A 57671-nucleotide genomic window follows, 5' to 3' on the forward strand; every position below is an offset into this window, starting at 1 on the left:
GCACCGCCGCGAGGTGGAGGGCGGTTTCTTCTGGAGCAAGTTCTACTACCCCGCCAGCCAGCACAAGCTGCGGCAGGGCTTCGGGCGGCTGGTGCGGCGCGAGAAAGACAAAGGCGCGTTTGTGATCCTGGATTCCCGCATCTTCCATACGGCGCGCATGCAACACCTCAAAGATGAGTTGCCGGTAGACCTCACGCCTTTCCACGGCAAGCCTGATTTAGAGCATTGGTTCCTGAAGACACTGTTACCCAAACTGGAGCTGGCCTCTGAGTGGGAGCGCCGCGGGGTCTCGCTGTAACCACGAAATCCATTTCGCGTTTTGTGCCTGTTTTCTGGGAATTGGCCGAAATACGCACCTCTACCTTGCCCCCTCCTCCTTTATTCTCGGCGTAGCCAGGCAACGCAGGGGGCGGAATTGCACCGTAGCCTTAGGCAAAGCAGGGCCCTTCCTGATAAAAACGCATCAATCCCTTCATTCTGATTAGGAATTGCTCTGTCTTCACCAAGCTAATTAAGACTATTACAAGGAATTTGCGCCGGGCCTCATTTTTTCTCTACAGTTCTAAACTTTCTGCTTTAACTTTGGGCAATTTATACATACCGCTTTACTAATGCCTAAAGATAATTCCATCAAGTCAGTCCTGATCATTGGTTCTGGTCCTATCGTCATTGGACAAGCCTGTGAATTTGACTACTCCGGCTCCCAAGCCGCCCGTTCTCTGCGCGAGGAAGGGATTGAGGTCACCCTCATCAACTCCAACCCCGCCACCATCATGACGGATTCCATCACCGCGGACAACGTGTACCTCAAGCCGCTGGAGAAGAAATCAATCATTGAGATCCTGGAAAAGCACCAGATAGACGCGGTGCTTCCTACCATGGGCGGACAGACCGCGCTCAACCTGGCCATTGACTGCGACAAAGCCGGCATCTGGAAGAAATACGGCGTGAAGATCATTGGCGTAGACATTGCCGCCATTGAGACCACCGAGGACCGTGAGAAATTCCGCCTCTTGATGATTGAGCTGGGCGTGAACGTCTGCAAAGGCAACACCGCTACCTCATTTCTGGAAGGCAAGGAAATCGCGCAGGAAATCGGCTTCCCGCTGGTGATCCGTCCGTCGTTCACCCTGGGGGGAACCGGTGGTGGTTTTGTGAACACGCCTGAGGAATTTGACGCGGCCCTGACCCGCGGTCTGCACGCCAGCCCTACCCACGAGGTACTGGTGGAGCAAAGCATCATGGGTTGGAAAGAGTACGAACTGGAGCTGTTGCGCGACAACATCGGCAACGTGATCATCATCTGCTCTATTGAGAACTTTGACCCCATGGGCATCCACACCGGTGACTCCATCACGGTAGCGCCGGCCATGACCCTGCCAGACACCACCTACCAAAAGATGCGTGACCTGGCCATCAAGATGATGAACGGCATTGGGCAGTTTGCCGGCGGCTGTAACGTGCAGTTCTCGGTGAACCCCGAAGATGACACCATCATCGCGATTGAGATCAACCCGCGCGTGAGCCGTTCTTCGGCACTGGCTTCTAAAGCCACGGGTTATCCTATAGCCAAAGTAGCCGCCAAACTGGCCATTGGCTATAACTTAGATGAACTGAAAAACTCCATCACTAAAACCACCTCGGCGTTCTTTGAGCCCGCGCTGGACTACGTGATTGTGAAGATACCGCGCTGGAACTTTGACAAGTTCAAAGGCGCGAACAAGAAACTGGGCTTGCAGATGAAATCGGTGGGCGAGGTAATGGGCATTGGCCGTACTTTCCAGGAGGCGTTGCAGAAGGCTTGCCAAAGCCTGGAGATCAAGCGCAACGGCCTGGGTGCCGATGGCAAGGAGAAAACGAACTACGACCAGTTGATGGACAGCCTGGCTAACCCCAGCTGGGACCGCCTGTTCACCATCAAAGACGCCATGAAATTCGGCGTAGCCACCAGCACCATTCAGAAAGTAACCAAGATTGACCCTTGGTTCCTGCAGCAGATTGAAGAGCTGGAGCTCACCGAACGCGAGATCCTGAAATACACCCTGGAGACCATTCCGGTAGACTTGATGCGCACCGCCAAAGTAAAAGGCTTCGCTGACCGTCAGTTAGCTTACCTGCTGCGTTGCAAAGAGAGCGAAGTGCACGAGAAACGCACCAGCATGGGCATCAAGCGCGTGTTCAAGATGGTAGACACCTGCGCCGCTGAGTTTGAAGCGGTGACGCCGTACTACTACAGCACCTTTGACGGCGAGAACGAGAGCAAAGTCTCTGACCGCAAGAAAGTGGTGGTGTTGGGTTCCGGCCCTAACCGTATTGGCCAGGGCATTGAGTTTGATTACTCTTGCGTGCACGGCGTGTTGGCCGCCACCGAGTGCGGCTATGAGACCATCATGATCAACTGCAACCCTGAAACGGTTTCTACAGACTCAGACATCTCTGACAAGCTGTACTTTGAGCCGGTGTTCTGGGAGCATATCTATGACATCATCCTGCACGAGAAACCAGAAGGCGTGATTGTGCAGTTAGGCGGACAGACGGCCCTGAAACTAGCCGAGAAACTGACCCGCTTCGGGATTAAGATCATGGGCACCACCTATGAAAGCCTTGACCTGGCGGAAGACCGCGGTGCCTTCTCTACCCTGCTGAAAGAAAATGACATCCCGTACCCTCCCTTCGCCAGCGTAACTTCTGCTGAGGAAGCACTGGAAGTGTGCAAAGACCTGAAATTCCCGCTGCTGGTGCGCCCGAGCTACGTATTGGGCGGCCAGAACATGAAGATCGTGATCAACGAGAAAGAGCTGGAAGCGCAGGTGCTGGACATCCTGAAAGACAGCCCGGGCAACCACGTGCTCTTAGACCACTTCCTGGACCGCGCCATTGAAGCCGAGGCCGATGCCATCTGCGACGGGGAGAACGTGCACATCATCGGGATCATGGAGCACATTGAACCTGCCGGTATCCACTCCGGTGACTCCTACGCGGTGCTGCCTCCGTTTGACTTGAGCGAGAACGTGATGAACCAGATTGAAACCTACACCAAGAAGATCGCCCTGGCGCTCAACACGGTGGGGTTGATCAACATCCAGTTCGCCATCAAGAACGAGATTGTGTACATCATTGAGGCCAACCCCCGCGCCAGCCGCACGGTACCGTTCATTGCCAAGGCCTATGGGGAGCCTTATGTGAACTATGCTGCCAAAGTGATGCTGGGAGAGAAAAAGGTCACCGATTTCACCTTCAACCCGCAGCTGGAAGGCTACGCCATCAAAGTACCGGTGTTCTCCCACAGCAAGTTCCCGGAAGTAAACAAGGAGTTGGGCCCAGAGATGAAATCTACCGGTGAGGCCATCTACTTCATTGACACCCTGGAAGACGAATACTTCACTAAGATCTACTCTGAGCGCAACCTGTACCTGAGTAAGTAATTTAGTAGCAAGTAGTGCGTATCACGTAGCACGACTATTGACACAAAAGGCTGTTCCTCTGGGAGCAGCCTTTTTGCATTTTGGCCTTCACCTAGGAAATGGCCTTGAAACGTCCTCCCGCTGGCGCGAGCTTACAGCTCGTGTCCGCACGTATTTTTGATCCCTTTGCCTCATTTTATTCTCCAAGAAAGATCTTATTAACGATCTTTAAAGTTGAACCTTTCCAATTTTCTGGTTCGCCCACAAGATCTTTCCAGAAGTACAAAGTAGGAAAAGGTGTTTATAAATTAAGAGAAATACTTGAACGCTGAAAAGCAGAAAACAAATGTTTAATAAATACACTTTCGCCCACCCCAACCCTAATCTCACTTGAAGATATCCATTACCACACAGGAACCCGGCTTAATTATCAATTCCACGGTCTTCGAAACTGTTTTCTGCGTAGTCCTTTCCCTCGCTGTTGCCTTAAAAGTGACAGGGTGCCCACCCCTTATACCCTTGACTTTAAAATACGCTATGTTCTTGCCAATGGCACAATCAGATATTTGTTCTAAAGTTCCACATTCTGGTGGTAATTGATCAATGACGATGAACCAGCAGGCAATGGAGCTTATTTCTTTATCCTGATGATTACTGATCAGTTCCACATTCCCATCATAGTATCTATTTGAATCATATAATATGACAGTGGATACAGCCGGTTCAGGTCCAGGATCTTTCTCGCAAGAGAAATGAATAAACGTCAAGCCAATTGCAAGCAAGATCAGATGGCATCTTATTCTCATGAAACCAAAGTACGAACTATTGTCACTTATTCTAAAAATATAAAGTGACTAGTATGCGTGCAGACACGAGTTGGAAGCTCACGTCAACGTTTTGAGACCGCTTTTTAGAACAAAAGCCAAAAGCAGAACTAAAACACTTATGCGTTTAAAACTGCTGAATTTCCCCGGCTCTCAACCTGGCCAGGTAGTTCTTGGAGGCGGCCATTACTTTAGGTGATAGCAAGATGGCGCAGGTCATGGTAGGAATGGCCATGAAGGCGAACGCTGTGTCTACTAAATTGATCACCGAGGTGATGGTGACCACTGCCCCGATAATGATGGTGAAAATGTAGAAGTAGTCATACAGGCGGCGGTACTTGAACCCAAACAGGTACGTGAAGCACTTAGACCCATAGTAGCAGTAAGAAAAAAGGGAGGTGAACGCGAAGATAAACACGCAGATCACCAGCAGGTACTTGCCTACGTGCGGCATAGCGGCTCCAAAGGCATCAGCGGTCATAGTGACTCCGTTGCCCCCGTTGGTCTCCCAGACGCCGGTAACCAGAATAGCCAGGCCGGTCATGGTGCAGACAATGATGGTGTCAATGAACGGCTCCCACATGGCCACCAAACCCTCGCGCACCGGCTCATTGTTCTGCGATTCACCGTGCATCATGGCGGCGGTACCAATACCGGCCTCATTGGAGAAAGACGCGCGGCGGGCGCCCATGATGATCACCTGCATCACGGCCCCGCCCATGACGGCATTGCCGGTAAAGGCATCTTCAAAGATGAGGGCGAACATGCTGGGCACGGCCGCCAGATTAGAAAAGATAATGTAGAGTACCGAACCTGTGTACAGGACTACCATGAACGGCACCAGTTTGGTGGCTACGCTGGCAATGCGCTGTAGTCCACCAAACAAGATAATGGAGACCAGCAGTGCCATGGCCATGCCCATGAACAGGTTGGAGACAAAGGTGTCTTCGCCCACCATGCCGCTGGGCTTCAAGACCACATCTGTAATGATCTGGGTAAGTTGGTTCGCCTGGAACATGGGCAAGGTGCCAAACAGGCCGGCCACCGCGAACAGGATAGACAAGGGTTTCCACTTCTTGCCCAAGCCTTCGGTGACCATGTACATGGGTCCGCCTTCTACCTTGCCTAGTTCATTGCGGCCGCGGTACATAATGGAGAGCGTGCAGGTGAAGAATTTGGTAGCCATGCCCACAAAGGCACTCACCCACATCCAGAACAAGACGCCGGGGCCGCCCATGGCAATGCCTACCGCTACCCCGCTAATATTTCCCATACCAATGGTAGAGGCCAGCGCACTGGCCATGGCCTGAAAGGGGGTGATTTGCCCGGCGGCGGTAGGATCCTGGTATTTCCCTTGCAGGATGCTGAGGGAGTGCCCCATCATCCGGAACGGGATCAGGCGGCAGTAGAGCATCAGGAAAAGGCCACCGCCCATCAATAAAATCAACAAAGGCATGCCCCAGGCCAAACTGCTGGCCTGGACTAAAAACGCGTCTATTTTTTCCACTAAGTTTGAATAAAAGGTAATAAACCCTCCGGTCACGGCCAGGCAAGGAACAAAAGTAAGGGCCGTTTCTGACTTCTCTTCATAAAAGCAGCCAAAAAAAACCAAATCTCCATAGAAGAAGTAGAGAAAAGGCCTTAAAGCCGACGGGCAGACATGGTTGATACCGCTCCTTACTGATGCTTCTTACTAACTAAATAGAAATAAGCGAGAAAAGGTGCCCTTAGGAATGGAACCGGGCTTTGAGCTGGGGAGTAGGCAGCATACAGCTTTCCTGCTGCCCAAACCAGCGGTAACGGTTGCGCGAAACCAGGTCATAGAGCGGGTCACGTAAGAATTTAGGCACTATTACCAAGGCGTACAGCCAGGACCAGCCTCCGCTCAAATGGCGCACAATGCGCAAGGCGGCGGTGGAGCGGGTGTAGAGTTTCCCGTTCTCTACAAGCAAAACACTATTGAAATGCTGGGTAGGCAAGCCATGGGCTTTGAGCAGGTTCTGCCCCATCTCAGACTGCAGCGAGGCAAAACGGAAATATTCTTTAGGATCATGCCTGATCACAAACTGAACAAATCCGTTACAAAGGTTACATACCCCGTCAAATAGAACTGTGGTAGAGGAAGGAAGCATGGAGAACAGGCATAAAGTGGCTGGTCATTGGTACGCTTACCAGAGCCACAAGTTAAACGATGGCTATGGGTATGAATAAAAAAAGCGGATTTATGGCACCTTTCTAAGAAGGATGCGTAAAACATGAAGCTTGAAAAAGAAAACCAATTTTAAAAAATCATTCATTAACCTGTCAAAACTATGAAAAAGACTTTTGTAAACATGTTCGCGGTTGCCGCCATGGTAGCAACATCGGCGTTGGCATCTTGCTCAGGCAGCTCTGAGACTACCACGGATACCACCTCTACTGATATGAGCACTGAAAGCGGCACTACCGGTACAACTTCCGGCACAACTGGTACCACTTCTGGAACTACCGGCACTACTGGAACTACTACCGGTACCACTACTGGCACTACCTATAGCACCACTGGTACCACTACCGGTACAACTGGTACTACCACCGGTACCACTACTGGCACAACCACCGGTACTACCGGCACCACTGGTACAACAACTGGTACCACTACTGGCACTACCACTGGTACTACTGGTACTACTACTGGAACAACCACCGGAACTACCACTGGTACCACTACCGGCACCACCACTGGTACTACTACTGGCACCACTACTAGCCGTTAGTAGTTGACCAAAACGCTTTTAGAAGCGTCTTGTATTGCAGAAAAGGCAAGGCCACATTGGTTTTGCCTTTTCTGTTTTCTTTACCGTCAACCGTCATCCTATGCATCTACTTAGCCAGTATCTGCATCGTGTGTTCTATACAGACACCCGGGCGCTTTCTTTTATGCGGGTGTGGGTGGCTAGTGTTCTTCTGTTAGACATTGGCATAAGGGCTTCTGATCTGGAGGCACATTATTCTAACATGGGCATTCTGCCCTTGCATGCGTTGCACGCCAACGCCTGGAACCAGTATTTCTTCTCTCTGCACGCCCTAAGCGGCATGTGGCAGTTTCAAGTGGTCCTCTTCGTGGTAGCAGGGGCGGCGGCAGTGTGCCTGCTGCTGGGGTACCATACCCGGTGGGCTACCTTCCTGTCATGGCTTCTGTTGCTTTCCCTGCAGAACCGTAACCCTCTCATCACCCAGTCCGGTGACAGCCTCCTGCGGATGTTGCTTTTCTGGGGCATGTTCCTGCCCTGGCACCGCCACTACTCCTTAGATGCCCGCCGCTCCCTTACCTCAGAAACCTCTCCCCATTATCTGAGCGTGGCTTCTGCGGCGTATCTGCTGCAGGTGGCGTGGGTGTATGTATTCACCGCCCTGCTCAAAAGCGGCCCAGACTGGACCACCGACGGCACCGCCCTGTACTACGCCCTCAGCTTAGACCAGATCCTCATGCCGGGAGGCCGCATCCTGTACCAGTACCCGCTGTTGATGAAGCAACTCACCCATGCTACCTATTTCCTGGAGCTGTGGCTGCCATTTATCTTGCTTATCCCTTGGAAGAATACCTGGTTCAGGATGATTTTCTTTGTGGCCATTGTGGGGCTGCACATTGGCATCAGCCTGACCTTGTTTGTGGGTTTGTTCTACCTGATCAGTATCTCAGCCGTGATTGGTTTGCTGCCCACTCCTGTTATGGACACCGTTGACAAATACCTGCGCACTGGTTATGCCCGGTTGCACAAGCGTTGGGCCAAGGCGGGCAATGGGTGGCGGTCACCGGTAGACCTGCAGCTGCGCCTGCAGTGGAATACCCCCCGGGTGAAAAACTCTTTCCTGGGCAAGTACCTGCGGGAAGGGGTGGTGTTGGTGGCGCTGGTTTTAGCGCTTTGGTGGAACCTGAGCACCTTGGGCAAACCCTATTTCCAGGTGCCCACCGGGGCCCACTGGGCGGTGATGATCCCCAGGCTAGACCAGAACTGGAGCATGTTTGCCCCTAATGTTTTCAAAGACGATGGCTGGTACGTGCTGGAAGGCATCACCAACGGCAACCGCAAGGTTGATTTAAACCAGCAAGGAAAAGAACCGGACACCACCAAGCCGGCCTCGGTGATGAGCCTCTTCAAAAACGACCGCTGGCGCAAATATTCTGAGAATTACCTCTTTGGCCCCAATGCGTACATGCGCCCCTATTACTGCTTTTACCTGCTGCGCCGCTGGAACGAAGACCATCCCAAAGCCGAACAGATCAACGAGCTATCGGTGGTGTACATGAAGGAATTCTCGCTGCCCGACTACAAGACCGCGCCCATTCAGCGGGAAGTCCTCTGCCACTGCAAGCCTTAAGTTTAGACGCAAGATGTAAGACGCAAGACACAGGCTTCTCTCTTTCCCAGAGGAAAGTGGCACGTCCAAAGGCCCGACGCCTTGTAGCTGTCTTACGTCTTGCGTCCTAAATCTTGTGTCTTACGTCTTGTGTCCTGTGTCCCTGTCAACCCCAGTTTCGTATATAGGCTAGAAAACCGTTTTTCACTTTAACCAGAAGGGAGGAACCATGCCACAAGGAGATAAATCGGCTTACACTGATAAACAGAAACGGCAGGCCGAACACATTGAAGAAAGCTACGAGAAATGCGGTCTTAGCGAGGAAGAAGCGGAGAAACGCGCCTGGGCCACCGTGAACAAGCAAGACGGCGGGGGCAAGAAAAGCGGTTCAGGCAGGAAAAAGTAATTTTGCCAACTAAGAGTAATTCAAAAGCCATTTAGGGCCTACTTATTTGAAAGTAGCCCCTAAATGGCTTTTGAACTACCAGCACCAACTACTCTGCCACAAACTCCAGAATGTCGCCGGGTTGGCAGTCCAGCACCTGGCAGATGGCTTCCAGGGTGGAGAACCGGATGGCTTTGGCCTTGCCCGTTTTCAACACTGATAGATTGGCAATGGTAATGCCCACCTTTTCAGACAATTCCGTTAATGACATTTTCCGGCGGGCCATCATCACGTCAATATTCACAACAATAGGCATACAGGCTAAATAGTAAGTTGGTCTTGCTCCAGTAAACGGTTACCCTCTTTGAAGACTTCGGCCAGAATAAAGGCGGCCAGCATACAGAGCATAGGCGTCATCCTGTCCCTGGAATACCCTTCCATGAAAAACGACGTCACCCACTGCAGCAGCGATATCCCCAGACACATGAACCCTATCTTCCGGAATGACTGTACATTGTTCCTCCGGAAGGTAGTGAGTTCTTGCACAGACTTTATCACTTTCAGAACTTCTTTGGTAATGAAAAACAGCAGCAGCAGAATGCCTGCGGTGTGCAAGTACAAAGAATACAAGGTTGACCTATCAACCTGCGGCAAGGGTATGTACCGCTGTTTCTGCCCAGCCTCCCCTGCCCCGGCGCTTTCCGTACTGGCAACAACCTCCTCCTCCCCGCCCTGGCGGATTTTTACTGTTTCCCCTTTTGAATTAATGAACACTAATTCCTGGGTTTGCATGTCTACCTTCACCTTTTTATATACTTCCGGGGTGATGTGCCAGTGGACAAAAACAAAGGTGAGGACAGCTAAGCCCAAGGCTAACAGGATGGCGAAAAAAGTCCCCAGAGCGGTGGCGACGGTTAAGAGAGAGTTATTTTTCATTATTTGGCTAGTTTGCACATGCCAAAGGAATTAAAAATAAAATTGATTAACAATAGTTTTTTATCGTTAATCAATAATTAATTATTGAATGCCACGTAACAAAGCTTTCTCAAGAAGCAAAATAAGCCTCTTAGGCCTGATTTTGCTAAAGGAGGCCTAAGAGGCTTTACAGCCTAAACTAAAAGGCATCTATACCTTCACCTTGCGCAGCCATCTGGCTACGCCGCCGGCTACCACCCCGGCAAAGAGATAATAGCCAATGGTAAGGGCCTGGGTTTGTCTGGTCCGGGCGCTGGGCGCAACACCTAACCCCATGGGGCCTGGCAAGACCACACCGCCTACCCCGGCGGCGGCGCCTAAGATAGTGGCGCGCCAAAGAGCTTTTTTACCAGCGCCTGTTAAGCTATAGTACAGGCTATTAGACACGATATCGCCTACCAGAGACCAGGTGTGTAACCTATCAGCCTCAGGGGGTGTTTGCCCCGCAAAGTGCAGTCCTTTGGCAATGGCCCGCATGCCTAAAATATCCATGCGCGGGGCATTAGGATAGAACCTGCGCACGCTTTCATGCACCAGGGTCACCGCCAAAGCCCCGGCCAATCCGCTAAGGCCCGCTCTGAGCCACTTGTTCAGGCGTTTCTTTGAAGGCTTTCTAGTCGTTTTATCTCTCTTTTTAATGTTCTTAGATTCCATGTTTCTGGGGGTTTAACGTATTCCCGGGGCCACTGCCGCCACCGTCTTACCTGTTATAAACCCTTTTTCTGGAGGTAAGGTTACCCAAGCCCCGGGCATTGCGGCTAGGCAACGGCCTGTTTACGTTGCAGTTTGGCTAAAACAGCCCTAAAACCAGACTGAATCTTTTTCCCTATCTTTGTGTCTTACAGAGATAGGCATCCATTGCCGCCTCTTATTTTTCATGCTTGGCCACATGTACGGCCGTTATCCTTCAGAATGACTTTTTCAGAACTACAACTTATAGAACCTCTGCTGCAGGCTCTGCACGAAGAGGGTTACACCACCCCCACCCCCATCCAGGAACAAGCCATCCCGCCCGTTTTGAACGGCGATGACCTATTAGGTTGTGCCCAGACCGGAACCGGTAAAACCGCCGCGTTCAGCTTGCCGCTGTTGCACCGCCTGCACGAGGCGGGTCCGGCCCACCCGGCCAAAGCCATCAGAGCCCTCATCCTGACCCCTACCCGCGAGTTGGCCTTGCAGATTGGCGACAGCATCAAAGCCTACGGCCGCCATACCAAGATAAAATACACCGTGGTGTTTGGCGGCGTGGGCCAGGTACCGCAGGTAGAGCAGATCAAACGCGGCGTAGACATTGTGGTGGCTACCCCGGGCCGTCTGCTGGATTTGATGAACCAAGGACTGCTTTCACTCAAGCACATTGAAACTTTCATTCTGGATGAGGCCGACCGGATGCTGGACATGGGCTTTATCCATGACGTGCGCAAGGTGATCGCCCAGATTCCCACCAACCGCCAGACGCTCCTTTTCTCGGCCACCATGCCGCAGGAGATCCAGAAGCTGTCGGCCAGCATTCTGCGCGACCCGGTGTATGTGGAAGTAACGCCGGTTTCCAGCACCGTGGAGAAAATCACCCAGAAAGTGTTCTTTGTGGACAAGACCACAAAACGCGCTCTCTTAAAGCATCTTTTACAAGGCGAAGAGATTCAGCGCGCCTTGATTTTCTCCCGCACCAAGCACGGGGCAGACCGCATTGCCAAAGAGCTTTCCAAAGCCGGCATCTCGGCGCAGTCTATCCACGGTGACAAAGCCCAGAGCTCCCGCGTGAAGGCCCTGACCCAATTCAAGAACAATGAGCTGAAGGCCCTGGTAGCTACTGACATTGCCGCCCGCGGGATTGACGTAGATGACCTGACCCACGTCATCAACGTGGATTTGCCAAACGAGCCTGAAACCTACGTGCACCGCATTGGCCGTACCGGCCGCGCCGGCGCAGAAGGAATGGCCCTTTCTTTCTGTGATGACACCGAACTGCCGTACCTGCGCGACATTGAGAAACTCACCAAGCAGAATATTCCGGTAGAGGAAGACCAGCCCTTCCACGCCGACTACACCAAGCTGCCCTTGAGCGGTGGCAAAGCAACAGACAAGATAGCCCGCAAAAACAGTGGCGGCGGCAACCCAGGCCAAAACCGTGGCCCTAGAAGCGGCGGACAAGGCGGTCGGAGACCCGACCAGCGGCAGGGCGCCAGCCAGAGCGGTGGCCGCCGGCCAGACCAACGCCAAGGCAGTGGCCAGGGCAGCGGTAGCAAGCCTTCTGGCAACAGAGGCCCCAGATAAGAGTTCAGAACCCCGCTATAACAGAAAAGCCGGACACTTTAAAGTGTCCGGCTTTTCTGTTATAGCGGGGTCAGTTCTTGCAGTCTAGATAGAGGCGCTTGTTCCCGGTGGCTACCTCTGAGCTGGTTCTGGCGCATAGGCGCCACCTACTCAAAGAACACCAGCCAGGAAACCTGCTTCCTTTTTCTGCCATTGCTGTTCCCGCAATGGGGTCAACAGGTTTCCTAAGAATTAGGAATTATGCTGGGCAGAACCCGTGGTAGCTTTCGCTTTTTTATTTGATTTGAAGCCAGAGCCAGATTTAGTTTGCCCAATCCATCCTTGGTTGCTGGCTACCCAGTAAGAAGCACCTAACAAAGCAGCGCCACCCAGTACTTTCTGCGTAGTGCTCATGCTGTTGTATGAACGGGAGCAGGTAGCACCAAAATCTTTCACCGCTTGCGGCAACTGGATGTTCTTCACGGCATCTGGCACTTGAATATTACCCAAAGTGCTGGTCAGGTTGTCCAACATTCCGCCTTTGCCAGCGTCTTGTCCCTGACGGCCAGATTGAGAGTTAGCTGAATCTTGTGAGTAAGAAGTAGCATCTTGTGGCGAGTGGTTTGCTTGATTTTCCATAGTTGTGAATTTTATTTTTTTCATATCGTTTTACCTTAAAGCTTTCTGCTCCAGGCGCCGTCTTCATAGATCGGCGAATCCATTTTATCGAAATTGCGCCCGAATAGTTTCGTTCTCATCTGACTTTTCTACTATTTTTTTAATTCCCTCCAGATTAGCCTCGTTTAAACCCCATACGTATAAATATGGTGCCCCTCCTATATAGAAACTCTTTTTTCGGTTAGAAAGATATCCCCCAGCATAGACTTTCAGTTTCGCCTATATTTTTTATTTTATATATGCCTATGCCTCCTCCTGTTTCTCCTCTTCCTACTCCACCAGATCCACTGCAGGTATTTGTGCGCAAGGCATTAGTAGTGGCGCTGCTGGTAGTGTTGCTCTTTGTGGCGTACACGGTCATCAGGATGGCCTTTGAGGTCTTCTTGGTCTTCTTTGCCGCGGTTCTGTTTGGTATTCTCCTGCACGGCAGCAGTAGTTTCCTGCAGCGGCACCTCAAATTCTCTTACAAATGGTCGTTGGCCACGGTGTGCCTGCTACTGCTGGCCCTGCTGGTAGGGTTCCTGATGTACCTGGGCCCTACTCTCTCCAAACAAGGCCAGGAACTGCAGCAGCAATGGCCGGCCATACAGGAACGGCTAAAGGGATTGGTGCTGTCTTTGCCTTACGGCGAGCAAATGTTACAACAGATTCCGCCACCAGAGAAATGGCTACAGGGGCAGGGAGGATCTGTCATGAAAAACACCTTCTCAGTGCTCTACAGCACGTTTGGGGTGCTGGCCAATATCCTGATTGTGCTGGTGATCGGGATTTACCTGGCCATCTTGCCGCAGGAAACGACCAACGGACTGGTCCGGCTGATGCCCAAGCCGCGGCGGGCCCGTACCCGGGAAGTCATCCATGTGTTGCGGTACACCTTATGGGGCTGGATGAAAGGCACGTTACTGGCCATGGCCGTGATAGGGACGCTCACCACCCTTGGCTTGTGGATCATGGGGGTGTCGTTGCCCCTGTTATTAGGCGTATTCGCTGGCCTCATGGAGTTTATTCCTAACATAGGACCCTTCATTGCCGGTTTACCCGCCGTGGCCCTGGCCCTGGTGCAGGACCCCAACATGGCTTTTTATGTGGCGCTGTTCTTTATAGGGCTCCAAAGCCTGGAAGGCTATATTCTCACGCCCCTGGTGCAGAAAAGCATAATTGACCTTCCTCCTATCCTAACCATTGTAGGCCAACTGGTGCTGGGTTTGGTGGCTGGTTTCTGGGGACTGCTGCTGGCTGTGCCCATGGTGGCCGTGATCATGGTGCTGGTGAAAATGCTGTATATTGAAGATGTGCTGGGCGACCATGGCGTGGAGGTAAAAGGTGAAGACGACGCCATTGCCCGGGAGGAAAGCCGGTCCCTCAATGACGAGCAGATGCCCCTGGAATCAGGCAACTGAGGCTCTCCCCCTTCTGGTTTAGGGCCTTTTATTGAAAAAGGCCTGAAAAAGAGACGCTGGCCTGGCTGCCTGAAGGAAGTGCCGGGCGCAGAAAACCTTTTCCCTTTCCCCAAATCACGGGGCACCAAATATCGGGCTTCTTCCTTTCTGGCGGCCCATCTGCCAGGGAAGTCGGTAAGGCGTTGTAAGAATCTGCCCCTTCTACCGACTCATGAACTATATATGCCGGAAGCCAGTATATTTACTCTTCTGCCCATACCTTCACTACCTTATGATTTTAAAAAAGACCCTTGCCCTGTGCCTTGCCTTGCTGCCCCTGACCGGAGTGGTGGCCCAGAAAAACATTCAGCAGAAAGACGTGACCCGTATCATCAAGACCCTGGCCGCCGACGACATGATGGGCCGCCAGACGTTTACGCCGGGCATTGAAAAAGCCGCTGACTTCATCTCCAGTGAGTTTAAGAGCATCGGCCTCAAGCCGCTCACCGGTGACACTGATTTCCGGCAAGAATTCAAAATGTACGCCTTAAAACCCAGCAAGGCCACTGTTACCCTCAACAACCAGTCTTTCTCTTCTGACGAGTATTTCTACACCACTGTGCACCGTAAGTTTGAGTGGGAAGAAAAAGCCCCCAAACCCGTGTTCATTGGCGAGAACGATGACTTTAGGCAAAAGCTGAACACCGCCCGCCGGTTAGACAAAGACGTGCTGGTGGTGGTGCACCCCAAGCACCAGGAAATGTTCAAGCGCTTTGCCGGCTCTTTCCGGCAGGCCCGCCCGGTGATGGAGCTTGGCAAAGGCAACACCCTCATCTTCGTGCTTTCCCCGCTCACAGAGGTGACCTCCTTCAACATTGAGATCAAGAATGACGTGGACGAGCTGCCCCTGGCCAACGTGGCGGGCATGATCCCCGGCAAACGGGCCAACGAATACATCGTGTTTTCCGGGCACTATGACCACGTGGGCATCATGAAACCTGTAGCCGGCGACTCTATTGCCAACGGCGCCGATGATGACGCCTCTGGCACCACCGCCGTGATCACCCTAGCCCGGCACTTCCAGAAACAAGGCAAGCCGGAGCGTACCCTTATCTTTGTGGCCTTCACCGCCGAGGAGATCGGGGGCTTCGGGTCACAGTATTTCTCCAAGCAATTGAACCCCGATGAGATTGTGGCCATGTTCAACATTGAGATGATCGGCAAAGGCTCCAAATTCGGGCCGAACAGCGCCTACATCACCGGCTATGAGAAATCTGACTTCGGCAAGCTGCTGCAACAGGCCGTGAAGGGCACCGCCTACAGCTTTCACCCAGACCCGTACCCAGACCAGAACCTGTTCTACCGCTCAGATAACGCCACCCTGGCCCGCCTGGGCGTACCGGCTCACACCATCTCCTCGGTACAGATAGACAAAGACAAGCTGTACCATTCCGTGGATGACGAGGTGGAGAGCCTTGACATGGCCCACATGACCAACATGATCAAAGCCGTAGCCCTGGGCGCCCGTGATTTCGTGCAAGGCAAGAAAACCCCCAAGCGCGTAGACAAGAGCCAGGTGCAGTAAGTGGTTGTTAGTGATTAGTTGTTAGTAATTAGACTTAAGCTGTGCCTTCTTATTTGTTTTCACCAACCCTGCTGCTTTTGAGCCTTGCCTTTTCCAGGCCTACGTTGGCGCAGGAAATAGATAAACAAGACCCCGTTGACGTAAACCTGACCAAGTGCCTGGATCAAAAAGAGAACCAGACCACCGCGGGCATGTGCAACTGCACGTACACTGCCCTTCAGGAATGGGACAAGAAGCTAAACGCAACGTACCACAGCCTTTTACCAAAGCTGAATTCCTCCGCGAAGGCAAGTTTGGTGGCAGCTCAGCGGCAATGGGTCTTGTTCAAAGAAAAGGAAATCAACCTGATAGATGCTACCTACGGAAAAGCGGAAGGCACCATGTGGCAGGTGGTCAGGGCAGACAAAGTCCTCAGCCTCACCAGACAAAGAGCGGAAGAACTAGAATCATTGCTGCAAACCTTACCTGAGTTATAAGGGGCGTTGGCTTCTGCCACTTTCTCTTTTTTAAAAGCAAACCTCCCGTTTCCTCCTCCTTTCTTGCAAAGGGAGCGAAAACGGGAGGTTTGCTTTTGCGGTAACTCAGAAGTAAGATTCACTTTCCTCTTTTGTCATCCTGAAAGGAGCTTGGGAGCGAGCTAAAATGCCCTTGTAGAAGCGCTACTACCGTTCGCCCACAAGATCCTTTCAGGATGACAGAAAGAGGTGAATTGTTTAAAGCCAATTTTTGGCAAAACAGCCCCAAAACAAAGATGTGCTTACCGATCCTCACAAGATCTTCCCAAGGTGACAAAGGAGAAAGAGTGAGGAGAGAACGAGTGAGGAAATTGGAAGCAATCACATTAGAACCCAGAACACTAGAAGCTAGCATGCAGGAACCAATGCTGACACAAAAGAATACCAGCCTATCTTTTAATCCATGGCCTAATAGTCAATTACCGCAATGCCGTTTCCTGACCTCGTAGTGTCCGAAGGTCCTACGAGTGTCTACACAAAGGCCCCTTTTCCACCCTGTTTTCCTGAGAACTTGTCCAAAACGGGAGCCGATGTGGTCAGGCCATTCATCTTCCTTCTTCGCTAGAAATTCCCGCGCAACGTCAGCACCAGATTACGGCCCGGAGCACTCACGCCCGAGGCGTACACGCGGTAGAACTGGTCCAGGATGTTCTCCAGCGCCACCTGGAACTGCAGGCGCGGGTGGAACTGGTAGGCGGTTCTCAGGTTAAGCGTGTACCAGGTTGGTACGCCCTGCGGGGTGGCGTACTGCAGGTTGTCTTCGCCCACGGGGTTGTAGTCTTCAAGCCGTTTCCAGCCGTTGTACTGCACAAAGAACTCTGACCGGAACTGAGGCAAGGTCAGAAAAAGACTCGTTTTCCCGAAAACAGGCGGAATATGGTCCAGGGGTGTTTCACTGGGTCTAGACTGGATGCGGCCGTAGGTGTAGGTGAGCGTGGAGGCCAATCGGAAGGCTTGGGTAATATCAGCGTTCAACGAGCCGCTGAAGCCGTAGACGTAGGCTTTGTTAGCATTCACGTTCGCCACCACGCGGCTCAACTGGCCGTTGTACTCCACCTCAGAGCGCCCCTGAAACGAGAAAGGCTGGGTGGTGATGGCATCGCGGTACCAGGTATAGAAGCCGGTGCCTTCTACCCGTACGTGCTGCGCAATGGTCTTGCCCACGGAAAGCTCTGCGTTGTAAGTGTATTCCGGCTTCAGGCTTGGGTTGGGCACCACCAACTGCCCGGCCACGGACTCAAACACCTTGCCCAGATCATCTACGTTAGGCGCCCTGAAACCCGACGAGGCCACGGCCGCAAACCGCCATTCATGCCCCGGCTGGTAAACGACCCCTACATTCCCGTTCACGGCCGTGTTCTTCTGGGTAACGTCATTGAACGGAAAAGGAAAGAAAGCCTTGTCTCTGGAGAAATCAGCATTCAGTTCCACATGGCTCAGCCGGATTCCGTCTGAGAGAATCCATTGGGGCGTGATCTCCCAGGTGTGGGTGAAATAGGCGGCGGCGGTGCGCATGTCAGAGCCGCCGCTGGGGTAACGGGTATCTAAGGGCGTGCGCTCACCAGTGGTAAGGTTGCTGCCGTATGCCCGGGAAGTGACCTGGTTGTATGTTCCTTCCAGCCCATACCGCAGTTCGTGCTCGCCCAGCAGGCGGCTGGCATCGGCGTTGAGGGTGTACACGTCTACGTGCTCAAAACGGTTCTGCAGCGGGCCCCGGTTAAACCGGCGGTTATGGCGGCTCTCTTCCACGCTCTGGTAGGCGGCCGTCACGCGCAGGTCTTCGAGCCAGCCCCTGCCTTTGGTGGCAAAGGTGTAGGCGGCCATCCAGCGTTCCTGCGGCCCGTAGTACCACTCCCCGTGGCTCAGGCGACCCTGGGCATCTACCTCCGTCAGGCGGTCATAGCGCGGAATGTCTGAGGAAGTGGAGAACTGCACGTTCAGCAGATGCGAGGTATGGGCCGAGGGCTGGAACAATACCTTCTGCAGCACATCATACTGCTTATAGCCGGTGAACTTCTGCACGTTGGGGTTTTCATTGGGCACCATCACGTCTTCGCCGTTCACGCGTTGGGCGTAGAACGGACGCAGCCCCCAGTTGCCGTAGAACGGGTTGCGGTTCTTGCCCTGGCGCAGGTCGTCAAAATCTGAGTAGGTGAAACTGGTGAAACTGCCCCATTTCTGGCCTCCTATAGAAACGTCCAGGTGGCCGGTTTTCTCCTGGTTGGCGGTGGCGTACCGGGTGAAGGCGCCGCCCGTGACGCGGGTTCCGCCGCTATCCGCTAACAGCGGGTTCTTGGTGTAGAAATGAACCACGCCGCCCAGCGCGTCTGAGCCATATACCACCGATCCCGGTCCAAACACTATTTCTACTTTCTCCAGCGCGGCATTATCTACCGTGATCACGTTCTGAAGATGCCCTCCCCGGTAAATGGCATTGTTGAGCCGCACGCCGTCTATCACCATGAGCACCTTGTTCGCCTCAAACCCACGCAAAATGGGACTTCCGCCGCCGGCCTGGCTTTTCTGCACCAGCACCTGCCCGCTTTGCTGCAGCACATCAGCAGTGGTCTGGCTGCTCTGGAAGGCCAGGTCCCGCGCCTTCAGCACCTGGATCTGCTGCGGCACATCGGCCCGCTTCTCTTCAAACTTGCTCGCGGAGACCACCACCTCCTCCAGGGAATAACTGCGTTCTGAGAGCAGTACCCGGTAGCCTAGGGTTCTCAGCTGACTCACCGCCAAAGTGCGCGGCTGGTAGTCTGAGCGCTCAAACCGAAGGCTGTCTGTGTCCTGCAACCCTTGGGTACTGAACCGGCCTTTGGCATTGGTGAGAACCGGCAGGCCGCCCTGGGCAGGCACTACCCGCACCCCCGCCAAAGGCTGAAGGTTGGCTCGGTCCTGTACGGTGGCACTCTGCGCGGCAGCTACCAACGGCAGGACTACCAGCAGCAGAGATAGGAAGGATTTCATAGATGAAATATAAAAAACTAACGCGAATCAAGGCACCAGGGCCAGCACCATTTTTATGTCAGCGCGCTTGTATTCATTGAGTTCATCAGGCACTTCCACAAAGCCCAGTTTGTGGTACAGGTACAGGGCGGTTTCTAGCTTGCGGTTTGAAAGCAGCATGAGGGTAGTGGCTCCCAGGGCGCGGGCCTTCCCAATGGCGGTTTCGCCCAGGCGTTTCCCAATCTTCAGGCCCTGAGCTTTGTCAGTGACGGCCATCTTAGCCAGTTCGTAGGTCTGGTCATCCACCTTGATCAAGGCGCAGGCGCCCACTACCTCGCCCTGGTACTCGGCCATGAAGATGTGGCCGCCCTTGGCGATGATGTACCCGTCTGGATCGCCTAGTGATTTGTGGTCCAGCTCCTCCATCTCAAAGTAGCGTTCAATCCAGGCCTGGTTCAGCTCTCTGAAACGGGTGGCATGCGTGGGGGTATAGTCTATGATAGAAACGGTAGCAGGGGTAGTAAAAGGAGTCATGGCAAGAGTAAAATACTTACCCGCAAAGATATTGAAAGGTAAACGCGTTTGAGGCCTGTTTTTAAGTAAACCAGGGCAAAACAGCGCTTCTTAATAACGGATTGGTTCGCAGATGTCTTCGTCGCAGACCAAAGGGCGTAACACGGGGTGGGCTAGCAGTTCCTGCAAGGTGTACGTTTGGCCATTGACCTCAAACCGGTTGTAGAGCAACCTGATGCCATGGCTGTAATCTGTGTAAGTAGCCGTGTGCCCCAAGTACAGTGGCTGAATAGGCGTACCCTCTGATTTATGCCACCCGTAAAGGGCCACCCGGTCTTTTTGCCCCTGCCTAAGCAGCCGGGGAGTAAGCACCACATCTTTCTTATGGCCCGCAAGGAGCAGACCTTTTCTTTTTCCCTTGAGTTGCTTCTGAATCATCTGGTTGTGCTCCAGGAAGGTAACCACGCTGTCACGGTGCTGGGTAAGCGGGCGCGGCTCCAGTTTCACGTCTGCCGCCGCATAGATGGCATCTACTATTTTACGGGTGGGTAACGTACAGGTCCAGGCCTCAGCCACGGTTCGGGCGTTTTTAGGCTGCAACGGCACCCGCACAAAGTCTTTGTCTCCGCCTACCGCCAGGTAGTCCAACATAGGAAAGCAGAACCCCCTCAAGGTATCGCCCTGCGGGCTTATGGCCATGAGCGGGACCCGTTTGGTAAGCCGCAGGAATTCCAGACCGTTGCCTTCTTTCAGGAGTTGGTGCAGCAGATACGTTTCCCGTTCCTCTATGGAGAGCGCTCTAAGCGCCGCTATGATTTCTGGTCCCGTTGGTTTGCTTTTTGAACCCAAGGCACCCGCCATAGGTTGATTAAGGGTAGCTTGAGGAGACGTTGAGGAGAACGAGCAGGCATTCAGCCCAAAAAAGAAGACCAAAACACCTGGCACAAAGAGAAACGCTCCCCTTAAAAAGCGGAGGAAGCGGCTTCTATTCCTTGCATACTGGTTTATTCCCACTTTATAAAATAAATTAAAATAGTACCTTACAAGATATTTCCCACACCCTTAACTTAACCATTTAAGGTTTATCCATTACATGAAAAAAATAATACCTGTTTTAATGCTGGGTTTCCTGGCGGCTTGCTCCAGCAGTAAGCCTGCCCCTGAAGCCGTACTTGCCTCGGCAACTGTGGCCCCCTCCGTACTGGCCCCACACGTGGAGGCCGTGCGCCAACAGGTGGCCCCCGACAAGCGGGTGGCGCTCTTCACCGTGAAAGCCACCGGTCCCGTCTTGACCGGTGAGACCAATATGCCCGAAGCCAAGACAGCCTTGCTGGAGCGCCTCCAGAAGGCGGGCCTCTCTTACCAGGACAGCATTCAGGTACTCCCACAGGCGGAACTGAAGGACAACCATTTTGCGGTAGTCACGCTCTCCGTGGCCAACCTGCGCTCTGAGCCCAAGCACCCCGCGGAGCTGGCCACGCAGGCCACCATGGGTACCCCGCTGCGCGTCTGGAAACAGAAAGACGGCTGGTACCTGGTGCAGACCCCAGACAAATACCTGGCTTGGGTAGACGGTGCGGGCATCAAACTAATGAACGAAGCCGCCTTTGCCACCTGGCAAATAGGCGAAAAACTATTGTACACGCACCCCTACGGCTTTGCCTACGCCACGCCCAATACCCAAGGCGCCACCGTCTCTGACCTGGTGTACGGTGACGTGATGGTGCTGAAAGGCCAAACCAAAGGATTCCACGAGGTTTCTTTCCCGGACGGCCGCACCGCCTTTGTCACCTCTTCTGAAGTACAGAAGTACACAGACTGGGCTGCCACTCGCAAACCAACCGAACAGAACCTGGTAGAAACCTCTAAGCGCCTGCTGGGCCTGCCTTACCTGTGGGGCGGTACCTCGTTCAAAGGCGTGGATTGCAGCGGTTTCACCAAGACCGTGTATTTCATGAATGGCCTGGTGTTGCCGCGTGATGCCTCGCAACAGGTGCACGTGGGCGAACTGATTGATACCAAAGAAGGCTTCCAGAACCTGAAACCCGGTGATCTGCTGTTCTTCGGCTCTCCGGCCAAAGACGGCAAGCCCGAGCGCGTGGTACACGTGGGCATGTGGATCGGCAACAATGAGTTCATCCATTCCGCGGGCCGCGTGCGCATCAACAGCATGGACCCCGCCGCCGCCAACCATGACGCGTCTGAGCTGAAACGGTTCCTGCGCGCCAAACGGGTTTCGCCTCAGGCCACCCTTATAGACCTGCGCACGGCCTCGCTGTTCCAGTAGTTTTTTATTCGCCTCTTTTTCCCGTTCTTACATAAGCCCCAGAAGGTCTGGGCGTATGTAAGAACGGTTTTTCATTTTCCCCCTATGAGAAAACTTTACTCCCTCGCTTTTTTCCTGCTCTGTTCTCTCTTCTCCACGGTTGCAGCCCAGGCCCAGTCAGTTCATGAAGAGGAAGCCAACCGCTACCGCAAGTATGATTTCAAGACAGATGCAGAATACGACCAGGTGTTCGGCCGCAACCCAAGGGCTCTGCGCAAGGCGGCTGGCACGGCCAATGCCCAACGTGCTGCTCCCCTGGGCAAGAAAGTGTTTGGCTGGCACCCTTACTGGCAAGGCGAAACCTACCAGAACTATGATTTCAGTAACCTGCACACCATTGCGTACTTCTCTTATGAGGTAAACCCCAACACCGGCGGCTACAACACCATCAGAACCTGGAACACCACTGGCCTCATACAGGCTGCCCACGCCGCTGGGGTAAAGGTGGTGCTGACCGTCACCAACTTCGGGGCGGCTAACAACGCGGCGGTTCTCAACAATGCCAGCCGACGCGAAACCCTCATCTCCACTCTGATCAGCTTGGTGAAGGCCCGGGGGGCCGATGGCGTGAACATTGACTTTGAAACCGTAGCCAATGCGGAACGGGCGGCCCTCACCAGCTTCATGAACACCTTAGCGGATCGGTTCCACGCCGAGGTGCCCGGCTCAAAGGTATCTATCGCGTTGCCCGCGCTTTTCAGCAACACCAACGCCTTTGATGTGGCGGGCATGACGCAGGTAGATGATTTCCTGATCATGGGGTACGACTACTGGTACGCGGGTTCTTCTTATGCCGGGCCGGTAGCTCCACTGGCTCCCAGCAGCTGGGCTTTCTGGGGCCCCACCCTTAACCTGACCAAGTCTGTCAATGACTACCTCACCAAGCTTCCGGCTTCCAAACTCCTGCTGGCTCTGCCTTATTATGGCCGCCGATGGGCCACCAGCACCAACGCCGTAGGAGCCACCGCCACTACCCAGAACAGCAATTCAGCCTCCATGTCGGTCACCTATTCGGCCGCCAAGACAGAACTGGCTACGTTCAACTACACCCGCCAATGGAACAATGAAGGCGCTGTGCCCTATTACATCTACCAGACGAACGGTCAGTGGTTCCAGACGTTTTATGATGACGCGGAAAGCCTGGGCCTGAAGTATGACCTGATCAACACCGAAAGATTAGCCGGGGTAGGCATCTGGGCCTTGGGGTATGACAACACGCCTGCTAACCCTGAACTGAACAACCTGCTCCGCACCAAATTCCCGCCTAACCCCCTTTCCTCCGCAGAGGAAACAACGCTGGCTTCTGGAACCCAGGCGTACCCGAACCCCGTGCAAAGAGGCCAGAAACTGTTTTTAGCCCCCGGCCTGTCCCGCAGCAACACCCATATCACCCTGCAAGACGCCCTCGGCAGAACCCGCACCACCGTATCTGTGTCCCCTGATGGTTCCCTGACCACCGCGACGTTGGCCCCTGGCCTGTACTTCCTCACGGTGAGTACCGCAAAAGGCACCATTACCCAACGGGTGGTAATCACTGATTAGCACGTTTGCTTCACGCAAAATCCCCCGGGCATTCTCCGATTGGAAGAAGGCCCGGGGGATTTTTGCGTAAAGCTGTTTCTACCTTTTTAGGGCTGTTTTCTGGAAATTCCCTTAAAACAGATGCTACAGGAGTTCAATCAAGCGCTATAGCATCAATACTTCTCGTGCACCTCCGTCATGATCCGGACCATCTCATTGCGGATATCGCCGGAGGAGACTTTGTAGTTGTTGTTCATGAAACTGAACAGCAGCAATTTCCCGCTTTTGGTCTTAATGTAGCCACTTTGGTTGTGCACGTGCGCCAAGGTACCGGATTTACCGAAGACGAAGGGAGGTTCGGCTTTGTAGATGCTCCGGAAGGTGCCGGGTCTACCGCCGGTGGCCATCAAGGGCAGCAACTGCGCCTCGGGGCGCTCCTGCTGTAGTTTTTGGAGCAGCGCGATGATGCTCCGGGGCGTGAACATATTCATGCTGGAAAGGCCTGAACCGTCTACCCACACCGGGGCATCAGGCAGATCACTCAGGTAATTCTTTACCACATGCTTGATGGCCCGCTCCACCGACAACGTGTCTGAGAGGGTGCCCGAGCACAAGGCCATGAGTTGTTCGGCAAACAGGTTGTCGCTCACCTGTAGCATGCGCTTATACACCGAGTCTGAAGGCAGGCCATAGAAAGTCTGGGAACCCTGGGGCAACGCCCGAGGCTTGAGCAAAGTCACTTTTTTCTTGAGGGTATCGGCGAGCAGCCGCACGGTCATCTCAGGGGAAGGAATGAAGGGTACTTCCACGGAGAAATCAGCGGAGGCGTGTTTGGGGAAATACGTTAGGTCATTGGTGCGCCAGGCCCGCACGAAGGTATCCCGGTGGGGGTAGCGGGCGGTATCGGTTTTAACGGTAGGCTTGAAGATGGCGGGGGTGGTGGTATACTTTTGGGCAACGCCGCCTTTGCGGGCGAATTTCACCACATTGCCATGAATGGGGAAAACGTTGCGCTCTGGCTGGTAGTAGTAGTTGTAGTCATCCCAGCCCCAGTTATTGGCGAAGGGTGTGCTGGTGAAAGGGGCCTCCAGGTAATACAGCTTCTCTTTGCGGTTTTTGAGGAAGTCGTAGGCCAGGGAGTTCTTCAAGTCCATGTGGGTGAAGGTCGGGTCGCCCGTGCCCCAGAAAATAAGCGAGTCGCCGCGCACCACGTACTTGAGCGCCGGAATGGAGTCGCCCAGCATTTTAAGGCAAGCGTAGAAGGTGAAGAGCTTGGTGTTGGAGGCAGGCACAAAGTACTTGTCTACATTGTGTTCCACCACCATTTTGCCCAAGGCCGGGTCATACAGCGCAAAGCCCACAAACCGATTGGTGCTCAACTCTGAAGCCAGCACCTGCCGTTTTATTTCCTCAGGACCGTAGGGTGGCGGCGCGGGGGCCGGCGTAGAAACTACCGGGGCTGGCTTGGCGGTGCTACACCCTACCAGAAAGAACAGGAAAAGACAAGGAAGCAAGAGCCAACGGCGGCCCTTCAGTGTGGTTTGCATAGTGTACAGGTTTGGAACCCGTAATTAGTCCAAGAATTTGACACCATCCAAAATTCCTCCGGAAAATTGCGGCTTCTCAGGCAGGTAGGCTTGTCAGAAGGTAATAATTTTTATTCCGTCTTCTGTTGAAAGACCGTGATGGTGGTGTGGATTCCAAAAACCGTTTTGCGCCTATTTCCCTTAAAACAGCCTCAAAACGCAACTCTGGAATTCCCTCTCCCCTGGGGAGAGGGCTAGGGTGAGGGGCAGCGGCGTTCCATGGAAACAGCATCAAGGCTGGAACCGCTTTGGACAGGTCGCGACCTGTCCGTACATCTGTTTTATAGGTACTGCTTTTCTAACTGGCGACTTCTTCCCCCTCATCCTAGCCTTCTCCCTGGGGGAGAAGGAACTGCGTTATTGGGTTTTGGACTCGGTTTCTGCAAAACACCCTTAAAACGTACTAGCAGGTGACTACGCGCAGACATCCGGCTTGGTCATCATCCACCTTCTTCTTCCAAGGGAGACGGACTACGGGCAACAACTACCGGCTGATCAACCGAACACTTTTCCGTTCTGCACCTGTTTTCAGAAAACGGCAGAAAAACGGGCGAAACTGCTACGATCTGTTTATTTTAACGGACCCAAAGACAGACCACCGTTTAATTTCCTGCCTTATGCTATTCCGTACCCGCCGCCAGGTATTGGCTTCGCTTTCCGTGGCCACCGCTGCTCTTCCTTTTCTGGGTTTCACGTCGGTTCCTGCGGCGGAGAAAGTCCCTAAGATCCTTCTGCCGCCTCGTCTGAAGGCCGGTGACACAGTGGGCCTTATCTGTCCGGCCGGGGCGGCTTTCAGCCGGGAGGCGGTGCAGATCACCAAGGAGTCTATGGAGGCGCTGGGGCTGAAGGTAAAACTGGGCCAACACGTGTTTGACCGCTACGGGTATCTGGCGGGTACTGACCAGGCCCGCGCAGCGGACGTGAACGCCATGTTCGCCGATAAAACCGTGCAAGGGATCCTGGCCATTCATGGGGGCTGGGGCTGCGCCCGGTTGCTGCCCTTGCTGGACTACAAGACCATCCAAAAGAACCCCAAGCCCCTCATCGGGTATTCAGACATTACGGCTTTGTTGCTGGCTATCACCGCTAAGACCGGCCTGGTGACGTTCCATGGTCCGGTGGGGTCAGCTACCTGGAACAAGTTTTCCGTTGATTCTTTCCGGCAGGTGCTATTTGAGGCCAGCCCCGTGTTGTTCCAGAACCCCAAGGAACTGGGCGACAACCTCACCCTCACCAAAGACCGCATTACCACCATCACCCCTGGTACCGCGCGCGGCAAACTGGTGGGCGGCAATCTCACCGTGCTTACCGCCATCATCGGGTCTGACTACCTGCCCCACTGGAAAGACGCGATCCTTTTTCTGGAAGACACCAATGAAGCCGTGTACCGGGTAGACCGTATGCTCACGCAACTCAAGTTGGCCGGGGTGCTGGACCAGGTGAAGGGCGTGGTCTTTGGCAAATGCTCTGACTGTGAGCCTGGTAAAGGCGGCTACGGCTCACTCACCTTGGAAGAAGTACTGGAGCACCACCTGCAACCCTTGAAGGTTCCGGTGTACACCGGGGCCATGATTGGGCACATCACCCACAAGTTCACCGTGCCCGTGGGCGCTGAGGCTGAGATGGACGCCACCCAGGGCACCATCCGGTTGTTGGGCACTGCGGTGGCGTAGCACGGAACTTTGCTGCATTTTGGACCTGTTTTTGCTAAAATTGCAGTAATTTGCATGCTCAACCGCACCCACACCTTATATTTTGCCTGTTGTTTTGAAAAAACGTCGCTTTCTTTCCCTCGTACTCCTCTTTATCTTCTTGATTGGGTCTATCCCGATGCACGCGCAGACCCGGACCAGCAAGACCAAATCTGCCGCCAAGAAGACTGCTGCCAAAAAAGCCTCGGCCAAGAAACCCGCCGCCCCGGCCTTCAACCCCAAAACCGACCCGCCTTTCATGGGCGCGAAGATGCAGTGGGTAGACTCGGTGTTCAAGACCTTGACCCCCGAAGAGCGCATTGCGCAGCTCATCATGATTCCGGTGTATTCCAACAAGAACCAGGCGCACGTTGACTCCATCAGTCGGTTGATCACCACCTACAAAGTGGGAGGCCTTATCTTCTTCCAGGGCGGGCCGGTACGGCAGGCGCATATGACCAACCGCTACCAGAAAGAAAGCAAAGTGCCGCTCATGATCTCTATTGACGGGGAGTGGGGCCTGGCCATGCGCCTGGACAGCACCACCCGGTTCCCGTACCAGATGGCGCTGGGCGGCATTGAGAACGAGAAGCTGATTTATGACATGGGTGCTGAGATTGCGCGCCAATGCCAACGCATGGGCATCCACGTGAACTTCGCGCCGGTGATTGACGTGAACAACAACGCCAACAACCCAGTGATCGGGTTCCGCTCCTTCGGCGAAGACAAATACAATGTGACCCGCAAAGCCATGGCCTACGTGAAGGGCATGCAAGACAACAAGGTACTGGCCAACGCCAAGCACTTCCCCGGCCACGGTGACACCAACGTAGACTCACACTACGGCCTGCCGGTGCTCCATTTCTCTAAGATGCGCCTTGATTCCGTGGAACTGTACCCGTTCCGGGAGCTGATGAAGAACGGTTTGGGCAGCCTCATGGTAGCCCACATGAACATTCCGGTGCTGGATAACACCAAAGACCTGGCCTCTACCCTTTCCAAGCCTATTGTCACCGACCTGCTTAAAAAAGAGATGGGCTACAAAGGACTGGTATTCACCGATGCCCTCAACATGCAAGGCGTGGCCAAATTCTACGCCCCCGGTATTGTGGACGTGAAGGCTTTGCTGGCGGGCAATGACATGCTCCTGAACACCATGGACGTGAAAACTACCATTGAAGAAGTGAAGAAAGCCATTGCTAACAAAGAGATCACGCAGGCCGAGGTAGACCACCGGGTGCGCAAAGTGCTGGCGGCCAAACAATGGATGGGACTGGACAACTTCCAACCTATTGAGACCAAGAACCTGATCTCCGACCTCAACAACCCTACCGCTGATCACATCAACCGCCAGTTGACGGAGGCATCGCTCACGCTGTTGCGCAACAAGAACCAGATCCTGCCCATCAAGACCCTGGACACGCTGAAAATCGCGGCCCTGGCTTTGGGTACCAGCACCGAGACTGAGTTCCAGCGGAGCCTGGCCAAGTACGCGCAGGTAGACAATTTCTTCCTGCCTCCTACCAGCTCTATCGCGGATCTGCAGCAACTGAAAGAGAAGCTGAAAGACTACAACACCATTCTGGTGGGCGTGCACCGTCTGCAACTGAAGGCCTCCGGGAACAATACCTTTGGCATCACCGCCGAGATGAACTTGTTCCTGAAAGACCTGATCCGGTCTAAAACCACCGTGGTGAGCGTGTTTGGCAATGTGTACAGCCTCAACCGTTTTGAAGACATTGAGAAAGCCCACGGCGTGCTAGCTACTTATCAGGAGAACGAGTTGACCCAAGACGTAGCCGCCCAGATCATCTTTGGGGGAGTGGGTGCCAAAGGCAAGCTGCCGGTGAACGTGTCCAACTACTTCCGGATCAACGACGGCCTCAGAACCGAAGGCGGATTACGCCTGGCCTATACCCAGCCCGAGGCGGTGGGCCTTCGCTCTAAAGACCTGGCCGGTATTGACTCGCTGGTGAACGAAGCCATCAGGGCCAAAGCCACCCCGGGTGCCCAGGTGCTGGTAGCCAAGAACGGCAAAGTGATCTACTACAAGTCTTTTGGGTACCACACGTATGAGAACCAGACCCCGGTGAAGAACACCGATTTGTATGACCTGGCCTCGGTGACCAAAATCACCACCGCCTTGGCCGCTTACATGAAGCTGAATGGCGAAGGCAAATTTGACGTGGACAAGACCATGGGCGAGTACATTCCCATGATGAAGGGCTCTAACAAAGAGAACCTTACCTACCGCAACATCCTCACCCACCAGGCCCGCCTGAAATCCTGGATTCCGTTCTGGAAAGAAGAGGTGAAGAAAAACGGCGAGCTGAAAGGCAGTGTTTTCAGCACTGATTCCTCGGCTAAATTCCCTACCCGGGTAGCGCAGAACCTGTTCATCCACAAGGGCTTTGAAGAGGACATCTACAAGCAGATCAAAGAGTCGCCGCTGAACGAGAAACCAGGTTACGTGTACAGCGACCTGTCTTTCATTTTGGCTCCGTTGGTAGTGAAACACCTGACAGGTCAGGATTTTGAATCTTACCTGAAGAAGAACATCTACGGTCCGCTGGGCGCCTCAACGCTTACCTTTAACCCCTACAAGCACTACCCGCTTTCCCGTATTGTGCCTACGGAGTATGACTCGTTGTTCCGGAAGCAGTTGCTGCACGGCACAGTACATGATGAAGGCGCAGCCATGCTGGGCGGCATCAGCGGCCATGCCGGTCTGTTCGGGACCGCCAATGACGTAGCCAAGATGATGCAGCTCTACCTCAATGATGGTATTTACGCTGGCAAACGCTACATTGGCAGCAATGTGGTGCGCACCTTCAGCAAATGCCAGTTCTGCCCAGACAACTACCGCGCCCTCGGGTTTGACCGTCCGTCTAAGCCCGGTACCGTTAACGGAAACGCGGCCGAGAGCGCCCCGGCAGAGAGCTTCGGGCATACGGGCTTCACCGGCATTTACAGCTGGGTTGACCCCGTGAACCAACTGGTCTACGTGTTCCTGTCTAACCGCGTGCACCCTACCCGTGAGAGCTCCGTTCTAAGCAAACTGAACACCCGCACCAAGGTGATGCAGGTAGTCTATGACGCCATGGCCAAAGCCAAGAACAACCCTACACCCGCTACTTCTACCACCGGCAGATAATCGCCTGTTTTCAGAAAAGTAAGGCAGAATTGAAAACGCCCGCCCTGGTTCATCCGGGGCGGGCGTTTTCAATTCTGATGCGTTAATAGCCTGTTTTCTTGAAAGAGGCCTGTTGATTAAGTTACATAGGGATAAATTATGTACTTTAAATAAGCATTATATTTAATATTAGCTAAATATTACCCAATGACACTCCTTGACTTAGTGCTAAAAGTAAAAATAAACTTTAAAGAAGGGTATATCCAACCAACTAATGGAGGAGCATTAAGGCATAACTTTGAAATCTCTCCCAAAGAGTTCTTAAGCTTTAGCAAACAAGATTTTAAAATTGATGATAAAAGAGGAAGGGTAAATGCTCTGTCAAATGCAAAAAGAGCGATAGACTGTCAAATAGACAAAATTTTCTGGTGCTTTGGAATGGATCCAGCAAAGTATCCAGATGCTGTAAATCTTTTTATTAAAAGCTCAAATAACGTATCATCTAGAAAAGATATAAAACCACAGTTAATGTTTTTACAAGCTATGGGATTCGCTCCTGCTAGTATTATTGCAAATACAAGGAACTTACGTCATAAATTAGAACATTACTATAAAGCCCCTTCATATGAACAGGTATCTGAAGCTATCGATTTAGCTGAGTTATTTATATCAGCTACAGACAGTAAACTAGTCAGATGGGATTATATCATCACAGATAATGAAAATCTAGAAAATGACGGAGTTAAGGTAAAATTTGATGCTGATAATTATCTATTCAAGATATATGAATATCGTAAAAAAGGTGACAGCACCCTTAGTACAGATAGAGAAGAAGATATTACGTTCAAAAATAACCAGGTTGAGTTTTTTCATTTAATGAAAATAGCTACATCATTAGACTATGAAACAGACATACAAGAAGCTTTAGTTGACTTACTTGAATTCATAAAACACCCCATACCTAAACAACATATTAGAATTGGAACTGAGCTGATGTAACATGTTCATGCAGCTTCCCATAATTTATATCAGAAGTGAATTTCTTTGATCAATTACTCAACGTCAGCTGAAAATGGGGCGTGGCCGAAGTTACGGCGTCACCTTCGCGCTGGTTCGTGCTGATCCATTTGCCCTGGTGGTAGATCCAGCCGTTGGGGCTCTTGTGGTCTGGTCCGTAGCTCCGGATGCTGGGTTCATAGGAAACCCGGGCGGATCCTTCCTTCGCCCCGGTTTCAGGGTCTTCGGCCTCATGGCGGTTCTGCTTGAGAATGAGCCACTCAAAGGCAATGAAAAGTCCCTGCTCAGGGATCTGCAGGTCGTGCTGGCTAACATCCAGAGTGGTGGTGTTGATGCCTTTGCGGGCCAACCCCAGCAGGGGCGTGGAAAGCAGGCTTTGGTCGGGCTCGCCGTTTTTGCCTACGCGTAGGAGATGCAACTTGAAGGAAGCGTTCTTGAGGTTGCTCAACGTCACCAGTGAAACAGCGTCCAGGAAAGGGGTGGCGGCATAGCTGGGTTGGTACGGAATGTATTGGGCCACAATCCAGGGGGTGCCGTTGCTCCCGAAGGAATAGTGCGTGTTCCCGTCCAGCTTGTTCACCACCAGTTTGCTGCGCTTGGCACTTTTCTTCACCGTTACTTCCTTCAACGCCACTGCCGAGGGCGCTAGGCCTATCTTCAAAGTCCCAGCTGGAATAGTGACGCGGGTTTTCTCGTAGCCCAGGCAGGAAATGATCAGGGTTTTCCCAGTCAGGCCCGGTGCCGTGAAAGCGAACTCGCCTTTCTCTGAGGAAGTGGTGCCCAAGTTCTCATTCTCTACCCAGATATTGGCGAAGGCGACCGGTTTGTTGGTGGCTTTGTCTGTAATTACCCCTTTAACCTGGGCAAAGGCCCACCCAGCCAATATTTGGAAGATGAAAAGCAGGACCGTCTGTTTCATGCCATGTGCGCTTGCGAAGGGTGAAGGGTTTTGGGGCAGCTTTTGCAAAAACTGCCCCAAAACCCTGAGAGAGAAGTCTTTCCTGTAACGCCGGTGGCGGATGATTATGTATATGCAGTTAGCTATATATTCTTACTCGTCTTTGATCGAAAAGACATCGGCGGTAACAATGTTTTCCTCGGCCTTCCGGTCATCTGTGGGGCTGTCAAAGACCACCAGCAGATGCTCATTGTCAAAAATGCCCAAACCTTCGGCTTTGTCCCTGCCTGAGGTGGGGCCGCTGCCGTGGTGCACGTCAAATAGATGGTCTAGTTCTTTGCGGTGCACCATCTGCTCGCCTTTTCTGGAGTTAATCATGGCCTTGGGCCACCGGTAGACGGCGATTGTACCGTCCAGGTCCATGGTAGGGCCAGCCAGCACATACAGGTCATCGCCCTTGATGCGCAGTTCCCGTATGCCTTTGCCCATCAGGTGCAGGAAATGCTTTTTGTAGAGCAGGCCGTCACCGTTGGTCTTGAGTTGCAGGAACCCTTCTTCCTCGGCCTCTTCCAGCTCCAGTTCCAGCACCATGGCCCAGCCACGCAGCACGGGTCCGCGCAAACCCATAAAAATGCGGCCTTCCTGCATGTCCAATCCTTCAATGTCAAACCCGTTGTCTTTGCCCGGAATGGGCAGGAAGTCTTTGAGGTGTGGGTCTTTCTTGATGGCGTGCATGAGCTGGTTGCCTTCGTGCGCCCCTATGAGTTGGGCGGCTTTCAGCGTTTTAGAGGGATCTTCCTGGCTTTTGCATTCTTTGGAGAGGGTGAATTCACCGGTGGCGATGTCCTGCACCAGCGGAATACGGGCCAGCAGATACCGGTTGGCCTCTGAAGCCACCTTGGCCAGGCGCTTGATCTGCTTGTCCACCGATTCCTCTTTGCGGGGCTTCTTGCGTTTGAGGCTATGCGAGCCCACCAGCCACAGATACCCGCCGCTAACGCCCATGCCTTCAATGTCTATCTCAGAATTCTTGCCGTCGGGCAGGTCTAGGTACTCCGTGAGGTCAAAGTGCACGTGCTCCCCAAAGGTGTGGTCACCGGTTTTCTTCAGGCGCTCCAGGGTGGTCTGTTCGTCGCAGCTGAGCCAGAGGTAGTCGCCGGTGCGCAGAACGGTAGACAGGCCGTCGCGCACGTGCTTGCCGGTGGTTGTGATGCTGTGGGTGGGGTCAAAGTGCAGTTCAACCGTGAACGAAGGGCTTTTCATAGGTCTTTTTATTCTAGGGAGTGAAAAGACAGGCTCCATGGCCTGCAAAGAAGTAGTTTACGAAGGTTTCCTGAAAAACAGCCCATAAACCCGCAAAGACCTTTTGAGATTCCGTGCTCTTTCTATCAAGAGTTCAGGTAACGGTACTCCTAGGAACAACCGTAGAGACAAGGCATGCCTTGTCTCTACCCCTCACCGGCTATGCGTAGCAAGCACTTATCTTCACAAGAAAAGCCGCCCCTGTTTAGGAGCGGCTTTTATGAAATAAGGCTGAAAACGATTATTTCGCCAGGGTGATCTTGCGTTCCACCGTATTATACGGACCAGGAATCACTTGGCCGTTGTTGTCAATCAGTTCCAGCTTGAAGGTGTTTTCGCCCATGGGCAATCCTTCTACCAGGTACGGCAACCACTGGTCTAAGATGAACTCGTTGCCGTTGATGGTGGCGCGCACCTTGTTGCCGTCTTTGGCTAACTTAGTGTTCACCAGGTAGAAGTCCAGCATAATTTTGCGGGTGTCAGCGCCTTTGTACTCGCCTTTGGGGCGGCTGTAGAAGAGGTGCTGGCCATTCTCGTCAAACTTCTTGGCGCTGTTGGTGGCGTTGCCCACGTTGATCACGCGCAGGTCATAGGCATCATCGTGCTTGATGCTTTCATGGTACGAGCGGGAAAGGAACGACAAAACCACGTGCTGGCCCGGCTTGATGGCTTTCTTGAACGATGGTTTGTAATGCGCGGTGTATGGCTCGTTGTCTACGATGTTGTGGATGTGCTGACCTTCTTTGGAGTTGGCGTGCTCATGGGAACCGGCGTCTGAGGTCTGCTGGCTCAGTTGGTAGTTTTTCACCTCATAGGCGAACTGCACAGAGTCGCCGGTGACCTTGGCGTTCTTCTCCGGTTGTTTCAGGTCCAGGTCGGCATCCGGGAAATCCACGGAGTTGCTGTAGGAGTATATTTTGAGGCCCCCTTTCTCCATAGGCGTACCCATAGAACCCTGGTGCTGTACTCCGGCGGTATCATTGGCCATGCCAGAGTGATCCGCCATGGCGGTGGTGTCTGCTACCGGTGCATCTCCCTCAGCAGTAGTTTCAGCGCGTTTTCCGTCACAGGCAGCGGTCAGAAGCATGGCTGCCACCGCTACAAAAGACAAGTGTTTCTTTTTCATAGTATATGTTTTCGTATTAGTACGTAGAATGTTTCAAAGATAGAAATTTCGTAACTTGCCACGAATTCATAATGACTTTTAATCACACGTCAAGACAGGTTTATGAGCGATAAATTATTGGAAGAAATCCCTTCTCTGGACTTAGCCGATTTCACCTCCGGCGACCCTGCACGCAAAGCCGCCTTTGTGAAGGCGATGGGCGATGCGCACCAGAATATTGGCTTTGTGGCGTTGAAGAACCATGGCTTGAGTGATGACTTGACCGAGCGGCTGTACGCGGCCATCAAGAAGTTCTTCGCCCTGCCAGATGACGTAAAGCAGAAATACGAAATACCGGGGCTGGCGGGCCAACGCGGCTACGTGGGCAAAGGCAAGGAGCACGCCAAAGGCCGCAACACCGGTGACCTGAAAGAGTTCTACCACGTGGGCCAGGAAGTAACCGACAACGACCCCATCAAAGAAGAATACCCAGATAACGTATGGCCAACAGAGGTTCCTGAGTTCCAGGAAGTCGCCTTAGAGGCCTACAAGCGCCTGGAAGCCGCCGGCAAGCAGGTTTTGAAAGCCCTGGCCATTTACCTGAACCTGCCTGAGGATTACTTTGACGCCAAGGTACATAACGGGAACAGCATCCTGCGGCCTATCCATTACTTCCCTATTGAGAACCCAGACGCGGTTCCCGCTGATGCCGTACGCGCCGCCGAGCACGGTGACATCAACCTGATCACCTTGCTCATGGGCGCCTCTGCTGATGGCCTGCAGGTGCTTCGCCGCGATGGCAAGTGGATCCCTATCACGGCCCTGCCCGAGCAGGTGATCGTGAACGTGGGTGATATGTTGTCGCGCCACACCAACAACAAGCTAAAGTCTACCATCCACCGGGTGGTGAACCCGCCACGGGAGCTGATGAACACGTCCCGTTTCTCCATTCCGTTCTTCATGCACCCACGTTCTGAGATGGACCTGACCTGTCTGGAAGGCTGTATTGATGCCCAAAACCCGAAACAGTTCCCAGACATCACCGCCGGCGATTTCCTGAACGAGCGTCTGGTGGAACTGGGATTGAAAAAATAGTTTGTTTTCAGACTTTCGGAAAGGAGCCTTTTGGGCTCCTTTCCTTTTTACTTCCCTTTTAGAAAACAGGCCTAAAACCACATCCAACCCTCCGTTAACTTGCGCCCTCGTAATTATCTCTTCCTGAAAGATGTAGGCTCCCTCTCGCTCACGGCGTTTGGCGGCCCCCAGGCGCATATTGCCATGATGCTGCGTCTGCTGGTAGAGAAACGGGGCTATATCAGTGAGAAGGAACTGCTGGAACTGAACGCGCTCTGCCAGATTCTGCCCGGGCCTTCCTCCACCCAAACCATTACCGCCATCGGGTTCAAGGTGGGCGGCCCCAATCTGGCGTACCTCACGCTCCTGGTCTGGATTGCCCCCGCCGCCCTGATCATGATTGCGGCGGCTTTGATTATCTCTTTCCTGGAAGGTAGAGGCGCGCCCTTGGGGTTCACGCGTTTCATTCAGCCCATGGCCGTGGGCTTTGTGGCCTTTGCCGCCTGGCGCATCAGCTCCAAAGTGGTGCACACCAAAGGTGGCATCGTGATCATGGTGATCTCGGCTATTTTGGCTTTCTTTTTCCGGTCGCCTTGGGTGTTCCCGGTGCTGCTGCTCATTGGCGGAAGCCTGACGGCCCTCCGGTTTCAGCAACAGCCTGTGCTGGAGAAAAAACCCATGAAGGTAGAATGGGCTAATTTCCTGCTGTTTCTGGGGGTTCTCATTGCCGCAGCCTTACTAGGGCGGTTTACCCAACTGCGGGCGGTGCTGCTGTTTGAGAACTTCTACCGGAACGGCAGCCTCATCTTCGGGGGTGGCCAGGTTTTGATCCCGGTGATGTACACCGAGTTCGTGGTATTCAAAGGCTACCTCAACTCCAAGGAATTCCTCTCTGGCTTTGCCTTGGTGCAGGCCTTGCCCGGCCCGGTGTTCTCTTTCTGCTCTTACATTGGCACCTTGGCCATGCGACCTTACGGGTGGGGTGGCCAGCTTCTGGGAGGCGTGGTTTCCACCATTGCCATCTTCCTGCCCGGCACCTTCCTTATCTTCTTCGTGATCCGGTTCTGGGAAGAACTCCGGAAGTACCGGGTCATCCAGGCCTCTCTGGAAGGAGTCAATGCCGTGGGCAGCGGTATGGTCTGCGCGGCGGCCATCATGCTCTACCACCCCATTGAGAATACGCCCTATAACTTCGGGTTGGTGGTGCTCACCTTTGCGCTGCTGCAATGGACCAAGATCCCGGCCCCGGTCCTTATCCTAACCGGTTTGGTGGTAGGGCTGATCTTCCCTAATTAAGTTTGTTTTCAGCTCCATTTCTGAGAATGAGGGCAAAAACTGGTGTGAATTGAGAGAAAGCGCCCAAGTCCGAAGAGGAGTACCAGCAGAGCAATGTAGCGTCGTAATACCATTACGACGTGTTTCCATGGAACAAGCAGCTTCCTTTAAAAAAGCAGCTTTCTTTCCAACAGACCAGCTTTCCAGGATAGAAACATCTCTTTGGGAGAAACATTTTAAGCAGCCCTCCTCTATAAAAGACCCGCATTTAAACGCCCAGGTCAAGTTCTCACGTTCTTGGGGCCTTTCTGCTGCGTAGAACCACGCCGTAATGGTATTACGACGCTACATTTTCGGCTCCTTTTCGTGTAAACCATCTGGAAACGGAAAGCCCTGTGCAGGCGAACCTTGCACAGGGCTTTGATGGATTCTAAACCGTTTCTGCTGGATTACAAGCTTGCTTGCTCCTTTAAGACGCTTAACAGATAGTCACCGTAGCCGCTTTTGCGAAGGGGCTCTGCCACGCGCTGTAATTGCTCGGCGTTGATGAAGCCCATGCGGTAGGCCACTTCTTCAATGGAACCGATCTTCAGGCCTTGGCGCTCTTCAATCACCTGTACAAACGTGGCGGCCTGCATCAAGGACTGGATGGTACCCGTGTCTAACCAGGCTGTTCCGCGGTCCAGGATGCCTACTTTCAGTTTACCTTGGCGCAGGTATTCCTTGTTCACATCGGTGATTTCGTACTCTCCACGTGGGCTGGGCTCCAGGTTCTTGGCGATCTCTACCACATCATTGTCATAGAAATAGAGGCCAGGAACCGCGTAGCTGGATTTAGGTTGCTTCGGCTTTTCCTCAATGGAAATGGCGTTCATGTGCGCATCAAACTCCACTACACCGTAACGCTCTGGGTCTTGCACGTGGTAAGCGTACACCACACCCCCTTCAGGATTATTGTTGGCCTGCAGGAGCTTGCTCATGCCGGAGCCGTAGAAGATGTTGTCGCCCAAGATCAGGGCCGCTTTGTCATTGCCAATGAAATCTGCGCCTAACACGAAGGCCTGGGCCAGACCGTTAGGAACTTCCTGCACCTGGTAGCTGAAATTACAGCCAATCTGACTACCATCGCCCAACAAGCGCTCGAACATGGGCAGGTCGTGTGGGGTGGAGATAATCAGGATGTCTTTAATGCCGGCCAGCATGAGCGTAGACAGCGGGTAATAGATCATGGGCTTGTCATACACGGGCATCAACTGCTTGCTGACAGCGAGCGTGAGCGGGTGTAATCTGGTGCCTGAGCCTCCGGCTAGAACAATTCCTTTCATGGTCTTATTTCTGGTTGTAGATAAAGTCTTGGTTATCACGGAACCAGGCCAAGGTTCTCTGCAGACCTTCCTGGATTCTGATTTGAGGGTTGTAGCCCAACAGGCGTTGCGCTTTGGAGATATCAGCTAAACTATCTCTGATGTCACCGGCGCGCTCAGGACCGTATTCGGCCTGGACGTCCACGCCGGCTTCTTCTTTCAGGATGTTGAACAGGTCGTTTAAAGAAGTACGGTCGCCTACCGCAATGTTGTAGACCTGGTTGATGGCCTCTGGGTTCTCTACCAACGCCGCACGGATGTTCGCTTCCACGCAGTTCTCCACGAAGGTGAAGTCACGGGTCTGCCCGCCGTCACCGTTCATTCTGGGACCGCGGTTGTTCAACACGGCATCAACAAACAGGGGAATCACGGCCGCATAGGCGCCGTTCGGGTCCTGGCGCGGCCCGAAGATGTTAAAGTACCGTAGCCCGATAATTTCCATGCCATAGGTCTTGCCAAATACATCGGCATAGAGCTCATTGGCATATTTGGTCACGGCGTAAGGAGAAAGCGGCTTCCCGATCTTGTCTTCCACCTTGGGCAGAGACTTGCTGTCACCGTAGGTAGAGGAAGAGGCGGCATAGACAAAACGCTTCACGTTCTGCTCTTTGGCGGCCATGAGCATGTTCACGAAACCACCTACATTTACTTCATTGGAGGTAACCGGGTCTTTCACGCTTCTGGGCACAGAACCCAGCGCAGCCTGGTGCAGCACCACATCCATGCCTTCACAGGCTTTCATGCAGGCGTTCAGGTCCCGGATGTCCCCTTCCAGCACTTCCAGCCGGTCATTGTCCTGAAATGCCCGCAGGTTCTTGTGGAAGCCATTGGAATAGTCGTCCAGCACACGCACTTTCTTGGCGTTGTACTTCAGGAGGTATTCTACTAAGTTGGAGCCAATGAAACCCGCTCCGCCGGTTACTAAAAAGGAAGTCTGCTCTAAAGAGCCGTTATGGAATGGATGTTCGTACACGGGGTGATTAATTACGAATTAGGAATTAAGAATTAGGAAGGGTTTCAAGGCTACTTTGGGCAAAACAGCTCTTAAACACTGGTCTGCCTTTAGTTTCCCGCCCTACCCCCAGCCTGAATAAACCATCTGCGGAAGAGACTATTGGTTTGGCTGCAGGTGGTATAAGCAAGAAGTGCGTTTAAAAGCCATTTCTCTGGAAACAGCCTTCAAACGCACTTCTGTTTTTGGTTAGCGGGTGTACTGCTCGTTATAGTACTCCTGGTAGCTACCGGAAGTCACATTCTGCAGCCACTCTTCGTTTTGCAGGTACCACTCCACGGTTTTCTCCAGGCCTTCCTCAAAGGTGACAGACGGTTTCCAGCCCAGCTCATTCATGATCTTGGAAGAATCAATGGCGTAACGCAAATCGTGCCCGGCGCGGTCAGTGACAAAAGTGATGAGTTTGCGAGAGGTACCTGGCTCACGGCCTAGTTTCTGGTCCATGATGTCGCAGAGCAGATGAATGAGGTCAATGTTGCGCCACTCGTTCACGCCCCCAATGTTGTAGGTATCGCCTTCTTTGCCTTTGTGGAACACATCATCAATGGCACGGGCGTGGTCTAGCACGTACAGCCAGTCTCTGATGTTCTCTCCCTTGCCGTATACCGGCACCGGCTTGTTGTTCTTGATGTTGTTCAGCGCCAGCGGGATCAGCTTCTCAGGGAAGTGGTTAGGCCCGTAGTTGTTGGAGCAGTTGGAGATTTTCACCGGTAACCCATAAGTGTGGTAGTAGGCCCGCACGAAATGGTCTGAACTGGCTTTTGAGGCCGAATACGGAGACCGGGGATCATACTTGGTCTCTTCGGTGAACATGCCTTCCTCGCCCAGGGAACCGTACACCTCATCGGTAGATATGTGGTAGAAGATCTTGCCGGTGAAATCAGCTTTCCAGAGTTCTTTGGCGGCGTGCAGCAAATTGCAGGTACCGTTCACGTTGGTGCGCACAAAGGCCATGGGGTCTGTGATAGACCGGTCCACGTGTGACTCAGCGGCCAAGTGCATCACGGCATCAAACTGATGCTCCTGGAAAAGACCATTGATGTACTCCTGGTCGGTGATGTCACCTTTGATGAAGGTGTAGTTAGGCGCCTCTTCAATATCCGTCAGGTTCTGAAGGTTGCCCGCGTACGTGAGTTTATCCAGATTGAATATTTGGTAGTTAGGGTACTTGTTGACAAACAACCGTACCACATGGGAACCAATGAAACCGGCTCCTCCGGTGATTAATACTTTCATTTTTTTTATCGATTACTTCATCAATTGTTGTTGCCAAGCCCACGAGCTGCCCAAGCTGTCTTCTAACGACAGAGACGTCTTGAACCCGAGTTCCTGGGTAGCCTTGGTGACATCTGCGTAAATAGCAGGCACGTCTCCCGGGCGGCGGGGGCCTATTTTATAGTTGAACTTCTGGCCGGTGGCGTTTTCAAAGGCTTTGATCACCTCCAGTACGCTGCTGCCTTGCCCGGTACCGATGTTGAAGACCTCATACGGCACAGGTTCAGCTTTCTCTAAGCGTTGGATGGCGGCCACGTGGGCTTTTGCCAGATCCACCACGTGCACGTAATCCCTGATATTGCTTCCGTCTGGCGTATCATAGTCCGTACCGAACACAGTCAGACTCTCCCGGATACCAGCGGCGGTCTGGGTTATGAACGGTATCAGATTGCTGGGAACCCCCAAGGGAAGTTCCCCAATCAAAGCAGATTCATGGGCCCCTACTGGGTTGAAGTAGCGCAACGCGATGGACTTCACCGCATAGCTTCCGCTATTAGCAACATCCTGCAGAATTTCTTCGTCAATCTTCTTGGTGTTGCCATAAGGCGAGTTGGCTTTTTGCGTAGGGGTCTCCTCGGTGACCGGCAGTTTCTCTGGTACCCCGTACACGGTGCACGAGGAAGAGAAAACGAGTCGGTTAACTTTGCTGGCCTCCATCACCTGAAGCAGCGTGACCAAACCGGCCACGTTGTTATGGTAATATTTAAGCGGCTCTTTCACAGATTCTCCTACGGCTTTGTAAGCCGCAAAATGGATTACGCCCGCAATGTCACCTTCTTTGGAGAAAACATCCTGTAAAGCGGCGGCATCTGTGCAATCAATCTTGTAGCAGGGAATCTCTTTGCCCAGTATCTGGAAAATGCCCTGCAACACCCGCTCCTCTGAATTGCAGAAGTTGTCAACAATAATAGGGGTGTAACCCGCTTGCGCGAGCTCCACCACAGTATGGGAGCCAATATAGCCTGCTCCGCCGGTTACAAGAATTTTACTCATGACAACAATAGGTTATAAGCTCCAGTACGGCAAGGTATTGATTTTCCCCCGATAAATCCCTTTTAAATCAATCACGATAGGATTATCAGCGGAGATACTCTTGAAGAAGCTCTCATCATGGCCCAGATAATCTTTGTGGTTCACGGCTACCACCACGGCATCATAGTCGTTGCTGGGGTTCTCAGTCAGGGCGAAGCCATACTCATGCTCCAGGTCCTCTGAGGAGGCATATGGGTCTACCACGTCTACCTGTACCCCGAAGCTTTTCAGTTCATTCACCACATCAGCTACCTTGGAGTTACGGATGTCTTCCACGTTCTCTTTGAAGGTAGCTCCCATTACCAGAACTTTGGCTTTGGAGATCGCCTTGCCTTCTTTGATCATCATCTTGATGGCTTTGCTGGCCACATACGCGCCCATGCCGTCATTGATGGTACGGCCGCTTAGAATGATTTTGGAATCATAGCCCAACGCTTTGGCTTTGTAAGTGAGGTAATATGGGTCAACACCAATGCAGTGACCGCCTACCAGACCCGGGAAGAATTTCAGGAAGTTCCACTTGGTACCCGAGGCCTCCAACACTTCATAGGTGTTGATGTTCATCCGGTCAAAGATGATGGAAAGCTCGTTCATCAAGGCGATGTTCACGTCGCGCTGGGTGTTCTCAATGATTTTGGCGGCCTCGGCTACCTTAATAGAGGAAGCACGGTGCACGCCCGCCTGGATTACCAGTTCGTACACTTTAGCAATAATGTCCAATGACTCTTCATCGCAGCCCGACACCACCTTGATGATCTTGGTAAGGGTATGCTCCTTGTCGCCGGGGTTGATGCGCTCAGGCGAATAGCCCACCTTGAAATCTTGGAGGAAGGTAAGGCCAGACTCGCGCTCCAGAACCGGAATACAGTCTTCCTCGGTACAGCCGGGGTACACCGTAGACTCATATACCACATAGTCGCCTTTCTTCAGGACCTTCCCCACGGAGGAAGAGGCGCCAAGCAAAGGTTTCAGGTCTGGCAAGGCATAGGCATCAATAGGCGTTGGAACCGCCACAATGAAAAACCGGGCCTCTTTCAGCACTTCTAAATCATGGGTGAAGGTGATGTCACAGCCTTCAAACGCAGAGGCCTCCAGCTCACCGCTAGGGTCTACGTTGTTCTTCATCAACTCCACGCGCTGGGCGTTGATGTCAAACCCGATTACACTTATTTTTTTGGCGAACTCCAAGGCGATGGGAAGTCCTACATACCCTAATCCGATGACGGCCAGTTTGGCTTCTTTTTTGAGGAGTTGCTGGTACACAGTTAATCTATTTGAATGGAAGATTTAGTTACTACATTGTTCTCTAGGCTGTATTTCTCCCCCGTTTCCGGGCAAACAGCCTCATTCTGATTGTTGAAAGCCAGTTTATGGCCTGCCTCGCTTACCCACCCGTGCTGTTTGGAGGGGTTGCCGTACACCAGCGCGAAGGGAGGCACGTCCTTTGTCACCACGGCCCCGGCGCCAATCAGGGCGTAGGCCCCAATGGTATGCCCGCAGACTACCGTGGCGTTGGCCCCAATACTGGCGCCTTTCTGCACTAAGGTCTTCAGGTACTCGCCTCGGCGGTTGATGGCACTTCTGGGGTTGAGCACGTTGGTGAACACCATGGAAGGTCCCAGGAAGACATCGTCTTCGCACACCACTCCTGTGTAAACCGACACATTATTCTGGATTTTGACATTTTCCCCTAAGATGACGCCGGACGAAATCACCACGTTCTGTCCAATGTTACAGCGTTTTCCTATCACACAGTCGGCCATGATATGCGAAAAATGCCATATTCTGGTACCCTCTCCAATCTGGCAACCGGGGTCTATAACAGCGGTTTCATGAGCGGTGTACGGGGGAACGGGTTGGGTCATGGGTACTCTATTGGTTCAAAGAGCCGAACTCTTTACGGAAAGCCTATCGCTTTGGATATTATTTTTTACGGGGCAAAGGTAGTGGTTTTTATAATATTTTCAGATAACATGGTTATTTCCATGCGTATAAGCAGGTCAACTTATCTCCAGAGAGCCACCACCATTCTTTCTTTGCCCCGCAGGTCCTGGTGCGCCTCTACCTGCTGGTAGCCGGCCTGCTGCAACATATCTATGGTAGCCTGGGCAAACCGCTCATTGATCTCAAAGAACAGCCGTCCGCCGGGCTTGAGCAACTGCTGCGCCACCCCGGCAATGCGGCGGTAGAAGAGCAAGGGGTCTTCATTGGGAACAAACAGGGCTAAATGCGGCTCAAATGCCAGCACGTTCTGGCGCATCAGGTCTTTTTCCTCTTCCAGCACGTACGGCGGATTGCTTATCACAGCATCAAGGCTTTGGGACGCCACCGCCGGAACCTCCCGCAGGATATCCTGATGCAGCCAAGCTACCGGCTGCCCTAGCTTTTGAGCGTTTTCTTTGGCTATGGCCAAGGCCTCCAGTGACACGTCCAGACCCCACACTTGGGCACCTGGCAGTTCTGCCACCAGAGTGATGGGGATACACCCGCTGCCGGTGCCAATGTCCAGCAACCGTACCTGCGGCTGATCCTGATAAGTCCTGATCACCCGCTGCACCAACTCCTCAGTCTCCGGCCTGGGAATGAGAACGGCAGGTGTCACCCCAAACTCCCGCCCATAGAAAGAGGCCTCGCCCAGCACATACTGCAGGGGCTCCTGCCGCAAGAGCTGCTCCAGGTATTGGTGCACCTGGGCCTCTAGTTCCTCAGAAGCCTCTTCCCGACGGCGTTGCAGGAGCTCAAACCTCCCCACCCCTAGGGCATGCTCCAAAACCCATTCGGCCATGGTGTGGGCCTCGGGTTTTTCATACAGGGGTTCTAATTGTGCAGCAAGTTGCGCAAGCAGGGCTTCAACGGTAGGCATAAACTCAGTTTTGGGCAATTTCTGAAAAAACACCCGATATTAGGGCAAGGAAAGCGAAGTGGTGCGTAAATACAGAGAATGAATTCAGACAAGAAATACATGCGACGGGCCTTGGACCTTGCGGCGCTGGGTGCCGGGTGGGCACGCCCAAACCCGATGGTAGGTTGCGTGGTGGTGCACGAACACCGGATCATAGGCGAAGGCTGGCACCAGCAATACGGTGGTCCCCACGCCGAGGTAAACGCCATCAATAGCGTACAAGACAAAAGCCTGCTTCCTCAGAGCCGGGTATATGTCACCCTGGAGCCTTGCTCTCACTACGGGAAAACCCCGCCCTGCGCTGATTTCCTGCTCCAGCACGGTGTTCAGGATGTGGTGATCTGCAACACAGACCCTAACCCCCTAGTGGCCGGCAGAGGCATTCAGAAATTGGTAGACGCGGGCTGTAAGGTACATATTGGGGTACTGGAAGAGGAAGGCCAGGAGTTGAACCGCCGATTCTTCACGTTCCAGACCCAAAAACGCTCTTACCTGGTCTTGAAGTGGGCCCAATCAGCTGATGGGTTTATTGCGCAGCCCAACTACCAGCCCTGCCAGATCTCTGGCCCCATTGCGAAGCAATTGGTACACAAGTGGCGCACCGAGGAACAGGCCATCTTGGTAGGCACCCGCACGGCGCTCCATGACAACCCGCAGTTGAATGTACGCCACTGGCCCGGACCGCCTCCCTTGCGCCTGGCCATAGACAAGCAATTGCAGATACCACCTACCCACCACCTGCTAGACGACAGCACCCCTACCCTGCTTTATACCCTCCAGAAAAAGGAAAGCACTACCCATACAGAATTTGTCACCCTTCCCGCAGAGGGCCTGCTGCTAGACCACCTGCTGGAGGACCTTTACCAACGCAATGTGCAGTCGGTTCTGGTAGAAGGGGGCACCGTGCTGCTGGAGGCGCTGCTGGAAAAAAACCTATGGGATGAAGTACGGATTTTCCAGAGCCCGGTAAAGCTGCACCAAGGCGTAAAAGCGCCCCACCTGCCCATCATGCCCTCTGCCACCCGCCATCTATTGGGGGAAGACGAACTCACGGTTTACCGAAACACATCTCCTCTTCACTAGAAGGCTTTTCCTGATTTAAGCCTATTTTGACAGAATCTGCCCCTAAACCCCACCAGCAATCTCTCTGGTTGGTATACCCAAAGACAGTTGCTCCAGGAAACCTCTGGAGTTACCTTTGCCGTTCAAGAAAATAATGTGCTTCGTAGAAAAATAGCACATGAACACATTCCATAATTAGCACCTTACCCCTCATGGCCGAAGACTTATTCATTGACAATAGCCTCTCCAAAGAAGAGAAATACAAGGCGCTTCTCCCCCAGATAGAAGCCCTGGTAGCCCCTGAAACAGACTTGATCGCTAACCTTTCCAACGTGATGGCAGCCCTGAAGCAGAGCTTCGACTTTTTCTGGGTGGGCGCTTACCTCACCAAAGAAGGCCAACTGGTGCTGGGACCGTTCCAGGGTCCGGTAGCCTGTACCCGCATCCCCTTCCACAAAGGGGTCTGCGGCGCCTGCTACACCCGTCGTGAGACCATCATCGTGCCAGACGTAGAGGCATTCCCTGGGCACATTGCCTGCAGCAGCGCCTCCAAATCCGAGATTGTGGTACCGGTGATCAAAGACGGGGAAGTCAAAATGGTGCTGGACGTGGACAGTGACCGCCTGGATGACTTTGACGAGATAGACCAGAAGTACCTGGAGCAGATCATGGCCCTGGCGCAGAACTGGTTCTGAGGTAGTATCACGTAGCAAGACTTAAAATTTCTGCTTCGGGGCCTATTTCCGTAAAACAGCTGTAAAACGAAGAAGCCTCATCTTATCCAGATGAGGCTTCTTCGTTTTATAAACAATCTAAAATATCAAAAAGTCGTGCTACCTGATACCAATTACCCAAAGAAAGAACCGGAACTGCTGGTTTTCAATTGCGCGATCACGGTCTGGCCGCCTTTGGTCTTCTGGCCCAACTGCACTTTCACCTCGGTGTCTACCGGCACGAAGATATCTACCCGTGACCCGAACTTGATGAACCCGAACTCCTCGCCCTGATTCACCTCATCACCCTCGGTCACATACCACACAATGCGGCGGGCCATAGCCCCGGCAATCTGCCGGAATAATACCTGCGGACCAGCCAAAGACTCCACCACTACCGTGGTGCGCTCATTCTTGGTGCTGGATTTGGGGTGCCAGGCCACAAAGTAGTTTCCGGGGTGGTATTTGAAATACTTGACCACGCCAGACACCGGGTTACGCGTGATGTGCACGTTGATGGGCGACATGAAAATGGAGATCTGTTTCCTTACATCATTGAAGTACTCCGGCTCTTCCACGTTTTCAATCACCACCACCTTACCATCGGCGGGCGCCACCACCAGGTCTTCATGCAAGAGCAGGTTGCGGTAAGGGCTACGGAAGAACTGCAGAATGAGCAGGAAAACTATAAAGGAGACGCCGGAGAAGATCCTATTGAAGGTGAGGTGCGCGCTGTTGAAGTAGTAAAGCATCAAGTTTACGACGAGCAATCCTAACAGGGTAAAAAACAGAATCTTTCTTCCTTCTTTGTGAATCTTCATTAGTGGCTTTTTGGGCTGATTAAGCAAAAATATAAAAAAAACCGCCTCCTGTCTAAAAAAAAGACCGGAGGCGGCAAGATTAGCTGTTTTAATCCCTTATTGGGAGTGGCCCTGCTTAGAAGCCGCCCCGGAATTTATAGGTCTGCGCTACTTTGTCAATGGCCACAATGTAGGCGGCAATACGCATAGGCACGTTGTATTTCAGGGAAGTGGCGTACACTTTGTTGAATGCCTCGGTCATTATCCGGTCAGAGCGCTCGGTCACCATCTCCAGGCTCCACTTGTAGCCCAGGCGGTTCTGCACCCACTCAAAGTAAGAGACGGTCACGCCACCTGAGTTGGCCAGGATATCCGGTACTACCATGATGCCTTTCTCGTTGATGATCTTATCGGCGTTGGCTGAGGTTGGGCCGTTGGCACCTTCCACAATCAGCTTGGCCTGGATCTGGTCCGCGTTGCGGGCGGTGATCACGTCTTCCACGGCAGCGGGTACCAGCAGGTCAACCGCCGAGGTAAGCAGCTCGTCATTGCTGATGGGCTCTGCGCCGGCGTATCCTTCCAGACGGCCGTTGTGCGCGTTCTTGTATTCAATGGCGCCGGCAATGTCAATGCCGTTCGGGTTCCAGTAGGCGCCGCTCACGTCACTGATGCCCAGAATCTTCACCCCGCGCTCAGCCAGCAGCTTGGCCGTGGAGGAACCTACGTTCCCGAAGCCCTGCACAGCAGCGGTTGATTGCGTAGGGTCCATGCCCAGCACTTCCATGGCGGCCATAGCCGATACCATCACGCCTCGGCCCGTGGCCTCTACCCGGCCCAAAGAGCCACCCAGTACCAGGGGCTTGCCGGTTACCACGGAGTTTACCGTCATACCTTTGGTTTTGGAGTACTCATCCATTAGCCACGCCATTTCGCGCGGACCGGTACCCATGTCAGGGGCCGGAATATCCTGGTCAGGACCGAACGTATCAATCAGAGCCACGGTATAAGCCCGGGTCAGACGCTCCAACTCACCGGCAGACATGGTAGAGGGATCGCAGATGATACCTCCTTTGGCACCTCCGTACGGAATATCCACTACGGCGCATTTCCAGGTCATCCAAGCGGCCAAGGCTTTTACCTCATCCAGGAAAACGCCTTTATCATAGCGGATCCCTCCCTTAGACGGACCCAGGATATTAGAGTGGATTACCCTGAAACCTTCAAACACCCGCACGCTGCCATCATCCATGGTCACGGGAAGGTGCACGATCACCTGACGGGTGGGCGATTTCAAAACTTCATATGTCTCATCGTCCAGACCCAACGCCTCAGCTGCAATGTTGAAACGTGACATCATTGACTCAAAGGGGTTCTCCTTGTCTTTGATGGGGGCTGGTTCTTTGTAAGCCATTTTGCCTTGAATTACTGCCTTATAAGCTGCCATAATTTTATAATTTTAACAATCTGGGGATTCTGTTTAGCCGCAAAATTACCAAATTTATAACAGCAAACTAACGCAAGGTCGTTTTCTATGCATTAATCTTTCACTTCACCAGTTCCAGAAAGGCTACCAGAAACGGCACCACCAGAATAAGGCTATCAAACCTATCTAAAATGCCACCGTGGCCGGGAATCAAGGTACCGGAGTCTTTCACATCCAGGCTTCGTTTGAGCATAGACTCCACCAGATCCCCCAGTACGCCAAACACAGACACCAGCAGGGCTACTCCCAGCCAATGCCACAGCGCTAAATCCTGGAAGAAAACCGACAAGAGCCAGGCCACTCCCAGAGACAAAAGCACGCCTCCTACCCAGCCTTCCCAGGTTTTGCCGGGCGAAATACGGGGAAATAATTTATTTTTCCCAAAGGATTTGCCGGCGGCGTAAGCCCCCGTGTCAGAGGCCCAGATCAGGAACATGACCCCCAAAATGATCTGCCAGCTGTATCTGCCTGGCAGGAAAGCCAGTACGTGCAGCAGGGTAAAGGGAGCGGCAATGTAGAACACGCCTACCAGCGTGAGCGCCACATTGGTGAAAGGCTGTTCTTTTTTCCGGTAGAGCTCGGCCACCAGTGCCAGCAGCATGACGGGCGGCAGCACAAAAAGCCAGTCACTGGTTACTGTGCCCCGTTCCACGGCAAAGCCCAGCACGTACAGCCCTATGCCCAGCAGCGCCCCAATGGCCCGGTTGGGTTGAAACCCTCTGGCAGAAAGCAGCCGGTAAAACTCCAGCAGGCCCAGTACGGTGAGCGCCAGAAACAGCAGGAAGAACGTCCACTCGCTCCAATAGATGCCGCCCACAAAAACGGCGCCGCCCAGCACCCCAGCCAAAAGGCGCAGCTGCAGGTTATTCATTTGCTTTTTAGGTTTTTCCATGGATCAGGATAACTATACGCCACAACGGAAGGAAAGGCAACCTCGCGCTGTTTGAGGGGTGTTTTGAAGAAAGGGATTAAAAACGGGGGGCTTCCTCTACCCGGGAAGAAGGCAATCGCCGGAAACCGGCATACAGGCTGTACAAAAGGGCTATGCTCAAGCCTAATGACACCAAAGACATGGTCCAGCTCTCAGGCTCGGTAGATTCTACGTTGATAGTCACCGCCTGCCGCTGCGCCAGGAACATCATGAGCACCATGAAGCCGTTGTTCATGAAATGCCCAATGATGGGCACCCAGATATTGCCCGACCACCAGTACAGGTAGCCAAACAAGAGGCCCAGCATGATTCTGGGCACCACGCCATAGAACTGCATGTGAATGACCCCGAAGATGATGGCGGCGCCCCAAATGGCCAGGTGCGGGTTCTTCCACCAGCGCTCCAGTTCTTGCTGCACAATGCCCCTGAAGACCAACTCCTCGCCAATGGCCGGCAACACGGCAAACACCACCAGCCCCAGCAACAACTGCGGAACGGTATTTATCTTGGTCAATTCCAACGTCAGTTCGCGCAGGGCGTCTTCTTTGGCCCGGGCCCAGCGCTCAAATGCCTCTAGAAAGGCGGGGAAATCCACGTTGGCGTTCCAGTGTACCACCCAGGAGGCCGCCGGCATGATCACCAGCAGCAGCACCGCGCTCCCCAGCAGCAGATAGAACGGCACGGTAGGCCGCGGCGAAAGGTAAAGCGCCGCCCCAGGAACATAGATCCGCAGAAAGGCCAGGGACGCCCCGGTAAACCCCACCAGGTGCACCACTCCCTGGAACAGCACCAGCGCGCTGCGGCTATCAGGGTAATCGGCGGGGCGGGCTAGCATGTTGGTGATCTCCATCAGGCCGTACCCGAAGACCACTTTCACCAGCAGCATGCCCAGGAAATTGCCAATGAACAGGCCCGCCACCACCAACCCGGTAAACAACACAAGGGACTTAAACGGATGCAGACGGGGCGAGATGAAACCTTTCATATAGGCGTTGTGGTTTTAATGGGTAAATTTACGCGAAATATTTAAACTCAATCACGTGGTAAAAATCGGCAAGATAGAGCTTCCGGACTTCCCGCTGCTGCTGGCGCCTATGGAAGACGTCAGCGATCCGCCTTTCAGGGCAGTGTGCAAGGCCAACGGCGCCGACTTGATGTATACGGAGTTCATCTCCTCAGAAGGGTTGATCAGAGACGCGGCCAAGAGCCGGCAGAAGCTGGATATCTTTGACTACGAGCAACCCATTGGTATCCAGATCTTCGGCTCAGACATAGAGTCCATGCGCGAATCTGCCGTTATATCTGCGCAGGTAGGGCCAGACTTAATTGACATCAACTACGGTTGCCCGGTGAAGAACGTGGCCTGCAAGGGTGCCGGAGCGGCTTTGCTGCGCGATATTCCTAAGATGGTGGCCATGACCTCGGCCATTGTCCAGGCGGTAGAGCCCTTCGGCTTGCCGGTGACGGTGAAGACCCGCCTGGGCTGGGACGAGTCTACCAAGAACGTAGAGGAAGTAGCCGAACGTCTGCAGGACATCGGCATCAAGGCCCTTACCGTGCACGGCCGCACCCGCGTGCAGATGTACAAAGGCGAAGCTGACTGGACTCTGATCCGGAAAATAAAGGAGAACCCGCGCATCCAGATCCCCATCTTCGGAAACGGCGACATTGACACACCTGAGAAAGCGGTGGCCTATAAAGAGGAGTTTGGGGTAGACGGCATCATGATTGGCCGCGCCTCTATTGGTTACCCCTGGATTTTCAGGGAGATCAAGCATTACATGCAAACCGGCGAGTTGCTGGCACCGCCTACCATTCAGGAACGCATTGATATGTGCAAAATGCACTTTGACAAAGGCTTGGAATGGAAAGGCCCGCGCCTGGGCATCTTTGAGATGCGCCGCCACTACGCCAACTATTTCAGAGGCTTGCCCAACGTGAAATCTTACCGCACCCGCCTGGTACAGACGGAGGACCCGGAGGAGATTTACGCGATCTTAGACGAGATTGCCAATTCCATGGAGTACGCGGAACTGTAGAGCCGTCTCCTTTTATTCATAGCCCGTTTTCTGCCTGTTTGCTGAACAACAGGTGGAAAACGCGCTTTTTTTTGCGGGTCTATGAAGCCAGCCAGCGGTTTCCCAATTAACTGCCCAAACTTGAGCGTTTACAGGGCTTTTCCTATTGCTTAGAAAGAGGAGTCCGGGCCAAGATCAGAAGCAGGAAGGGCAAAGGAGGCTGGCATTCCCTCTCCCCCTGGGAGAGGGTTAGGGTTAGGGGCTGCGGGCGTTTAAGGCAAAGGCTTCTCCAGGCAGGAACCTTCCCCCCTCATCCTAGCCTTCTCCCTGGGGGAGAAGGAACCCCGGTATTGCGTTTTGAGCTTGGTTTACAGAAAGCAGCTTCAAAACGAAATACCTTTTGCCATGTGTATTCCCATGGAGGAGGGCAAAAGGGGGTGTTTATTTCCCACAGATGCACGCGATACGGAAGCCCCTGACCCAGACACTCGCAGGACCTGCGGACGCTGCGAGGTCGTGTGAGCCCTTAGGGTAGCGGCTCATTGGGTCTATTGCTGCTGCCTTCTTCTCTGTTTGCTTTTGAAGACTTGGGGTAACCTTTTGGGCAGCCCTTTCCGCTTTGCGGTTGATTTCTCTGAAACAGGCCAGAATCGTGTGGACATCTCTTATCTTTGCCCTTCCAATTTTCGCGCTGCTGCTGTGTCTAGTCAACCTACTTCGCCTACCCTTTCCCCTACTGCCACTTCTACCCCGCCTTTGGCCTGGGTTATCTTGATTGGGCTGGCCTTGATCTGGGGCACGTCGTTCATTCTGATCAAGAAAGGGCTGGAAGTGTTCTCCTCAGATGAATTGGGCGCTATCCGGATTACCATTGCCATGCTGGCCCTGTTGCCCTTCGCATTGAAAGGCTTAAAGGCACCCAAACCCGGCCAGTGGAAATTCCTTGTATTAAGCGGGTTGATTGGCAACCTGATCCCGTCTTTTCTGTTTGCCTACGCAGAGACGCACCTGGCCAGCGGCCTGGCGGGCGTGTTGAATTCGCTCACCGCCTTGTTCACCCTGATCATTGGGGCCATCTTCTTCAGCCAGAAGATCACGCTCCTACGGGTGGTGGGCATCTTGATAGGTATTGTTGGCACCGCGGTGCTCATCTTCTCGGGCAGCGCCCAGGAAACCTCCTCCAACTCGTTTTATGGCTTGTATGTGGTATTGGCGACGGTCTTGTACGGGGGCAGCCTGAACATCATCAAACACTGCCTGGCGGGTATCAAACCCTTGACTATGGCCAGCCTGGCACTTTTAACGGTGGGACCTTTCGCCTTTGTGTACCTCTGCACCACCGCGGCCTTTGATAAGTTGGCGGCCCAACCGGCGGCCTGGGAAGCCTTAGGCTATATCACATTATTGGCGGTCTTTAGCACAGCCATTGGGCTGGTGTTCTACAACAAGCTCATTCATATGACCAATACCTTGTTTGCCAGCACCTCTACCTACCTGATGCCCATTGTGGCCTTGGTTTGGGGCGTGGCCGACGGGGAAACCATTCACCTGGTGCACTACCTGGGCATGGCGATTATCCTGGGAGGGGTTTTGCTCGTGAACCGGGCGAAATAAAAGGGAAACTACCGGTCGGCGCGGCTTTTCAGGAGCCAGGCGATGGCTTCCTGCTCAGATAGGAAAACTCCTAATTTGGCTGATGTGCCGAAGTTCTCCAGATATTCCAGGCCAATCCCTTCTCTGATGTGGGTATAATGGGTAGGGGTTACCAAATTCGCGAAGAAGCTTTGGCCACTTATTTCTTCCTCTACCTGCGGAAAGAACTGTTCCAGCATCCAGGCTTCGTCTTCAGGCGAGATTATACCACGGCTGCGCAGGTCAAACATCCAATAGGCGCTTTGCACTTCCTTGGCCAACTCCAGCGATTGCCGGTACCCGTCGCGTAATTGAGCGGAATCTGGGCACAGCAGCCACCGCAGGAACAGAATATCCAAGTCTCTCCGGTAGGTTAAATGCAGCTTGCTTTCAAAAATCTCTCTCTCAACCACGGCCTCAGCTTTTTCAGATACTTACCCAAGCCAAGGCATACCGCTGCCTGCTTGCTTAAAGTATAAGCAAGTTACCACCCAAAGAGAAAAAAAGAAACTTTTTTGAAACCTTTTTAAAACCTCACCGTAGCCGCCGCTCTATGTTTAAGCTGTTATACTATCTAGCTGGCTAGCGGCTTGGGTGCCAGTTTGCTGTGCTTGTAGCTGTACCCGAAGTAGATGCCCAAGCCTATCAACAACCAAATGGTGAAGAGCATCCAGTTGTTCACTCCCAACTGGGTCATGAGGTACAGGTTGGTCAGCAAACCCAGAACGGGCAGCAGAGACAACCTATGCCGGAAGGAAACCCAAGCCAACAGCACACTGGAAATCAGAAATACAAGCATAGGAATCTGGTGCCGGAACTCTTCATACCCTCCGCTCCAGGCCACGGCACTCCAGAATTGGTCTATAGCCTCGCGGTTATACAGCATGACCAGCACACCCGCCACCACCAAAATCAAAGGCACCAGAAATTTCCCGTTCAGGTAAGGCACTTTGAAGCGGGCATCTGAGGTACCATGCGGGTCAATGAGAAGAATACCGCCGCACACCAAGGCAAAGGCGAACAAGGTCCCGATACTGGTAAGGTCTATCACCAGTTCCATGTTCAGCAGCAAGGCGGGCACGCCCACAAAAAAGCCGGTCACCAAGGTAGCGAAAGAGGGGGTTCTGAAGCGGGGATGCACTTTGGAGAAAACGGGCGGTAATAATCCGTCGCGGGACATGGCCATCCAGATGCGGGGCTGACCAATCTGGAACACCAGCAGCACAGATGCCATGGCGAAAATAGCGCTTACCGCCACCACCCCGGCCAACCAGTCTACCCCTACTTTGGTGAAAACATACGCCAAAGGATCACCCACGGCCAGTTCTTTGTAAGACACCATGCCGGTAAGCACCAACGTGATGATCACGTACAGCACCGTACAGATAATGAGCGCGTAGATCATGGCCCGCGGAAGATCACGTTGCGGGTTCTTGCATTCCTCGGCGGTGGTACTGATGGCGTCAAACCCTATATAGGCGAAAAACACCGCAGACACGCCTTTCAGCACGCCGCCCACGCCGTTAGGGGCGAAGGGGCTCCAGTTCTCAGGATTTATGTAGAAAATACCCACGGCAATCACCACCAACACTACGGCCATCTTGAGCACCACCAACAGGTTAGAAGCGTTTTTGGATTCTTTGATCCCGATGTATACTAGGGTGGTGATCACGGCATTGATCATGAAGGCCGGCAAGTCTATCACCAGTTTCCCGCCCAGGAAGTCTGGGGCCGCCAGCCAGGTATTATAGGCCTCCAACTGCACCGGATCTGCCGCCGACAAAGGCTGTCCGGCCTGCAGCAGCGCCATGACCTCCCAATAGCCCTTATGCGCACTTTGCGTACCCATGGTAAGCCAGACCGGGATATCCAGCCCTATGCCGCTCATGAGCCCGGTGAAATAATCGCTCCAGGAGATAGCCACCACAATATTGCCCACGGTGTATTCCATGATCAGCGCCCAGCCAATGATCCAGGCGGCCAACTCCCCGAAGGACGTGTACGCATAGGTATACGCTGAGCCGCTGGCCGGAATAGTGGCCGCGAACTGCGCGTAGCACAGCGCTGAGAAGGCGCACGCGATGGCCGTGAACACAAACAGCATAGACACCGCCGGCCCGCCCTCATAACTGGCATTCCCGATGGTACTGAAGATACCAGCCCCAATGATGGCGGCAATGCCCAGAGAGGTAAGGTCTCTGACGGTTAAGTTACGCTCCAGCCCCTCGTCCACAGTACCGGGATGGGCAGCTACATCGGCGGGCGGGGTATGCAGTACAGAAGATAAACTTTTGCGACGGAAAAGGCTTTTCAGGCTCACGTGGTAGATAGGGTGTAGAAATTGAGGGTAAAAGTTAAGGAAATATTCTGAAAGCCATGAGGTCTGTGTATATTTAGACAAACCACTGCCTCATGCCTAGCCATCGTCTCACCGTTTCTGTGCCCCAACCTTGCCAGGAGGATTGGAACGCTATGACACCTCAGAATCAGGGCCGTTTCTGCCAAAGTTGCCAGAAAACGGTGGTGGATTTTACGGCTATGCCTGATGCAGAGGTAGTGGAATGGCTGGCGAAAAACAAGAACACCAAATGCGGCAGGTTTAGGAAGGATCAGATAGGGAAAGAGTTAACTGCGCCCATTTACAGCCCCAAGCGTTGGAACTGGCCAGCAGCAGTGTTAGGCCTAACCGCTTGGCTTAGCACTACCAGCGTTGTAGCGAAGCAAGTTTCTTCTCCCGTTTATAGCACCAACCAACGGCCCGCTTCTGAGAATAGGGGAAAGAGCATGAAGGAGCTTTCTGAAATATCTGTCAGCCTACTTGTTTTGAAAGGCACTGTGATAGATGCACAAAGCAAGGAAGCCATGCCAGGAACGACCATCCTTTTGAAAGGAACGTCCATTGCAGTTCCAGCTGACCAAAACGGTCATTTTGAATTGGCTGTACCTGCTTATCTGGTCAACAGAAAACAAAAAGTCATCTTCGCTTTTATTGGGTATGAAATGAAAGAAGTAAAGCTCTCTAAGCTGCTTAAAAAGAATCACCCAAAGATTATCATGGCTTTAGACACCGCAGTTCTAGGAGGCATAGCCATTCAGTTCAGCAAACCAATACCTGACCATGGCTTCTTGCAGAGAATAAAGCAACTGTTCTCTTGAATCGCCTTGGTCATACGCGCAGAAAATAGCCTAAAACAGAAGCCATGCCAACTCGCCGCCTTTCCATCTCTATTTCACAGCCTTGCCACCAGGATTGGGCCTCCATGACGCCACAGAATCAAAGCCGTTTTTGCCAAAATTGCCAGAAACCAGTGGTGGACTTTACTGCTATGTCAGATGAGGAGGTAGTCAATAGGTTGGCAAAAGAACATACCTGCGGGCGCTTCAGGTCAACCCAGTTAAACCGGGAGTTGACGGCTTTTCCTGTACCACAAAGAAAATGGGCGTGGCGGCCAGTTTTGCTAGGGCTGTTTGCTTGGTTCAGCTCTAAGGCAGCAGAAGCACAGACAGTAAAAAAAGGGGAGACCATCAAAGTAGCCTCCAACGCTTCTGTGCCTTCGGTTACTACCACTACTCAACCCGCGCCAATCTCTTTGAAGGGAATAGTGTTGGACTCAGCCACTCAAGCGCCAATCATTGGAGCCTCCATTCAGCTAGCCGGAACTTCCCTTACTACAATATCTAATATGCAGGGGCAGTTTGAGCTAACCATTCCGGCTTCCATGATGCAAGCAAAAGGTGGTACCCCACTAGTGATTTTCTCTTATATAGGAATGGTGTCTGAAAGAAAAAGACTGGATGCTTTAGCCGCAAACCTTACAAATAAAATCCTTCTTCGGCCTGACCGAACTCCTAGAGAAACGGTAACCATCACCTTGGGCATGCCCACGCTCCAGCCAACCCCCACTAAGAACTGATGAGCCAAGCCCGGAACCCCTTCCGCTAAACCTGTTTCAAGCCTCTATTCCAGAAAGCACGCCCAAAACCCTTACCGGTTCAACACCACTCTGAACGTAGTGCCCTTGCCTACCTCTGAAGACTTCACATACAGCCGGCCCTGGTGGTAATTCTCAATGATCCGTTTGGCCAGCGCCAGTCCTAGGCCCCAACCGCGCTTCTTGGTGGTATAACCCGGCACGAACACTTCCTCCTGCTTGGTCTTGGGAATTCCTTTGCCCGTGTCCTGAATGTCCAGGGCGATGGCGTCTTTGGTGCTTGACTTGACCAGACGCAACGTGATGCTGCCTTTGCCTTCCATGGCGTCTACGGCGTTTTTGCAGATGTTCTCAATCACCCACTCAAACAGCGGAATATTGACTTTGGCCGTGGTCTCAGGCGGGAACTCAGATTCTATGGCGAACGCCACCTTGTTAGACACCCGGTTGCGCAGGTAGCCAATGGCATTCTCCACCACCCGTTGCAAGGGCTCGTCTTTGAGCACGGGCACTGAGCCGATGTTGGAGAACCGCTCCGTGATGATCTCCAGCCGGCGCACGTCTTTGCCCAGTTCATCTATGATAGGCTCGTTCTCAAACTTTGGGCTGCCTTTCAGGTACTCGTACCAAGCCATGAGCGAAGAGAGCGGCGTGCCCAACTGGTGGGCAGTCTCTTTGGCCAACCCCACCCATACCCGGTTCTGCTCGGCTTTGCGCGAGTAGCTGAAGGCGTAGTAGGCGATAATGGAAAGGCAGGCAATGACCGTGAGCTGCACGTAGGGGTAG

The 57671-nt window shown here is 53.1% G+C and carries 49 protein-coding genes (2 of these 49 only partly in view); 22 read left to right on the plus strand and 27 right to left on the minus strand.

Annotation, left to right across the window (positions count from 1 at the left end):
- A protein-coding gene (locus FOE74_RS12895; protein ID WP_149099032.1) for an ATP-dependent DNA helicase crosses the window boundary here: on the plus strand, positions 1-298 show its 3' portion. It extends 2645 nt beyond the left edge of the window; only the last 298 of its 2943 coding nucleotides appear in the window; its start codon lies off the left edge, out of view; its stop codon occupies positions 296-298.
- 313 nt (positions 299-611) lie between these two features.
- A complete protein-coding gene (carB, locus tag FOE74_RS12900) occupies positions 612-3425 on the plus strand; it encodes a carbamoyl-phosphate synthase large subunit (protein ID WP_149099033.1) in 2814 nt (937 codons plus the stop codon).
- A gap of 930 nt (positions 3426-4355) precedes the next feature.
- Here carB and FOE74_RS12910 read toward each other — a convergent pair.
- Both FOE74_RS12910 and FOE74_RS12915 read right to left on the minus strand, forming a co-directional pair.
- Positions 4356-5735: an alanine/glycine:cation symporter family protein gene (locus FOE74_RS12910; protein WP_308422710.1), complete on the minus strand. Its 1380-nt coding sequence runs from the start codon at positions 5733-5735 to the stop codon at positions 4356-4358.
- Positions 5736-5955: 220 nt separating this feature from the next.
- Positions 5956-6360, minus strand: a complete 405-nt coding sequence (locus FOE74_RS12915) for a thiol-disulfide oxidoreductase DCC family protein (protein WP_149099035.1) — start codon at positions 6358-6360, stop codon at positions 5956-5958.
- A gap of 180 nt (positions 6361-6540) precedes the next feature.
- Between FOE74_RS12915 and FOE74_RS12920 the strand changes: the two genes are divergently transcribed.
- From FOE74_RS12920 to FOE74_RS21220, 3 genes are all read left to right on the plus strand, one after another.
- Complete coding sequence (locus tag FOE74_RS12920) at positions 6541-6984, plus strand: hypothetical protein (protein ID WP_188686729.1); 444 nt, start codon at positions 6541-6543, stop codon at positions 6982-6984.
- A gap of 100 nt (positions 6985-7084) precedes the next feature.
- Positions 7085-8590, plus strand: a complete 1506-nt coding sequence (locus FOE74_RS12925; RefSeq protein ID WP_149099036.1) for an HTTM domain-containing protein — start codon at positions 7085-7087, stop codon at positions 8588-8590.
- 208 nt (positions 8591-8798) lie between these two features.
- Positions 8799-8975: a hypothetical protein gene (locus FOE74_RS21220; RefSeq protein ID WP_188686726.1), complete on the plus strand. Its 177-nt coding sequence runs from the start codon at positions 8799-8801 to the stop codon at positions 8973-8975.
- Between the two features lie 88 nt (positions 8976-9063).
- Here FOE74_RS21220 and FOE74_RS12930 read toward each other — a convergent pair whose 3' ends face one another.
- From FOE74_RS12930 to FOE74_RS12940, 3 genes are all read right to left on the minus strand, one after another.
- Entirely contained in the window at positions 9064-9270 is a 207-nt protein-coding gene (locus FOE74_RS12930) for a helix-turn-helix domain-containing protein (RefSeq protein WP_149099037.1), read from the minus strand.
- A 5-nt stretch (positions 9271-9275) separates the two neighbouring features.
- On the minus strand, positions 9276-9890 hold the full coding sequence (locus FOE74_RS12935) for a DUF2975 domain-containing protein (protein ID WP_149099038.1): 615 nt from the start codon (positions 9888-9890) through the stop codon (positions 9276-9278).
- 189 nt (positions 9891-10079) lie between these two features.
- Positions 10080-10583, minus strand: a complete 504-nt coding sequence (locus tag FOE74_RS12940) for a hypothetical protein (RefSeq protein ID WP_225840803.1) — start codon at positions 10581-10583, stop codon at positions 10080-10082.
- A gap of 258 nt (positions 10584-10841) precedes the next feature.
- On the opposite strand from FOE74_RS12940, the gene FOE74_RS12945 reads away from it, so the two are divergent.
- Complete coding sequence (locus tag FOE74_RS12945; RefSeq protein WP_149099039.1) at positions 10842-12206, plus strand: DEAD/DEAH box helicase; 1365 nt, start codon at positions 10842-10844, stop codon at positions 12204-12206.
- Between the two features lie 231 nt (positions 12207-12437).
- On the opposite strand, the gene FOE74_RS12950 is transcribed toward FOE74_RS12945, so the two are convergent.
- On the minus strand, positions 12438-12848 hold the full coding sequence (locus FOE74_RS12950; RefSeq protein WP_192576616.1) for a hypothetical protein: 411 nt from the start codon (positions 12846-12848) through the stop codon (positions 12438-12440).
- Positions 12849-13108: 260 nt separating this feature from the next.
- On the opposite strand from FOE74_RS12950, the gene FOE74_RS12955 reads away from it, so the two are divergent.
- The 3 genes from FOE74_RS12955 (at position 13109) to FOE74_RS12965 (ending at position 16303) form a co-directional block, all read left to right on the plus strand.
- Complete coding sequence (locus FOE74_RS12955; RefSeq protein ID WP_188686723.1) at positions 13109-14263, plus strand: AI-2E family transporter; 1155 nt, start codon at positions 13109-13111, stop codon at positions 14261-14263.
- 271 nt (positions 14264-14534) lie between these two features.
- Entirely contained in the window at positions 14535-15827 is a 1293-nt protein-coding gene (locus FOE74_RS12960) for a M20/M25/M40 family metallo-hydrolase (RefSeq protein WP_149099042.1), read from the plus strand.
- A gap of 77 nt (positions 15828-15904) precedes the next feature.
- The gene (locus FOE74_RS12965) at positions 15905-16303 is read left to right on the plus strand and encodes a lysozyme inhibitor LprI family protein (RefSeq protein ID WP_149099043.1); all 399 of its coding nucleotides are present in this window, start codon (positions 15905-15907) and stop codon (positions 16301-16303) included.
- Positions 16304-16903: 600 nt separating this feature from the next.
- Here the strand turns inward: FOE74_RS12965 and FOE74_RS12970 are convergent.
- The 3 genes from FOE74_RS12970 to FOE74_RS12980 all read right to left on the minus strand — a co-directional run bounded on the left by FOE74_RS12970 (position 16904) and on the right by FOE74_RS12980 (position 20662).
- The gene (locus FOE74_RS12970) at positions 16904-19309 is read right to left on the minus strand and encodes a TonB-dependent receptor (RefSeq protein WP_149099044.1); all 2406 of its coding nucleotides are present in this window, start codon (positions 19307-19309) and stop codon (positions 16904-16906) included.
- Between the two features lie 27 nt (positions 19310-19336).
- Entirely contained in the window at positions 19337-19822 is a 486-nt protein-coding gene (locus tag FOE74_RS12975) for a GNAT family N-acetyltransferase (protein ID WP_149099045.1), read from the minus strand.
- A 90-nt stretch (positions 19823-19912) separates the two neighbouring features.
- Complete coding sequence (locus FOE74_RS12980) at positions 19913-20662, minus strand: hypothetical protein (protein ID WP_149099046.1); 750 nt, start codon at positions 20660-20662, stop codon at positions 19913-19915.
- 232 nt (positions 20663-20894) lie between these two features.
- Between FOE74_RS12980 and FOE74_RS12985 the strand changes: the two genes are divergently transcribed.
- Positions 20895-22088, plus strand: a complete 1194-nt coding sequence (locus FOE74_RS12985) for an SH3 domain-containing C40 family peptidase (RefSeq protein ID WP_149099047.1) — start codon at positions 20895-20897, stop codon at positions 22086-22088.
- Between the two features lie 84 nt (positions 22089-22172).
- Positions 22173-23669, plus strand: a complete 1497-nt coding sequence (locus tag FOE74_RS12990; protein ID WP_149099048.1) for a glycosyl hydrolase family 18 protein — start codon at positions 22173-22175, stop codon at positions 23667-23669.
- 152 nt (positions 23670-23821) lie between these two features.
- Here the strand turns inward: FOE74_RS12990 and FOE74_RS12995 are convergent, their stop codons facing one another.
- Complete coding sequence (locus FOE74_RS12995) at positions 23822-25195, minus strand: D-alanyl-D-alanine carboxypeptidase (RefSeq protein ID WP_149099049.1); 1374 nt, start codon at positions 25193-25195, stop codon at positions 23822-23824.
- A gap of 656 nt (positions 25196-25851) precedes the next feature.
- On the opposite strand from FOE74_RS12995, the gene FOE74_RS13000 reads away from it, so the two are divergent.
- The 3 genes from FOE74_RS13000 (at position 25852) to FOE74_RS13010 (ending at position 31057) form a co-directional block, all read left to right on the plus strand.
- On the plus strand, positions 25852-26907 hold the full coding sequence (locus tag FOE74_RS13000; RefSeq protein ID WP_149099050.1) for a S66 peptidase family protein: 1056 nt from the start codon (positions 25852-25854) through the stop codon (positions 26905-26907).
- A 277-nt stretch (positions 26908-27184) separates the two neighbouring features.
- Positions 27185-30079, plus strand: a complete 2895-nt coding sequence (locus FOE74_RS13005; protein ID WP_225840821.1) for a glycoside hydrolase family 3 N-terminal domain-containing protein — start codon at positions 27185-27187, stop codon at positions 30077-30079.
- Between the two features lie 186 nt (positions 30080-30265).
- Complete coding sequence (locus FOE74_RS13010) at positions 30266-31057, plus strand: hypothetical protein (RefSeq protein ID WP_149099051.1); 792 nt, start codon at positions 30266-30268, stop codon at positions 31055-31057.
- Positions 31058-31106: 49 nt separating this feature from the next.
- Here the strand turns inward: FOE74_RS13010 and FOE74_RS13015 are convergent, their stop codons facing one another.
- The 3 genes from FOE74_RS13015 to FOE74_RS13025 all read right to left on the minus strand — a co-directional run bounded on the left by FOE74_RS13015 (position 31107) and on the right by FOE74_RS13025 (position 34401).
- On the minus strand, positions 31107-31994 hold the full coding sequence (locus FOE74_RS13015; protein ID WP_149099052.1) for a carboxypeptidase-like regulatory domain-containing protein: 888 nt from the start codon (positions 31992-31994) through the stop codon (positions 31107-31109).
- 132 nt (positions 31995-32126) lie between these two features.
- The gene (locus FOE74_RS13020) at positions 32127-33236 is read right to left on the minus strand and encodes a DUF3616 domain-containing protein (RefSeq protein ID WP_149099053.1); all 1110 of its coding nucleotides are present in this window, start codon (positions 33234-33236) and stop codon (positions 32127-32129) included.
- Positions 33237-33516: 280 nt separating this feature from the next.
- On the minus strand, positions 33517-34401 hold the full coding sequence (locus FOE74_RS13025) for a hypothetical protein (protein ID WP_149099054.1): 885 nt from the start codon (positions 34399-34401) through the stop codon (positions 33517-33519).
- Positions 34402-34503: 102 nt separating this feature from the next.
- Between FOE74_RS13025 and FOE74_RS13030 the strand changes: the two genes are divergently transcribed.
- Together FOE74_RS13030 and chrA are read left to right on the plus strand one after the other, a co-directional pair.
- The gene (locus FOE74_RS13030; RefSeq protein ID WP_149099055.1) at positions 34504-35475 is read left to right on the plus strand and encodes an isopenicillin N synthase family dioxygenase; all 972 of its coding nucleotides are present in this window, start codon (positions 34504-34506) and stop codon (positions 35473-35475) included.
- A 99-nt stretch (positions 35476-35574) separates the two neighbouring features.
- Entirely contained in the window at positions 35575-36750 is a 1176-nt protein-coding gene (gene chrA, locus FOE74_RS13035; RefSeq protein WP_149099056.1) for a chromate efflux transporter, read from the plus strand.
- Positions 36751-37178: 428 nt separating this feature from the next.
- Here the strand turns inward: chrA and rfbA are convergent, their stop codons facing one another.
- From rfbA to prmC, 7 genes are all read right to left on the minus strand, one after another.
- A complete protein-coding gene (gene rfbA / locus FOE74_RS13040; RefSeq protein WP_149099057.1) occupies positions 37179-38054 on the minus strand; it encodes a glucose-1-phosphate thymidylyltransferase RfbA in 876 nt (291 codons plus the stop codon).
- 4 nt (positions 38055-38058) lie between these two features.
- A complete protein-coding gene (locus tag FOE74_RS13045; protein ID WP_149099058.1) occupies positions 38059-39066 on the minus strand; it encodes an SDR family oxidoreductase in 1008 nt (335 codons plus the stop codon).
- Between the two features lie 228 nt (positions 39067-39294).
- Positions 39295-40341: a dTDP-glucose 4,6-dehydratase gene (gene rfbB / locus FOE74_RS13050; RefSeq protein WP_149099059.1), complete on the minus strand. Its 1047-nt coding sequence runs from the start codon at positions 40339-40341 to the stop codon at positions 39295-39297.
- 12 nt (positions 40342-40353) lie between these two features.
- Complete coding sequence (gene galE, locus FOE74_RS13055; protein ID WP_149099060.1) at positions 40354-41373, minus strand: UDP-glucose 4-epimerase GalE; 1020 nt, start codon at positions 41371-41373, stop codon at positions 40354-40356.
- Between the two features lie 12 nt (positions 41374-41385).
- Positions 41386-42675: a nucleotide sugar dehydrogenase gene (locus tag FOE74_RS13060; RefSeq protein WP_149099061.1), complete on the minus strand. Its 1290-nt coding sequence runs from the start codon at positions 42673-42675 to the stop codon at positions 41386-41388.
- 2 nt (positions 42676-42677) lie between these two features.
- A complete protein-coding gene (locus FOE74_RS13065; RefSeq protein ID WP_149099062.1) occupies positions 42678-43277 on the minus strand; it encodes an acyltransferase in 600 nt (199 codons plus the stop codon).
- A 140-nt stretch (positions 43278-43417) separates the two neighbouring features.
- Positions 43418-44275 carry a peptide chain release factor N(5)-glutamine methyltransferase gene (prmC, locus tag FOE74_RS13070; protein WP_149099063.1) on the minus strand — a complete coding sequence of 286 codons (858 nt, stop codon included), beginning with the start codon at positions 44273-44275 and terminating at the stop codon, positions 43418-43420.
- A gap of 78 nt (positions 44276-44353) precedes the next feature.
- Between prmC and ribD the strand changes: the two genes are divergently transcribed.
- Positions 44354-45397, plus strand: coding sequence for a bifunctional diaminohydroxyphosphoribosylaminopyrimidine deaminase/5-amino-6-(5-phosphoribosylamino)uracil reductase RibD (gene ribD, locus FOE74_RS13075; RefSeq protein ID WP_149099064.1), 1044 nt, complete (start codon positions 44354-44356; stop codon positions 45395-45397).
- 191 nt (positions 45398-45588) lie between these two features.
- Positions 45589-46071 carry a GAF domain-containing protein gene (locus tag FOE74_RS13080; protein ID WP_149099065.1) on the plus strand — a complete coding sequence of 161 codons (483 nt, stop codon included), beginning with the start codon at positions 45589-45591 and terminating at the stop codon, positions 46069-46071.
- 152 nt (positions 46072-46223) lie between these two features.
- Here the strand turns inward: FOE74_RS13080 and FOE74_RS13085 are convergent, their stop codons facing one another.
- From FOE74_RS13085 to FOE74_RS13100, 4 genes are all read right to left on the minus strand, one after another.
- Positions 46224-46910 (minus strand): phosphatidylserine decarboxylase family protein, encoded by a 687-nt coding sequence (locus tag FOE74_RS13085; RefSeq protein ID WP_149099066.1) that lies wholly within the window; start codon positions 46908-46910, stop codon positions 46224-46226.
- A gap of 115 nt (positions 46911-47025) precedes the next feature.
- Entirely contained in the window at positions 47026-48300 is a 1275-nt protein-coding gene (locus FOE74_RS13090) for a Glu/Leu/Phe/Val family dehydrogenase (RefSeq protein ID WP_149099252.1), read from the minus strand.
- Between the two features lie 133 nt (positions 48301-48433).
- Positions 48434-49243, minus strand: coding sequence for a phosphatidate cytidylyltransferase (locus tag FOE74_RS13095; RefSeq protein WP_149099067.1), 810 nt, complete (start codon positions 49241-49243; stop codon positions 48434-48436).
- A gap of 97 nt (positions 49244-49340) precedes the next feature.
- The gene (locus FOE74_RS13100) at positions 49341-50288 is read right to left on the minus strand and encodes a CPBP family intramembrane glutamic endopeptidase (RefSeq protein WP_149099068.1); all 948 of its coding nucleotides are present in this window, start codon (positions 50286-50288) and stop codon (positions 49341-49343) included.
- Between the two features lie 55 nt (positions 50289-50343).
- Here FOE74_RS13100 and dusB point away from each other — a divergent pair, with 55 nt between their 5' ends.
- Complete coding sequence (dusB, locus tag FOE74_RS13105; RefSeq protein WP_149099069.1) at positions 50344-51342, plus strand: tRNA dihydrouridine synthase DusB; 999 nt, start codon at positions 50344-50346, stop codon at positions 51340-51342.
- Between the two features lie 678 nt (positions 51343-52020).
- Positions 52021-52935, plus strand: coding sequence for a DMT family transporter (locus tag FOE74_RS13110; protein ID WP_225840804.1), 915 nt, complete (start codon positions 52021-52023; stop codon positions 52933-52935).
- Positions 52936-52943: 8 nt separating this feature from the next.
- On the opposite strand, the gene FOE74_RS13115 is transcribed toward FOE74_RS13110, so the two are convergent.
- Positions 52944-53366 (minus strand): hypothetical protein, encoded by a 423-nt coding sequence (locus FOE74_RS13115; protein WP_188686718.1) that lies wholly within the window; start codon positions 53364-53366, stop codon positions 52944-52946.
- A gap of 161 nt (positions 53367-53527) precedes the next feature.
- Complete coding sequence (locus tag FOE74_RS13120; protein ID WP_149099071.1) at positions 53528-55273, minus strand: amino acid permease; 1746 nt, start codon at positions 55271-55273, stop codon at positions 53528-53530.
- A 152-nt stretch (positions 55274-55425) separates the two neighbouring features.
- Between FOE74_RS13120 and FOE74_RS13125 the strand changes: the two genes are divergently transcribed.
- Together FOE74_RS13125 and FOE74_RS13130 are read left to right on the plus strand one after the other, a co-directional pair.
- Positions 55426-56109 (plus strand): carboxypeptidase-like regulatory domain-containing protein, encoded by a 684-nt coding sequence (locus FOE74_RS13125; RefSeq protein WP_188686715.1) that lies wholly within the window; start codon positions 55426-55428, stop codon positions 56107-56109.
- Positions 56110-56213: 104 nt separating this feature from the next.
- Positions 56214-56867, plus strand: a complete 654-nt coding sequence (locus FOE74_RS13130; protein WP_188686712.1) for a carboxypeptidase-like regulatory domain-containing protein — start codon at positions 56214-56216, stop codon at positions 56865-56867.
- 71 nt (positions 56868-56938) lie between these two features.
- On the opposite strand, the gene FOE74_RS13135 is transcribed toward FOE74_RS13130, so the two are convergent.
- Positions 56939-57671 carry the 3' portion of a sensor histidine kinase gene (locus FOE74_RS13135; protein ID WP_149099074.1) on the minus strand. The gene runs 455 nt beyond the window's last position, so the window shows 733 of its 1188 coding nt (coding positions 456-1188); its start codon lies off the right edge, out of view; its stop codon occupies positions 56939-56941.

Origin of the sequence: Rufibacter glacialis, assembly GCF_008271745.1 — a bacterium.
GTDB classification, from domain to species: Bacteria; Bacteroidota; Bacteroidia; order Cytophagales; family Hymenobacteraceae; genus Nibribacter; species Nibribacter glacialis.

Excerpts from the sequence above, each read along its gene's own strand:
- FOE74_RS13090 (WP_149099252.1), bottom strand. The coding sequence starts at position 48,300 with ATGGCTTACAAAGAACCAGCCCCCATCAAAGACAAGGAGAACCCCTTT.
- prmC (WP_149099063.1), bottom strand. The coding sequence starts at position 44,275 with ATGCCTACCGTTGAAGCCCTGCTTGCGCAACTTGCTGCACAATTAGAA.
- FOE74_RS12950 (WP_192576616.1), bottom strand. The coding sequence starts at position 12,848 with ATGAAAAAAATAAAATTCACAACTATGGAAAATCAAGCAAACCACTCG.
- FOE74_RS12955 (WP_188686723.1), top strand. The coding sequence starts at position 13,109 with ATGCCTCCTCCTGTTTCTCCTCTTCCTACTCCACCAGATCCACTGCAG.
- rfbB (WP_149099059.1), bottom strand. The coding sequence starts at position 40,341 with ATGAAAGTATTAATCACCGGAGGAGCCGGTTTCATTGGTTCCCATGTG.
- rfbA (WP_149099057.1), bottom strand. The coding sequence starts at position 38,054 with ATGAAAGGAATTGTTCTAGCCGGAGGCTCAGGCACCAGATTACACCCG.
- FOE74_RS12915 (WP_149099035.1), bottom strand. The coding sequence starts at position 6,360 with ATGCTTCCTTCCTCTACCACAGTTCTATTTGACGGGGTATGTAACCTT.
- FOE74_RS12920 (WP_188686729.1), top strand. The coding sequence starts at position 6,541 with ATGAAAAAGACTTTTGTAAACATGTTCGCGGTTGCCGCCATGGTAGCA.
- FOE74_RS12960 (WP_149099042.1), top strand. The coding sequence starts at position 14,535 with ATGATTTTAAAAAAGACCCTTGCCCTGTGCCTTGCCTTGCTGCCCCTG.
- FOE74_RS12980 (WP_149099046.1), bottom strand. The coding sequence starts at position 20,662 with ATGGCGGGTGCCTTGGGTTCAAAAAGCAAACCAACGGGACCAGAAATC.
- FOE74_RS12985 (WP_149099047.1), top strand. The coding sequence starts at position 20,895 with ATGAAAAAAATAATACCTGTTTTAATGCTGGGTTTCCTGGCGGCTTGC.
- FOE74_RS12930 (WP_149099037.1), bottom strand. The coding sequence starts at position 9,270 with ATGCCTATTGTTGTGAATATTGACGTGATGATGGCCCGCCGGAAAATG.
- FOE74_RS13010 (WP_149099051.1), top strand. The coding sequence starts at position 30,266 with ATGACACTCCTTGACTTAGTGCTAAAAGTAAAAATAAACTTTAAAGAA.
- FOE74_RS21220 (WP_188686726.1), top strand. The coding sequence starts at position 8,799 with ATGCCACAAGGAGATAAATCGGCTTACACTGATAAACAGAAACGGCAG.
- FOE74_RS13100 (WP_149099068.1), bottom strand. The coding sequence starts at position 50,288 with ATGAAAGGTTTCATCTCGCCCCGTCTGCATCCGTTTAAGTCCCTTGTG.
- FOE74_RS13065 (WP_149099062.1), bottom strand. The coding sequence starts at position 43,277 with ATGACCCAACCCGTTCCCCCGTACACCGCTCATGAAACCGCTGTTATA.
- FOE74_RS13020 (WP_149099053.1), bottom strand. The coding sequence starts at position 33,236 with ATGAAAAGCCCTTCGTTCACGGTTGAACTGCACTTTGACCCCACCCAC.
- FOE74_RS12945 (WP_149099039.1), top strand. The coding sequence starts at position 10,842 with ATGACTTTTTCAGAACTACAACTTATAGAACCTCTGCTGCAGGCTCTG.
- FOE74_RS12995 (WP_149099049.1), bottom strand. The coding sequence starts at position 25,195 with ATGCAAACCACACTGAAGGGCCGCCGTTGGCTCTTGCTTCCTTGTCTT.
- FOE74_RS12925 (WP_149099036.1), top strand. The coding sequence starts at position 7,085 with ATGCATCTACTTAGCCAGTATCTGCATCGTGTGTTCTATACAGACACC.
- FOE74_RS12970 (WP_149099044.1), bottom strand. The coding sequence starts at position 19,309 with ATGAAATCCTTCCTATCTCTGCTGCTGGTAGTCCTGCCGTTGGTAGCT.
- FOE74_RS13005 (WP_225840821.1), top strand. The coding sequence starts at position 27,185 with ATGGGCGCGAAGATGCAGTGGGTAGACTCGGTGTTCAAGACCTTGACC.
- galE (WP_149099060.1), bottom strand. The coding sequence starts at position 41,373 with ATGAGTAAAATTCTTGTAACCGGCGGAGCAGGCTATATTGGCTCCCAT.
- FOE74_RS13095 (WP_149099067.1), bottom strand. The coding sequence starts at position 49,243 with ATGAATAACCTGCAGCTGCGCCTTTTGGCTGGGGTGCTGGGCGGCGCC.
- FOE74_RS13130 (WP_188686712.1), top strand. The coding sequence starts at position 56,214 with ATGACGCCACAGAATCAAAGCCGTTTTTGCCAAAATTGCCAGAAACCA.
- FOE74_RS13030 (WP_149099055.1), top strand. The coding sequence starts at position 34,504 with ATGAGCGATAAATTATTGGAAGAAATCCCTTCTCTGGACTTAGCCGAT.
- FOE74_RS13000 (WP_149099050.1), top strand. The coding sequence starts at position 25,852 with ATGCTATTCCGTACCCGCCGCCAGGTATTGGCTTCGCTTTCCGTGGCC.
- FOE74_RS13015 (WP_149099052.1), bottom strand. The coding sequence starts at position 31,994 with ATGAAACAGACGGTCCTGCTTTTCATCTTCCAAATATTGGCTGGGTGG.
- ribD (WP_149099064.1), top strand. The coding sequence starts at position 44,354 with ATGAATTCAGACAAGAAATACATGCGACGGGCCTTGGACCTTGCGGCG.
- FOE74_RS12935 (WP_149099038.1), bottom strand. The coding sequence starts at position 9,890 with ATGAAAAATAACTCTCTCTTAACCGTCGCCACCGCTCTGGGGACTTTT.
- FOE74_RS13125 (WP_188686715.1), top strand. The coding sequence starts at position 55,426 with ATGACACCTCAGAATCAGGGCCGTTTCTGCCAAAGTTGCCAGAAAACG.
- FOE74_RS12940 (WP_225840803.1), bottom strand. The coding sequence starts at position 10,583 with ATGGAATCTAAGAACATTAAAAAGAGAGATAAAACGACTAGAAAGCCT.
- carB (WP_149099033.1), top strand. The coding sequence starts at position 612 with ATGCCTAAAGATAATTCCATCAAGTCAGTCCTGATCATTGGTTCTGGT.
- FOE74_RS13080 (WP_149099065.1), top strand. The coding sequence starts at position 45,589 with ATGGCCGAAGACTTATTCATTGACAATAGCCTCTCCAAAGAAGAGAAA.
- FOE74_RS13025 (WP_149099054.1), bottom strand. The coding sequence starts at position 34,401 with ATGAAAAAGAAACACTTGTCTTTTGTAGCGGTGGCAGCCATGCTTCTG.
- FOE74_RS12975 (WP_149099045.1), bottom strand. The coding sequence starts at position 19,822 with ATGACTCCTTTTACTACCCCTGCTACCGTTTCTATCATAGACTATACC.
- FOE74_RS13085 (WP_149099066.1), bottom strand. The coding sequence starts at position 46,910 with ATGAAGATTCACAAAGAAGGAAGAAAGATTCTGTTTTTTACCCTGTTA.
- FOE74_RS12990 (WP_149099048.1), top strand. The coding sequence starts at position 22,173 with ATGAGAAAACTTTACTCCCTCGCTTTTTTCCTGCTCTGTTCTCTCTTC.